This window comes from Phaeobacter sp. CC-HEC084 (genome assembly GCF_059429255.1).
In genome coordinates this window covers 787,436-843,064 of sequence record NZ_JCAIJQ010000009.1, presented here as the reverse complement: position 1 = coordinate 843,064, position 55,629 = coordinate 787,436, and the positions used below count along the sequence as shown (strand labels likewise).

General features: G+C 58.9%; 55 protein-coding genes and 1 pseudogene (2 of these 56 only partly in view). 26 read left to right on the top strand and 30 right to left on the bottom strand.

Annotated features, from left to right (window positions below; all coding sequences use genetic code 11):
- The 6 genes from lptC to AC5SSZ_RS21190 all read right to left on the bottom strand — a co-directional run.
- Positions 1 to 448, bottom strand: partial view of an LPS export ABC transporter periplasmic protein LptC gene (gene lptC, locus AC5SSZ_RS21215; RefSeq protein WP_065272105.1) — the 5' portion only. Its footprint begins 152 nt before the window's first position; the window shows 448 of its 600 coding nt (coding positions 1–448); its start codon is at positions 446 to 448; its stop codon lies beyond the left edge, outside the window.
- 33 nt (positions 449 to 481) lie between these two features.
- Positions 482 to 1,450, bottom strand: coding sequence for a KpsF/GutQ family sugar-phosphate isomerase (locus AC5SSZ_RS21210; protein WP_274829361.1), 969 nt, complete (start codon positions 1,448 to 1,450; stop codon positions 482 to 484).
- Entirely contained in the window at positions 1,447 to 2,061 is a 615-nt protein-coding gene (locus AC5SSZ_RS21205) for a ribonuclease D (protein ID WP_495439918.1), read from the bottom strand. Before AC5SSZ_RS21205 ends, AC5SSZ_RS21210 begins: the two co-directional genes overlap by 4 nt.
- 193 nt (positions 2,062 to 2,254) lie before the next feature.
- Positions 2,255 to 2,950: a GntR family transcriptional regulator gene (locus AC5SSZ_RS21200; protein ID WP_274829363.1), complete on the bottom strand. Its 696-nt coding sequence runs from the start codon at positions 2,948 to 2,950 to the stop codon at positions 2,255 to 2,257.
- Positions 2,951 to 3,012: 62 nt separating this feature from the next.
- Positions 3,013 to 4,170 carry an acetylornithine deacetylase gene (argE, locus tag AC5SSZ_RS21195; RefSeq protein WP_065272109.1) on the bottom strand — a complete coding sequence of 386 codons (1,158 nt, stop codon included), beginning with the start codon at positions 4,168 to 4,170 and terminating at the stop codon, positions 3,013 to 3,015.
- Positions 4,058 to 5,362, bottom strand: a complete 1,305-nt coding sequence (locus tag AC5SSZ_RS21190; protein ID WP_347509898.1) for a M24 family metallopeptidase — start codon at positions 5,360 to 5,362, stop codon at positions 4,058 to 4,060. Before AC5SSZ_RS21190 ends, argE begins: the two co-directional genes overlap by 113 nt.
- Positions 5,363 to 5,683: 321 nt before the next feature.
- On the opposite strand from AC5SSZ_RS21190, the gene AC5SSZ_RS21185 reads away from it, so the two are divergent.
- The 15 genes from AC5SSZ_RS21185 to AC5SSZ_RS21115 all read left to right on the top strand — a co-directional run bounded on the left by AC5SSZ_RS21185 (position 5,684) and on the right by AC5SSZ_RS21115 (position 23,796).
- Positions 5,684 to 6,172, top strand: a complete 489-nt coding sequence (locus tag AC5SSZ_RS21185; RefSeq protein ID WP_347509902.1) for an Lrp/AsnC family transcriptional regulator — start codon at positions 5,684 to 5,686, stop codon at positions 6,170 to 6,172.
- An 83-nt stretch (positions 6,173 to 6,255) separates the two neighbouring features.
- Positions 6,256 to 7,731, top strand: coding sequence for an NAD-dependent succinate-semialdehyde dehydrogenase (locus tag AC5SSZ_RS21180; protein WP_274829366.1), 1,476 nt, complete (start codon positions 6,256 to 6,258; stop codon positions 7,729 to 7,731).
- Positions 7,732 to 7,811: 80 nt separating this feature from the next.
- Positions 7,812 to 9,185: an aspartate aminotransferase family protein gene (locus tag AC5SSZ_RS21175; protein ID WP_495439915.1), complete on the top strand. Its 1,374-nt coding sequence runs from the start codon at positions 7,812 to 7,814 to the stop codon at positions 9,183 to 9,185.
- 340 nt (positions 9,186 to 9,525) lie between these two features.
- On the top strand, positions 9,526 to 10,515 hold the full coding sequence (locus AC5SSZ_RS21170) for a TRAP transporter substrate-binding protein (RefSeq protein WP_274836083.1): 990 nt from the start codon (positions 9,526 to 9,528) through the stop codon (positions 10,513 to 10,515).
- A gap of 63 nt (positions 10,516 to 10,578) precedes the next feature.
- Positions 10,579 to 11,073, top strand: a complete 495-nt coding sequence (locus AC5SSZ_RS21165; protein ID WP_274831695.1) for a TRAP transporter small permease — start codon at positions 10,579 to 10,581, stop codon at positions 11,071 to 11,073.
- Positions 11,073 to 12,344, top strand: coding sequence for a TRAP transporter large permease (locus tag AC5SSZ_RS21160; RefSeq protein WP_274829370.1), 1,272 nt, complete (start codon positions 11,073 to 11,075; stop codon positions 12,342 to 12,344). Before AC5SSZ_RS21165 ends, AC5SSZ_RS21160 begins: the two co-directional genes overlap by 1 nt.
- Before the next feature lie 5 nt (positions 12,345 to 12,349).
- Positions 12,350 to 13,243, top strand: a complete 894-nt coding sequence (locus tag AC5SSZ_RS21155) for an isocitrate lyase/PEP mutase family protein (RefSeq protein WP_274831693.1) — start codon at positions 12,350 to 12,352, stop codon at positions 13,241 to 13,243.
- 100 nt (positions 13,244 to 13,343) lie between these two features.
- Positions 13,344 to 14,966 (top strand): GMC family oxidoreductase, encoded by a 1,623-nt coding sequence (locus tag AC5SSZ_RS21150; RefSeq protein ID WP_495439912.1) that lies wholly within the window; start codon positions 13,344 to 13,346, stop codon positions 14,964 to 14,966.
- A gap of 21 nt (positions 14,967 to 14,987) precedes the next feature.
- Positions 14,988 to 16,607: a long-chain-fatty-acid--CoA ligase gene (locus tag AC5SSZ_RS21145; RefSeq protein WP_274831691.1), complete on the top strand. Its 1,620-nt coding sequence runs from the start codon at positions 14,988 to 14,990 to the stop codon at positions 16,605 to 16,607.
- A gap of 232 nt (positions 16,608 to 16,839) precedes the next feature.
- On the top strand, positions 16,840 to 17,676 hold the full coding sequence (locus AC5SSZ_RS21140) for an OmpA/MotB family protein (protein ID WP_065272117.1): 837 nt from the start codon (positions 16,840 to 16,842) through the stop codon (positions 17,674 to 17,676).
- Positions 17,677 to 17,798: 122 nt separating this feature from the next.
- Positions 17,799 to 19,103 (top strand): flagellar hook protein FlgE, encoded by a 1,305-nt coding sequence (locus AC5SSZ_RS21135; RefSeq protein WP_065272118.1) that lies wholly within the window; start codon positions 17,799 to 17,801, stop codon positions 19,101 to 19,103.
- A gap of 45 nt (positions 19,104 to 19,148) precedes the next feature.
- On the top strand, positions 19,149 to 20,594 hold the full coding sequence (flgK, locus tag AC5SSZ_RS21130; RefSeq protein WP_495439910.1) for a flagellar hook-associated protein FlgK: 1,446 nt from the start codon (positions 19,149 to 19,151) through the stop codon (positions 20,592 to 20,594).
- Between the two features lie 27 nt (positions 20,595 to 20,621).
- Entirely contained in the window at positions 20,622 to 21,602 is a 981-nt protein-coding gene (locus tag AC5SSZ_RS21125) for a flagellin (protein WP_237028361.1), read from the top strand.
- Positions 21,602 to 22,705, top strand: coding sequence for a flagellar basal body P-ring protein FlgI (locus AC5SSZ_RS21120; protein WP_065272121.1), 1,104 nt, complete (start codon positions 21,602 to 21,604; stop codon positions 22,703 to 22,705). Before AC5SSZ_RS21125 ends, AC5SSZ_RS21120 begins: the two co-directional genes overlap by 1 nt.
- Before the next feature lie 107 nt (positions 22,706 to 22,812).
- Positions 22,813 to 23,796, top strand: coding sequence for a hypothetical protein (locus tag AC5SSZ_RS21115; protein ID WP_495439907.1), 984 nt, complete (start codon positions 22,813 to 22,815; stop codon positions 23,794 to 23,796).
- 442 nt (positions 23,797 to 24,238) lie between these two features.
- Here the strand turns inward: AC5SSZ_RS21115 and fliP are convergent, their stop codons facing one another.
- Genes fliP through fliF form a run of 4 tightly spaced genes read right to left on the bottom strand, consistent with a single transcriptional unit; the run spans position 24,239 to position 27,540 of the window.
- Positions 24,239 to 24,985, bottom strand: a complete 747-nt coding sequence (gene fliP, locus AC5SSZ_RS21110) for a flagellar type III secretion system pore protein FliP (RefSeq protein ID WP_065272122.1) — start codon at positions 24,983 to 24,985, stop codon at positions 24,239 to 24,241.
- Complete coding sequence (locus AC5SSZ_RS21105) at positions 24,982 to 25,278, bottom strand: FliM/FliN family flagellar motor switch protein (RefSeq protein WP_065272123.1); 297 nt, start codon at positions 25,276 to 25,278, stop codon at positions 24,982 to 24,984. The genes fliP and AC5SSZ_RS21105 overlap by 4 nt, the downstream gene beginning before the upstream one ends.
- Positions 25,271 to 25,870: an ABC transporter ATP-binding protein gene (locus AC5SSZ_RS21100; RefSeq protein ID WP_495439905.1), complete on the bottom strand. Its 600-nt coding sequence runs from the start codon at positions 25,868 to 25,870 to the stop codon at positions 25,271 to 25,273. Before AC5SSZ_RS21100 ends, AC5SSZ_RS21105 begins: the two co-directional genes overlap by 8 nt.
- A complete protein-coding gene (gene fliF / locus AC5SSZ_RS21095) occupies positions 25,870 to 27,540 on the bottom strand; it encodes a flagellar basal-body MS-ring/collar protein FliF (RefSeq protein ID WP_347509206.1) in 1,671 nt (556 codons plus the stop codon). Before fliF ends, AC5SSZ_RS21100 begins: the two co-directional genes overlap by 1 nt.
- Positions 27,541 to 27,658: 118 nt before the next feature.
- Between fliF and AC5SSZ_RS21090 the strand changes: the two genes are divergently transcribed.
- The 9 genes from AC5SSZ_RS21090 (at position 27,659) to AC5SSZ_RS21050 (ending at position 37,569) form a co-directional block, all read left to right on the top strand.
- The gene (locus AC5SSZ_RS21090) at positions 27,659 to 28,177 is read left to right on the top strand and encodes a flagellar basal body-associated FliL family protein (RefSeq protein ID WP_065272125.1); all 519 of its coding nucleotides are present in this window, start codon (positions 27,659 to 27,661) and stop codon (positions 28,175 to 28,177) included.
- Between the two features lie 9 nt (positions 28,178 to 28,186).
- On the top strand, positions 28,187 to 28,642 hold the full coding sequence (locus tag AC5SSZ_RS21085; protein ID WP_274829376.1) for a hypothetical protein: 456 nt from the start codon (positions 28,187 to 28,189) through the stop codon (positions 28,640 to 28,642).
- Positions 28,642 to 29,262 carry a MotE family protein gene (locus AC5SSZ_RS21080; protein ID WP_065272127.1) on the top strand — a complete coding sequence of 207 codons (621 nt, stop codon included), beginning with the start codon at positions 28,642 to 28,644 and terminating at the stop codon, positions 29,260 to 29,262. Before AC5SSZ_RS21085 ends, AC5SSZ_RS21080 begins: the two co-directional genes overlap by 1 nt.
- Positions 29,263 to 29,353: 91 nt before the next feature.
- Complete coding sequence (motA, locus tag AC5SSZ_RS21075) at positions 29,354 to 30,223, top strand: flagellar motor stator protein MotA (RefSeq protein WP_065272128.1); 870 nt, start codon at positions 29,354 to 29,356, stop codon at positions 30,221 to 30,223.
- Complete coding sequence (locus tag AC5SSZ_RS21070; RefSeq protein ID WP_495439902.1) at positions 30,220 to 32,751, top strand: tetratricopeptide repeat protein; 2,532 nt, start codon at positions 30,220 to 30,222, stop codon at positions 32,749 to 32,751. Before motA ends, AC5SSZ_RS21070 begins: the two co-directional genes overlap by 4 nt.
- 531 nt (positions 32,752 to 33,282) lie before the next feature.
- Positions 33,283 to 35,316, top strand: a complete 2,034-nt coding sequence (gene flhA, locus AC5SSZ_RS21065) for a flagellar biosynthesis protein FlhA (RefSeq protein ID WP_495440350.1) — start codon at positions 33,283 to 33,285, stop codon at positions 35,314 to 35,316.
- A complete protein-coding gene (locus tag AC5SSZ_RS21060) occupies positions 35,313 to 36,092 on the top strand; it encodes a flagellar biosynthetic protein FliR (protein ID WP_065272130.1) in 780 nt (259 codons plus the stop codon). The genes flhA and AC5SSZ_RS21060 overlap by 4 nt, the downstream gene beginning before the upstream one ends.
- Positions 36,089 to 37,174 carry a flagellar type III secretion system protein FlhB gene (gene flhB, locus AC5SSZ_RS21055; protein ID WP_065272131.1) on the top strand — a complete coding sequence of 362 codons (1,086 nt, stop codon included), beginning with the start codon at positions 36,089 to 36,091 and terminating at the stop codon, positions 37,172 to 37,174. The genes AC5SSZ_RS21060 and flhB overlap by 4 nt, the downstream gene beginning before the upstream one ends.
- On the top strand, positions 37,174 to 37,569 hold the full coding sequence (locus AC5SSZ_RS21050) for a hypothetical protein (RefSeq protein ID WP_495439899.1): 396 nt from the start codon (positions 37,174 to 37,176) through the stop codon (positions 37,567 to 37,569). The genes flhB and AC5SSZ_RS21050 overlap by 1 nt, the downstream gene beginning before the upstream one ends.
- Positions 37,570 to 37,751: 182 nt before the next feature.
- On the opposite strand, the gene AC5SSZ_RS21045 is transcribed toward AC5SSZ_RS21050, so the two are convergent.
- From AC5SSZ_RS21045 to AC5SSZ_RS21005, 9 genes are read right to left on the bottom strand one after another with little or no spacing between them, the layout of a single operon-like run.
- Entirely contained in the window at positions 37,752 to 38,264 is a 513-nt protein-coding gene (locus tag AC5SSZ_RS21045; RefSeq protein WP_368948541.1) for a flagellar basal body-associated protein FliL, read from the bottom strand.
- Positions 38,265 to 38,272: 8 nt separating this feature from the next.
- Complete coding sequence (flgH, locus tag AC5SSZ_RS21040; protein ID WP_065272134.1) at positions 38,273 to 39,013, bottom strand: flagellar basal body L-ring protein FlgH; 741 nt, start codon at positions 39,011 to 39,013, stop codon at positions 38,273 to 38,275.
- The gene (flgA, locus tag AC5SSZ_RS21035; protein ID WP_065272135.1) at positions 39,010 to 39,429 is read right to left on the bottom strand and encodes a flagellar basal body P-ring formation chaperone FlgA; all 420 of its coding nucleotides are present in this window, start codon (positions 39,427 to 39,429) and stop codon (positions 39,010 to 39,012) included. Before flgA ends, flgH begins: the two co-directional genes overlap by 4 nt.
- Positions 39,429 to 40,214: a flagellar basal-body rod protein FlgG gene (gene flgG, locus AC5SSZ_RS21030; RefSeq protein WP_065272136.1), complete on the bottom strand. Its 786-nt coding sequence runs from the start codon at positions 40,212 to 40,214 to the stop codon at positions 39,429 to 39,431. Before flgG ends, flgA begins: the two co-directional genes overlap by 1 nt.
- 10 nt (positions 40,215 to 40,224) lie before the next feature.
- The gene (locus AC5SSZ_RS21025; protein WP_065272137.1) at positions 40,225 to 40,938 is read right to left on the bottom strand and encodes a flagellar hook-basal body complex protein; all 714 of its coding nucleotides are present in this window, start codon (positions 40,936 to 40,938) and stop codon (positions 40,225 to 40,227) included.
- The gene (gene fliQ / locus AC5SSZ_RS21020) at positions 40,938 to 41,210 is read right to left on the bottom strand and encodes a flagellar biosynthesis protein FliQ (protein WP_065272138.1); all 273 of its coding nucleotides are present in this window, start codon (positions 41,208 to 41,210) and stop codon (positions 40,938 to 40,940) included. The genes AC5SSZ_RS21025 and fliQ overlap by 1 nt, the downstream gene beginning before the upstream one ends.
- A 3-nt stretch (positions 41,211 to 41,213) precedes the next feature.
- On the bottom strand, positions 41,214 to 41,510 hold the full coding sequence (gene fliE, locus AC5SSZ_RS21015; protein ID WP_065272139.1) for a flagellar hook-basal body complex protein FliE: 297 nt from the start codon (positions 41,508 to 41,510) through the stop codon (positions 41,214 to 41,216).
- A 26-nt stretch (positions 41,511 to 41,536) separates the two neighbouring features.
- Positions 41,537 to 41,929: a flagellar basal body rod protein FlgC gene (gene flgC / locus AC5SSZ_RS21010; protein ID WP_065272140.1), complete on the bottom strand. Its 393-nt coding sequence runs from the start codon at positions 41,927 to 41,929 to the stop codon at positions 41,537 to 41,539.
- A 15-nt stretch (positions 41,930 to 41,944) separates the two neighbouring features.
- Positions 41,945 to 42,334 (bottom strand): FlgB family protein, encoded by a 390-nt coding sequence (locus AC5SSZ_RS21005; RefSeq protein WP_274831686.1) that lies wholly within the window; start codon positions 42,332 to 42,334, stop codon positions 41,945 to 41,947.
- Between the two features lie 87 nt (positions 42,335 to 42,421).
- Here AC5SSZ_RS21005 and AC5SSZ_RS21000 point away from each other — a divergent pair, with 87 nt between their 5' ends.
- A complete protein-coding gene (locus AC5SSZ_RS21000) occupies positions 42,422 to 43,753 on the top strand; it encodes a FliI/YscN family ATPase (protein WP_274829379.1) in 1,332 nt (443 codons plus the stop codon).
- 123 nt (positions 43,754 to 43,876) lie between these two features.
- Here the strand turns inward: AC5SSZ_RS21000 and AC5SSZ_RS20995 are convergent, their stop codons facing one another.
- The 6 genes from AC5SSZ_RS20995 to AC5SSZ_RS20970 all read right to left on the bottom strand — a co-directional run bounded on the left by AC5SSZ_RS20995 (position 43,877) and on the right by AC5SSZ_RS20970 (position 49,117).
- Entirely contained in the window at positions 43,877 to 44,692 is an 816-nt protein-coding gene (locus AC5SSZ_RS20995; RefSeq protein WP_237028363.1) for a DUF1217 domain-containing protein, read from the bottom strand.
- The gene (gene flbT, locus AC5SSZ_RS20990) at positions 44,689 to 45,093 is read right to left on the bottom strand and encodes a flagellar biosynthesis repressor FlbT (RefSeq protein WP_065272142.1); all 405 of its coding nucleotides are present in this window, start codon (positions 45,091 to 45,093) and stop codon (positions 44,689 to 44,691) included. The genes AC5SSZ_RS20995 and flbT overlap by 4 nt, the downstream gene beginning before the upstream one ends.
- 3 nt (positions 45,094 to 45,096) lie before the next feature.
- Positions 45,097 to 45,468, bottom strand: coding sequence for a flagellar biosynthesis regulator FlaF (gene flaF / locus AC5SSZ_RS20985; RefSeq protein WP_274829380.1), 372 nt, complete (start codon positions 45,466 to 45,468; stop codon positions 45,097 to 45,099).
- Positions 45,469 to 45,550: 82 nt separating this feature from the next.
- The gene (locus AC5SSZ_RS20980; protein ID WP_065272143.1) at positions 45,551 to 46,375 is read right to left on the bottom strand and encodes a flagellin N-terminal helical domain-containing protein; all 825 of its coding nucleotides are present in this window, start codon (positions 46,373 to 46,375) and stop codon (positions 45,551 to 45,553) included.
- 352 nt (positions 46,376 to 46,727) lie between these two features.
- Positions 46,728 to 47,552: a flagellin N-terminal helical domain-containing protein gene (locus tag AC5SSZ_RS20975; protein ID WP_065272144.1), complete on the bottom strand. Its 825-nt coding sequence runs from the start codon at positions 47,550 to 47,552 to the stop codon at positions 46,728 to 46,730.
- Between the two features lie 740 nt (positions 47,553 to 48,292).
- A complete protein-coding gene (locus tag AC5SSZ_RS20970; RefSeq protein WP_274829382.1) occupies positions 48,293 to 49,117 on the bottom strand; it encodes a flagellin N-terminal helical domain-containing protein in 825 nt (274 codons plus the stop codon).
- A gap of 506 nt (positions 49,118 to 49,623) precedes the next feature.
- Between AC5SSZ_RS20970 and AC5SSZ_RS20965 the strand changes: the two are divergent.
- Positions 49,624 to 49,789 (top strand): annotated as a pseudogene (locus tag AC5SSZ_RS20965) (integrase core domain-containing protein); the annotation flags it as partial.
- Positions 49,790 to 50,082: 293 nt separating this feature from the next.
- On the opposite strand, the gene AC5SSZ_RS20960 reads toward AC5SSZ_RS20965, so the two are convergent.
- From AC5SSZ_RS20960 to AC5SSZ_RS20940, 5 genes are all read right to left on the bottom strand, one after another.
- Complete coding sequence (locus tag AC5SSZ_RS20960) at positions 50,083 to 50,907, bottom strand: flagellin N-terminal helical domain-containing protein (protein WP_065272147.1); 825 nt, start codon at positions 50,905 to 50,907, stop codon at positions 50,083 to 50,085.
- A gap of 442 nt (positions 50,908 to 51,349) precedes the next feature.
- Entirely contained in the window at positions 51,350 to 52,174 is an 825-nt protein-coding gene (locus AC5SSZ_RS20955; RefSeq protein WP_274831684.1) for a flagellin N-terminal helical domain-containing protein, read from the bottom strand.
- A gap of 497 nt (positions 52,175 to 52,671) precedes the next feature.
- Positions 52,672 to 53,496, bottom strand: coding sequence for a flagellin N-terminal helical domain-containing protein (locus AC5SSZ_RS20950; protein ID WP_274831683.1), 825 nt, complete (start codon positions 53,494 to 53,496; stop codon positions 52,672 to 52,674).
- A gap of 741 nt (positions 53,497 to 54,237) precedes the next feature.
- Positions 54,238 to 55,071: a flagellin N-terminal helical domain-containing protein gene (locus AC5SSZ_RS20945; protein ID WP_495439892.1), complete on the bottom strand. Its 834-nt coding sequence runs from the start codon at positions 55,069 to 55,071 to the stop codon at positions 54,238 to 54,240.
- Between the two features lie 214 nt (positions 55,072 to 55,285).
- A protein-coding gene (locus tag AC5SSZ_RS20940) for a flagellar export chaperone FlgN (RefSeq protein ID WP_065272151.1) crosses the window boundary here: on the bottom strand, positions 55,286 to 55,629 show its 3' portion. 16 nt of this gene lie beyond the right edge of the window; only the last 344 of its 360 coding nucleotides appear in the window; its start codon lies off the right edge, out of view; its stop codon occupies positions 55,286 to 55,288.

The following is a 55,629-nucleotide window of genomic DNA, read 5'->3' as shown; positions in this document are numbered from 1 at the left end:
CTGCGCGCACCCCGTCCAGCGCGGTTTCCAGTAATTCGGTCTCAACCGTCATACCATCCGCAGATGTCAGTTTGACGTTGCCGCTGAACCGCGCGAGACCTTGATCGGGATGCACCGCGCCGCTGTCAGAGACCAACGTCATCCGGCCGCCCTCGGCCATGCGGATTTCGGCCTGCAGATTGGTGGCCGTGGCGCCGCCGCTGTCACTGTTGGGTTGAGCAACCGAGGCCATCACCATGATCTCATCGCCCTGCGCGGTGGTGCCGGAAAAGAAGGGGCGGGTAACTTGCTGCCCGCGCATGCGTTCCTCGATCTCCTTTTGCGCAAAGGGGATGACCGCCTCGGTGTCGACACCGCGTGAAATCAGGAACAGCGTCGACAGCAGCGCCAGCGCTGCCAGCGGCAGCAGCACCTTGAGATAGGCGACTGTGCGCGAATAGCGGTCCATCCGGTGTCCCCTTTCTCTTTTTGGCGTTGCGGTTCAGCCGAGGCCCGCGCGCAGGCAATCGTGGATGTGGATCAGGCCCAGTGCCTGCGGGCCCTGGGTAGCATCAACCACAAACAGGCAGGTGATCTTGCGGGCATTCATCACCGCAAGCGCCTCTTCGGCGAGGGCGTCGGGGCCGATGGTCGTCGGCGAGGAGGTCATGACATCGGCAGCGGTCTGGCTCAGCAGCCCGTCCATGTGGCGGCGCAGGTCGCCGTCGGTGATGATGCCGGTCAGGGCGTTCTCAGCACCGGTGACACCGGCCACGCCAAATCCCTTCTGGCTGATTTCCAGCAGCGCCTCGGACATCGGGCTGGTTTCAGCGACCAGTGGCAGGGCGTCTCCGCCGTGCATCAGGTCGCGGACCTTGGACAGGCGCGCACCGAGTTTGCCGCCGGGGTGGAAATCGCGGAAGTTCTCGGGGCGGAAATCGCGGTGCTTCATAATGGCAATGGCGAGCGCATCGCCCATGGCCAGCGTCAGCGTGGTCGAAATCGACGGCACGATCCCGTATCCGCAGGCCTCGCCCAGGGCCGGGATTTCCAGCTGCACGTCGGCTTGGGTCATCAGGGTGCTTTCCGGCCTGCTGGAGAGGCCGATCAGCGGAATGTCAAAGCGGCGGGTAAAGACCAGAAGATTGGCCAGCTCCGGCGCTTCGCCCGAGTTGGAGATGGCCAGAACCACATCGCCCTTGGACAGCATGCCAAGGTCGCCGTGGCTGGCCTCGGCCGGATGCACAAAATGGGCAGGTGTGCCGGTGCTGGCCAATGTGGCTGCGATCTTGCGACCGATATGGCCGGATTTGCCGATACCGCTGACGATCACACGCCCTTCGGCCTTCAGGATCAGGCGCACCGCATCGGCGAACCGCTCGTCAAAACCGGCAGCCAGCGCATCCAGTGCGCGGGCTTCGTCGGTCACGACCTGACGCGCCGTGGCGAGGAAGTGCTCCGACCCGCTCATGAGTGCGCAAAGATATCGGTTTCGGGCCAGCCCGCCAGATCAAGGCGCGCGCGCATCGGCAGGAAGTCGAAACAGGCCTGCGCCATGTCGGTGCGGCCTTCACGGGCAAGACGTTTGTCCAGCTCTTCACGCAGGCGGTGCAGGTACAAAACGTCCGAAGCGGCATAGTCCAGCTGCGCTTCGGTCAGGGTTTCGGCACCCCAGTCACTCATCTGCTGCTGTTTCGAAATATCGACACCGATCAGCTCCTGACACAGGTTCCGCAGCCCATGGCGGTCGGTATAGGTGCGGATCAGGCGGCTTGCGATCTTGGTGCAGTAAACCGGTGCTGCCAGCGCGCCGAATGCGTGGTACATGGCGGCGATGTCAAAACGCCCGAAGTGGAACAGCTTCAGCACATTGGGATCTTCCAGCATACGGCACAGGTTCGGTGCTTCGCTCTGGTCCTTCTCAATCTGAACGATATGAGAGTTGCCGTCACCGCCGGACATCTGGATCACGCACAGCCGGTCGCGGTGGGGGTTGAGCCCCATGGTTTCACAATCGATTGCAACAACCGGGCCAAGGTCAAGCCCGTCCGGCAGGTCGTTTTTGTAAAGATGATTGGCCAATGGAGCGGTCCTTTGTCTGGGCAGGGCGCGCGGCCCGCCTTTCTGCCGAAATAGGGGCTAAAGCCTCTGAACTCAACTGTAGCCCAGCCCCGCCCTTGGTGTCGGGCAGCACTGGACGATATTTCTGCTAACATGGGGTTTAAGGCAGGTCAGCCAAATAGGAAACCTGCCAAAGCATTCGGTCCGGCAGTCTTTATCCGGCTCTCATGCGGCTGAAACTCATCGAGATATGAGCCTGTTGCAGCATCGCGGCAGCCTGAAGGTCGCCAGCCTCCAGCGCCGCGGTGACGGTGCTGATCTCGCCATCGAAGATGCGCATTTCATCGCATAGGTCGATGACGGAATCGATCACCGAGGTCAGCCAGATCCGCGAGGTCTGGTAATACAGCCGTTCGGCTGTGGTGCGCAGCGGCATATTGCCGGTCAGTTTCAGCGTGGCGAGGAAGAAATCGGTGATCAGCCGGGCAAATTCGCGCGGGGCCGGGTCCTGCAGCAGCGATTGTGAGCGATCCGACAGGGCGCGGAACTCGGCCATCAGCGCGTCGCTGGGCGGCAGGGGCATGATGTGGCCCATCATGCCGGCCAGTTCCATCCTGAGCTGGTAGGTTTGCGCCAGTTCCTCAAGGTTTACATCGGTGACGAAGGTGCCTACGCCGTGTACCGATTGCACCAGCCCTTCGTCTTCGAGCCGGGCAAGAACCCGGCGCAGCGGGGTGCGGCTGACGCCGAATTCCTCGGCCAGTTCGGTTTCCGACAGGCGGGTTCCGGGCGCATAGTCCAGCAGACAGATACGATCCCGGATTTCCCGGTGCATCAGTTCGAACCGGTCACGGGCGCTATAGTCGGCATTGTCGAGATCCAGCGCCGTGTTGGGCGAGGATGAGGTCATTGGAGGCCTCCCTTGGTTGGGTGCCTGTGTACCTGTCCCCGCCCGTCGGCGCAAATATCTGTTCAGACCAGTTTGGCAGAGAGCCCTTCGAGCAGCCCGAGGCATTGCGACAGCTGGTCGAGCGAGACGTATTCGTCGGGTTTATGCGCCTGTTCGATCGATCCCGGTCCGCAGACGGCGACATTCATGCCAAGCCCTTGAAAGATTCCGGCCTCGGTGCCGAATGCCACCAGATCGGCGCCATTTGCCCCGGTCAGCTCCTGCAGGATCTCGCGGGCCTCGTTGTCGGTCACTGGCTCCAAACCGTCGACCTCTCCGATCACTTCGGTGACGATACCAGCCTCGGGGAACACCGCCTGCATCTGCGGGATCAGGGAGTGAGTACATAGCCGGTGCAGGTCTTCTTTGACGAAGTCGGCATCGGATTTCTGCACCGGGCGCATTTCCCAGTCGACCCGCGCTTTGCCGGGGATCACGTTATGGGCGTGGCCGCTGACCAGCGCGCCGGTGTTGATGGTGGTCCAGGGCGGTTCGAACCGGCTGCCTTCGGGGGCGCGGGCACGCAGGGCGTCCTTCAGCTCCAGCAGGCGGGCGACGTAGCGCGCCGCGTATTCCGCAGCATTGACCCCCAGATCCGGCCCGGATCCGTGCCCTTCGAGCCCGGTGAAATGGGTCGAATATTCATAGCAGCCTTTGTGGCCTTCGATGATGCGCATCATCGTAGGCTCTCCGACGATGCAGACCGAGGGGCGTATCTCCCGTTCTTTCAGCGACTTGGCCAGAGCCTGCGCGCCAAAGCAGCCGACCTCTTCGTCATAGGTGAAGGCGAAGTGGATCGGTCGGGTCGGGTTCAGCGCCGCGTAATGCGGCGCCATCGCTGTTGCCGCGGCGATGAATCCCTTCATGTCGCAGGTGCCACGCCCGAACAGCTTGCCGTCGCGCTCCACCATCTGGAAGGGGTCGCTGGACCAGTCCTGATCGGTCACCGGCACCACGTCCGAATGGCCCGAGAGAACGATGCCACCATCGGTATCAGGACCGATGGTGGCGAAAAGATTGGCCTTGCTGCCGGTGTCGTCGGTCCACAGATGAACCTGTGCGCCTGCGCTATCCAGCCGGTCCGCCAATAGCGACATCAATGTCAGGTTGCTGCTCGCGGACACGGTCGGTTGCGCGATGAGTTCTCCCAACAAATCCGTCGTTCGGGGCAGGAAGGTCATTCAGAACCTCGTCTTTCACAAAGATTTTGCGCTCCACATCGCAGAGAGCTTCGGCAGGTCCGTTCTCGCGTATCAGGATCGTCTCGGTGGTCTCAAGCCCCCAGCTGTCCATCCAGAGTGCAGGCATGAAGTGGAAGGTCATCCCCGGCATCAGCACGGTTTCGTCGGTGTCCCGCAGCGAAATGGTCCGCTCACCCCAGTCCGGCGGGTAGCTGAGGCCGATCGGGTAGCCGCAGCGTCCGTTGCGGTCGATTCCGGCCTTTTTCAGGGCGCCATTCAGGGCATTGGCAATGTCGCAGGCGCGGTTGCCGGCCTTTGCAGCCTCGATCCCGGCCTCGATCCCTTCGTTCAGCGCGGAAGAAGCGTCCAGCATCTCCTGCGGCGGTTGGCCCAGGTGCACGGTACGGCACAGCGGCGCGTGGTAACGGCGGTAGCAGCCAGAGAGTTCAAAGAAAGTTGCCTCGCCGGTCTGCATCTCGCGCCCGTCCCAGGTCATATGCGCGGCGGTGGCATCCAGGCCCGAGGGCGTCAGCGGCACGATGGCCGGGTAATCACCCCAGTCTTCGCCAACCCCGTAGGTGCCGGCTTGCAGCAGGTCGCCGACCAGCTCGTTCTTGCGCAGACCGGGGCGCGCGCGTTCGATGGCCAGATTGACGATGTTTTCGGTGATGCGGGCGGCCCGGCGAATGAACATCAGCTCTTCGTCGGATTTCACGGCACGCTGCCAGTTCACCAGCGCGGTGGCGTCATGCAGGCTGGCGTTGGGCAGGTTCTTTTGCAGGACAGCGTGGGCCTTGGCGGAGTAATAGTAGTTTTCCATTTCCACGCCGACGCGGGCCTTGCCATATCCGAGCCGGGTCAGATGCGCGGCCAGATCTTCCATGGGGTGGCAGGTGGTCGACTGGATATAGCGGTCGTCGTAGCCGATGACGCTGCGCTCTTCCATCCAGACGGTGCGCAGGGCGCCAAAGGCATCCATCGTGCGGCCCCACCAGATCGGATCACCGTTCAGCCCCAGGATGACACCCTGGTGGACATAGAAGGACCAGCCGTCATAGCCGGTCAGCCAGGCCTGATTGGACGGGTCCGTGACGAAGAGAACGTCGATCCCGGCGGCCTCCATGGCTTTACGGGTCTTGGCGATGCGGCGGGCGTATTCGCCCTCAGTAAACGGAGCAAGTTCCAGTGGCATGGGGACCTCTGTTCAAAGGAGGGGTGTCGGAAATAGGGACTGTAATCTTTGTAGATGAGTACATCCTCCGATTCCGATCTATTCGCGGCAAAGGATTTGCTCAAAACGACACGCATAATCGGCATTTACGACGTCGTGAGCGGCAGGTTGCGTGATTGTTGTGCACAACCGGCGAATCTTTGGACAATTTTGGTCCAGAGTAGAACCTACGCCGGTATCGCGGTCACCTGTGTTCTCTCCGGCACGGCAGGTGGCGCAGTGTTCACAGATTCGCGGGGCGCTTTTCCAGTGATCACACCCGTGATACAGCCCTGACGCATGATACGTCTTGATGACCGGGATATCGCCATTCTCCGCGTGCTGACGCAGGAGGGGCGCATTACCAAAGCGGCCCTGGCCGAACGCATCGGCCTGTCTCCGACGCCGTGCTGGGATCGGCTGCGCAAGCTGGAAAAGGCCGGGCTGATCGAAGGCTATGGCGCCCGCATCAACCTGCGCAAACTGGCACCGCATATAACGGTGTTTGTGGCGGTGGAAATTGCCGATCACACGGCAGCCCGGTTTCAGGCGTTTGAGCTGGCGATCCAGCGCTATGACGAGGTCACCGCCTGCTGGGCGCTGGGCGGCGGCTTCGATTACCTGATGCAGATCGTCACCCATGACATCGATGCTTATCAGCGGCTGATCGATTCGATGCTGGATGCCCGCATCGGCCTGTCGCGCTATTTCACCTATATCGTGACCAAACCGGTCAAAGGTCCGGGCGGTCCGCCGCTGGATATTTTGCTGGGAGGGGGGCGCAGCAGCTGAATCTTCTCCGTCATGGGGGAACTTTGGCTACTGTTTCTGGATCGGGCAGAGGAATGTCCTCCTGAACTTCAGGAGGATTTGCCATGGCCGACACCGCCCTTTCTGCCCGCAGCGATATCGCGGACAAAACGCTAGTCCGTTCATTTTCTTATGTGAATGGCCGGTGGCAGACGGCTGAAGACGGCAATACCTTTGCCGTGAAGGACCCCGGAACCGGAAATGTGGTTGGCCATGTCGCGAGCCTTTCGGCAGAAGAATCCTCTGCTGCGGTCGATGCCGCGCAGAATGCTTTCGCCGCTTGGGCGGGGCTTTTGCCGCAGGAACGTTCGGCCATCCTGCGCCGGTGGTATCAGCTGCAGCTGGATCATAAGGAGGATCTGGCCCGGATCATGGTGCTGGAACAGGGTAAACCCCTGTCCGAGGCGATGGGCGAAATCGACTACGGCGCGGGTTTTGTGGAGTTCTACGCCGAAGAGGCCAAGCGTCCGAACATCGAAGGCGTTACCAGCCACCTGCCCGATGCCGAGGTCGAGCTGTGGCGCGAGCCGGTTGGCGTGGTGGCGCTGATCACGCCGTGGAACTTCCCATCCGCGATGCTGACCCGCAAGGCAGCAGCGGCGCTGGCGGCGGGCTGCACCGTCGTGGCGCACCCTTCGGCGGAAACCCCGTTCAGCGCCCTGGCGCTGGCCGAATTGGCCGAACGCGCGGGCGTGCCTGCCGGGGTGTTCAACGTCGTCACCGGCGATGCGCCCACCGTGGTCAAACCCTGGACCGAAGATACCCGCGTGCGGGCGCTGTCCTTCACCGGCTCTACCGAAGTGGGCAAGCTGTTGTACCGGCAAAGCGCCGATACGGTAAAGCGGCTGGTGATGGAGCTGGGCGGCCACGCACCGGTGATCGTCTTCGAGGATGCCGATCTTGATCAGGCGGTCGAAGAGACCATGAAGGCGAAGTTCGCGACCTCGGGTCAGGATTGCCTCGGCGCCAACCGGATCTTCGTGCAGCGCAGCGTCTACCCGGAGTTTTGCAAACGGCTGACGGCGGCGACCAAGAAACTGACCGTTGGTCTAGGCATGGACGACCCGGACATCGGGCCGCTGATGCACGACCGAGTCGTGGCCAAGCAGGAAGAACATGTGCGCGACGCGATTGAGAAGGGCGCCAAACTGGCCTGCGGCGGCGAACGCCACGCCATGGGACCGCTGTTCTATCAGCCGACCGTGCTGACCAACGTGCCGCAGGATGCCAAGATCATGCACGAGGAAACCTTTGGTCCGGTGGCGCCGGTGGCCCCCTTTGACAGCGAAGAGGAAATCACCCAGCGTGCCAATGACACCGAATACGGGCTGGTGGCCTATGTGCATACGCAGGATCCGCGCCGTATCTACCGGCTGTCGCGGGCGCTGCAATTTGGCATGGTGGCCGTGAACCGGACCAAGGTGACCGGTGCGCCGATCCCCTTTGGCGGCGCCAAGCAATCCGGTCTGGGTCGCGAAGGTGCGCGTCTGGGCATGGAAGAATTCACCGAGGTCAAATACGTCTGCCGCGACTGGGCGTGACGGGCTCCTTGCCGGGCAATTGAATATCAAACGATCACACCCGGGCCGTGCGGGCACCGGGAAACGCAGAAGGACTAGATATGCTGAAAAACGATCAACTGGACCAATGGGACCGCGACAACTTCTTTCACCCCTCGACCCATCTGGCGCAGCACGCACGCGGCGAAAGCCCGAACCGGGTGATCAAGACCGCCAGCGGCGTGCATATCGAAGACCGCGACGGCACCAAGCTGCTGGACGCCTTTGCAGGCCTTTACTGCGTGAACGTGGGCTATGGCCGTCAGGAAATCGCCGAAGCCATCGCAGATCAGGCCCGCGAACTGGCCTATTACCACTCTTATGTCGGGCATGGCACCGAGGCGTCGATCACCCTGTCCAAGATGATCCTGGACCGGGCGCCTTCGAATATGTCCAAGGTCTATTTCGGCCTCGGCGGCTCGGACGCCAATGAAACCAACGTCAAGCTGATCTGGTATTACAACAACATTCTGGGCCGGCCCGAGAAGAAGAAGATCATCTCGCGCTGGCGGGGGTATCATGGTTCGGGGCTGGTCACCGGTTCGTTGACGGGTCTTGAGCTGTTCCACAAGAAATTCGACCTGCCGTTGGCACAGGTGGTTCACACCGATGCGCCCTATTATTTCCGCCGCGAGGATCAGAACCAGACCGAGGAGCAGTTCGTCGCCCATTGCGTCGCCGAGCTTGAGGCGCTGATCGCGCGCGAAGGCGCAGACACCATCGCCGCCTTCATCGGGGAGCCGGTTCTGGGCACCGGTGGCATCGTGCCGCCCCCGGCCGGATACTGGGAAGCGATCCAAGGAGTGCTGAAAAAGCACGACATCCTGCTGGTCGTGGATGAGGTCGTCACCGGGTTTGGCCGTCTCGGCACCATGTTCGGCAGCGATCACTACGGGCTGGAAGCGGATATCATCACCATCGCCAAGGGCCTGACCTCGGCCTATGCGCCGCTGTCCGGTTCGATCGTATCCGACAAGGTCTGGAAGGTGCTGGAGCAGGGTACCGATGAGAACGGCCCCATCGGCCACGGCTGGACCTATTCGGCGCACCCCATCGGTGCTGCGGCGGGCGTTGCCAACCTCAAGCTGATCGATGACCTGAATCTGGTTGAAAACGCAGGCAGCGTTGGCGCCTACCTGAACCAGTCGATGAAGGACGCGCTGGGCGATCATGCCCATGTCGGCGACATCCGCGGCGAAGGCATGCTCTGTGCGGTGGAATTCGTGAAGGATCGGGATAGCCGCACCTTCTTTGACGCGGCTGACAAGATCGGTCCGCAGATCTCGGCCAAGCTGCTGGAGCAGGACCGGGTGATTGCCCGCGCCATGCCGCAGGGTGATATCCTGGGCTTTGCGCCGCCCTTCTGCCTGACACGTGAAGAGGCCGACACCGTGGTTGCGGCAACCGCGCGGGCCGTGAAAGCGGTTCTGGGCTAATACCTTGGGCTGAGGTCCGGATACGCCTCGGGCGGGGCGCTCCCGCCCGGATCGGATCCCCTGCGGGAGGATCCTCTCCCGTTGGGCCCGGCAAAAAGAAAGGCGTCGCGCAATTTGCGCGGCGCCTTTCTTTTTGTTGCAGCCGCTGCGCGTTATCGCCCGGCTGAGGGCGCTTTGGATGCGGCCTTTCCAAAAAAAATTGAGCTGCAGAACCAGTCAAATAATTGAATTGTATTAATATTTTAAAGTGCGGCTATCGCACCCGGCAGGCCCCCGGCATTTTCCTTGACCAAAGGTAAGTCCTTGATGGAACATTCTTTTATTAACGGGAGGAAAATTCATGAAACTGACTTCGACGCTGACCGGCGCCGCGCTGGCGCTGTGCACTGCACTGCCCGCATTTGCTGCGGATGTGACTGCACGTATCTCTTTGCAGCTGCCGCTCAAAAGCCACCTTGGCCAGAACCTCTTGATGTTCAAGGAAGAGGTCGAAAAGACCTCGAACGGTGACATCGCGGTGGAGATTTACGACTCCGCGCAGCTTTACAAGGACAAGGAAGTGCCTGCCGCTGTCGGCTCTGGCGCCATCGAGATGGGCGTGGCCTCCTTGACGCGCTATGTCGGGGATATTCCGGCGGTGGATGTCTTCTATATGCCGTTCCTGTTCAACTCAGAGGAAAAGGTGCGCAAGGCCGTTGCGCCGGACAGCCCGGTGCGCGGACCCATCGATGCGGCCATCGCCGATACCGGGGCCACGGTTCTGTGGTGGCAGGCCTATGGCGGCGCCATCATGCTGTCCCAGGACGGTCCGGTGAAAACGCCTGCTGATATGGAAGGCAAGAAGGCCCGCGTCTTTGGCAAGACGCTGGGTGATTTCGTCACTGCGACCGGCGGTGCACCGACGCTGATTTCCGGCTCCGAGCAGTATCTGGCCTATCAGCGCGGCACCGTTGATATCGGAATGACGGGTGTTTCGGGCGTGAAATCCCGCAAACTTTGGGAGGTCATGGACACTATCACCGTCACCAACCACGCCGATATCGAATTCATCGTCGTGGCCAACACCGACTGGTGGAATGGTCTGTCGGCTGAGCATCAGAAAATCATGGCCGATGCCGCCCGCAAGGCTGAAATCGCGGTACGGGACGAGATGTCCGCGATCGAGGCTGCCGCCTATGCCGAGGCAGAAAAGGCTGGGATGACGGTGTACCAGCCGACCGACGCAGAGATCGCCGCCTGGAAAGAGGCTGCCGCGCCCGTCTATGACGGCTTCCGTGCCAAGGCCGGTGATCTGGGCGCAGAAATCCTGTCTGCTGCCGAGAAGTTCTGAGCCTGACAGTCACGGACCGGCGCCGCATCCGGGGCCGGTCCATCTTATTCTTCGGGAAATTCCATGCACGTTTTTGCCAGGTTCGTGACCGCGCTGGCCCTTGTGGCGGCGGTCCTCTTTGTTCTTGCGGGGGTCATGCTGACCTATGAGGTTATGGCCCGCTATTTCTTTGTCCGCCCCACCATCTGGGCGGCGGAGCTGAGCCAGTTCTGCCTGATCTGGGGATCGCTGATCGCGGCGCCCTGGTGCCTGCGCGAACGGCGCCATATCCGCATCACGGCGGTGATCTCCGGATTGCCACGTGGTCCCCGGATCGGCGCGGATGTTTTTGCCATGGCGGTGGTGGCGGTGTTCTCCGCTGTCGTGCTGGTCTACGGATATGAGATTTTCCACGACAGTTTCATGCGCGGGCGCACCACCGGCACCATGCTGGATATGCCCATGTGGTACGTCGAACTGTCGCTGCCCTTCGGCTTTGCGGTGCTGCTGCTGCAATCCGTGATCGAGGTCTGGCGCGCGGCGCAGGGGCATATCGCGGCTGAAGGAGAGCATGAATAATGACGGTTTTCCTGATCCTTTTCGCCCTGTTCGCGCTGCTGCTTGTTGGCGTGCCGGTTGCCTTTGCCCTTGGTGGGCTCGGGCTGTCGATGCTGATCCTTGGCGGGTTTTCTCCGCTGATGGCGCCGCAGGCGATCCTCTCCACTCTGGATGGCTTCATTCTGCTGGCGGTGCCGCTGTTCCTGTTGATGTCCAATGTGCTGCTGAAAGGTGGCGTTGGGCGTGATCTATATGCCGCCGTACAGGCCTGGGTCGGCCACTGGCCTGGTGGGCTTGCCGTGGCGACGGTGATTTCCTGCGGGTTGTTCGCCGCGATCTCCGGCTCTTCGGTGGCGACGGCCGCTACCATTGGCACCGTTGCCATCCCGGAAATGATCAACCGCGGCTACGAGCGGCGCTTTGTCTACGGGTTGTTGGCCGCTGGCGGCACACTGGGAATCCTGATCCCGCCGTCGATCCCGATGATCATCTACGGTTTCGTCACCGAGGAATCGGTGATTGCCCTGTTCCTGGCCGGTGTCGGCCCCGGTCTGGCGCTGCTGGTGCTGTTTGCGGGCTATTCGATGATCTATGCCTCGATGAAGGGCATGGGCCGCAGTGAAAAGGCGACCGGCGCCGAACGCCGCCGCGCCACCCTGCGGGCGCTGCCGTCGATTGCGCTGGCCACCGTGGTTGTGGCGGGCATCTATTCCGGCGCCTTTACTCCGACCGAGGCCGCGGCCATCGGATTTGCCTTTGCCGTGGTCATCACCGCGCTGGTCCTGCGTACGCTGACCTGGAAAGCCTTCTGGGAGGCGGCGGTGGACAGCATGGCGACCACGGTCGCGATCCTGCTGATCATCGCGGGTGCCAAGGTGTTCGGAAAGGCGATCACCCTGTATCGCATCCCGCAGGAAATCAGCGCCTTCATCTCGGACGCGGTGTCCAGCCCGGTGATGTTCGTGCTGCTGGTGGCCGGTATCCTCGTGGTGATGGGGCTGGTACTGGAGGCGCTGTCGATGGTGCTGATCATGACCCCGGTGCTGCTGCCTGCTGCCATGGGGCTGGGCTTTGATCCGATCTGGTTCGGCGTCTTCATGGTGGTGATGGTCGAGGCCGCCCTGATCACGCCGCCGGTGGGGCTGAACCTTTACGTGATCCAGGCCGTGGCACGCGCCACACTTGGCGATGTGGCGCGTGGGGCGATCCCCTTCCTGCTTCTGATGTTCTTCTGTGTGGTGCTGCTCTATCTGGTGCCCGACCTTGCCCTTTATATTCCCTTCAAATTGTGAGTGACATGACGACACCTGCTGACCGCCTGCGCGCCCTTCTTGCGCAGCCCCGCCTTCACACCATGCCCTGCGCCTATGACGCGCTGTCGGCCAAGCTGATCGAACAGGCCGGGTTCGACCTGACCTTCATGACCGGGTTTGGCGCCTCGGCCTCGCGGATCGGGGCGCCGGATCTGGGCCTGATGAGCTATGGCGAAGTGCTGGATCAGGCCCGCAATATCGCCGGGGCGATCTCTGTGCCGCTGATTGCCGACGGGGACACCGGCTATGGTAATGCGATGAACGTGCGCCGCACGGTGCAGGGGATGGCCAATGCGGGTTGCGCTGCGGTGATGATCGAGGATCAACTGGCGCCGAAACGCTGCGGCCATACGCCGGGCAAGGCGGTGGTGGGCCGCGAGGAAGCCTTTGACCGCATCCGCGCCGCCGTGGATGCACGTGAGGAAGGTCAGGATATCCTGATCCTTGCGCGCACCGATGCCCGTCATGATCACGGGCTGAATGAGGCGCTGACCCGCGCGCAGAAGTTCCGTGAGCTGGGCGCCGATATCATCTTTGTCGAGGCGCCCCGGTCCGAGGCGGAGATGCGCGAGGTCTGCGCGGCAACGGACGCACCCAATATGGCCAATATCGTCGAAGGCGGTGAAACCCCCGACCTGCCGCCCGAGGCGCTGGAGGAGATCGGGTATCGTATCGCAGCCTATCCGTTGTCGCTGATGGCCTCGGCGATGCAGGCAATGATGCAGACGCTGGCCGAGATGAAAGAGGGTCAGCCACGTAGCAACCTGATGGATTTCATGGAGCTGCGTCGCCGGATCGGATTTGACGACTACTACGAAGCCTCCGAGCGCTATGCGACATCGGCCCGCCCGGTGATCGGCGCGCGCGAAGGTAGTTAAGCCAGGATCCGCGCAATCATGGTTTACGCACAGTAAACGTGGACAGGATGCCCCTTCCTGCGCTCACCTTGGAACAGGATGCAGCCTTGGGAGGGGAGCGATGCAGTTCGACTATGTGATTGTGGGGGGCGGTTCAGCAGGGTCAACTCTGGCCTCGAGGCTCAGCGAGGATCCGAACACCAGCGTCTGCCTGCTGGAGGCAGGCGGGCGCGGTGACAGCATTCTGGTACGCGCACCGGCGGCGGTGGTTGCCATGCTGCCGGGTCGTCCCAAGATCAACAACTGGGCGTTTGAGACCGTGCCGCAGCCGGGCCTGAACGGGCGCAAGGGATACCAGCCGCGCGGCAAGGCGCTGGGCGGCTCCAGTGCGATCAACGCCATGCTATATGTGCGCGGTCATGCGGGTGACTATGATGAATGGGCAGGGCTGGGCTGTGATGGCTGGGGCTGGAGTGACGTGCTGCCCTATTTCCAGCGCGCCGAAAACAACGAAGCTGGCAGCGATGCGGTGCATGGCGGTGACGGCCCCCTGCAGGTCAGTCACCAGAAATCCCCGCGCCCCATCACTCGCGCCTTTGTCGAGGCGGGCAAGGCGCTGCAGATCCGCGAGACGGCGGATTTCAATACTGGAGATAATGAAGGCATCGGCCTTTATCAGGTGACGCAGTTCCACGCGGCGGAGAAGAATGGCGAGCGTTGCTCGGCCGCGGCAGCCTATCTGCACCCGGTGATGGATCGCGCGAACCTGACGGTGATCACCGGCGCCCACGCCACCAAGGTGCTGTTTCAGGGTAAGCGCGCCACCGGCGTTGCGTACCGGAAGGGCGGGCAGGATCTGACGGTCAACGCCGGGCGCGAGGTGATCCTATGTGGCGGAGCATTCAATTCACCGCAACTGCTGCAGCTGTCGGGGGTGGGGCGCGCTGAGGATATCACGCCGCATGGGATTGGTATGGTGCACGAGTTGCCCGGCGTCGGGCAGAACCTGCAGGATCATCTCGATTTCACCCTCGCCTACAAAAGCAAGGACCGGGACAATTTCGGGATCTCTTTGCCGGGCAGTGTCAACTTGCTGAAACACATCAACGACTGGCGCAAGACGGGCAAGGGGATGCTGGCGACTCCCTTTGCCGAAGGGGCGGCGTTCCTGAAGACCGATCCGACGCTGGAGCGCGCCGATGTGCAGCTGCATTTCGTCATTTCCATCGTCGATGACCACGCCCGCAAGCTGCATCTGGGGCATGGCTTCAGCTGCCATATCTGCGTGCTGCGGCCCAAATCGCGTGGCTCGGTCGGGCTGACCTCGGGCGATCCGATGGCGCCGCCGCGGATCGATCCGCAGTTCCTGTCCGATCCCGAGGATCTGACCACCCTGATCAGGGGCGTGCGCAAGACCCGGCAGATCATGCAGACGCCGCCCTTGCAGGGCTACATCCATAAGGAGCTGTTCATCGAAGGTGAGCCGGATGACGCAGCGTTGGAGCAGCACATCCGGGCGCGGTCGGATACGATCTATCATCCGGTGGGTACCTGCAGGATGGGGCAGGACGAAATGGCGGTCGTCGATCCGGAATTGAAAGTGCGCGGCATGGAGGGCCTGCGCGTTGTGGATGCATCGGTCATGCCGCGGCTGATCGGGGGCAACACCAACGCACCGACCATCATGATCGCAGAAAAAGCCGCGGATCTGATCCGCAACCGGGCGGCTCTGGCCGCCGAGTGAATTTTGGAGGAGCAAGGCAAAATGCTTGGCAAGATGATGCACAAACCGCTGACGATCAGCTCGTTGATCGAACACGCGGGCCGGTACCACGGCAACACCACCGTGACTTCGGTCGAAACCTCGGGCGAGGTCGTGCATTCCAACTGGGGTGAGATCGAGGCGAATGCCCGCAAACTGTCCGCCGCGCTGAAGCGTCTTGGCATCAAGGCAGGAGAGCGCTGCGGCACCATCGCCTGGAACAACCGCCGCCATCTGGAAATCTATTTCGGTGTCTCCGGTGGCGGGATGATCTGCCACACGATCAACCCGCGCCTGAAGCCGGAACAGCTGATTTACATTATCAACCACGCAGAGGATCAGGTGCTGTTCATTGACGCCACCTTTGTGCCTGCGGTGGGCAAGCTGAAAGAGCACCTGAAAACGCTGAAACACATCGTGCTGATGGGTCCGCGGGATGAGGCGGCCGCCGAGGCCGTGCCAGGCATCCTGTTCTACGACGAACTGCTGGCCGCCGAAGGCGATGACAACAGTTGGCCCGACCTTGATGAAAACACGCCGTCGAGCCTGTGCTATACCTCTGGCACCACCGGCAACCCCAAGGGGGTGCAATATACCCATCGCACCACAGTGCTGCACTCCATGGGCGGCAACCAGCCGGACGGGCTGGCGATCTCGGCGCGCGATACGGTGATGGCAGTGGTGCCGATGTTCCACGTCAACGCCTGGGGTGTTCCCTATATTGCGGCGGCTGTCGGCGCCAAACTGGTTCTGCCGGGGCCGCATCTTGATGGAGAAAGCCTGGTCAAGTTGATCGATGGCGAGCGGGTCACCCTTGCGCTGGGCGTGCCGACCATCTGGATGGGGCTGTTGCAGGCGCTGGAGAAGACCGGCAGCAAGGCCGAAAGCCTGAAGCGTACCGTTGTGGGCGGCTCGGCCCTGCCGACGGTCATGATCCCGACCTTCCGCGACAAATACGGAGTGGAGTTGATCCATGCCTGGGGCATGACCGAAACCAGCCCGCTGGGTACGCTCAACAACCTTCTGCAGAAACACGACGACCTGAGCGTCGAGGAAAAGGGCAAGATCCGCGAAGGGCAGGGGCGTCCGCCCTATGGTGTCGAACTGCGCATCGTGGACGAGGCGGGCAAACGCCTGCCCGAGGATGGCGAGACCCAGGGCGAGTTGCAGATCCGTGGTCACTGGATCATCGATACCTACTTTGGCCATGACACCAGCGCGCTGACCATGGATGGCTGGTTCGATACCGGCGATGTCGCCACCATCGATGCCGATGGCTATATGATCATCCGCGACCGGTCCAAGGACATCATCAAGTCGGGCGGTGAGTGGATTTCGACGGTGGAGCTGGAAGACATCGCCATGTCCCACCCCAAGATCGCTCAGGCGGCTGCCATCGCGGCTCGGCACCCCAAGTGGGATGAACGTCCGGTGGTGATTGCGGTGCGTTCCGACGAAAGTCTGACCGAAGAAGAGCTGTTGGCGCATTACGAAGGCAAGGTTGCAAGCTGGCAGATTCCGGACCGCGTGGTCTTTACCGATGATCTGCCGCTGGGCGGCACCGGCAAAGTGCTCAAGAACAAGCTGCGCGAATCATTCGGCGACATCCTTTTGGACGCTTGAAACGCCCTTCTGATCCCGCCCTTTTTGTGGCGGGGTCAGACCTCCGCCACACCTTCGCCACAAAGCTGCCACATCGTTGACTTGAGGTTGTCTCGGTTCACCCCTGAAAACCACATTTATGCCCTTAAATCATTTGTTTGGATGTCTTAATAGCAGCCAATTTTAGCTGTTAAGATCTGATTAACACACTGCCTGATACCCCGATTGTGGGTGAAAAAAAGTGGTGGTTGAAATGAGCGCTCAAAGCAATGTAGCTCCGATAATTATCAAGAAGAAAAAATCAGGTGGTGGCGATGGTCATCACGGCGGTGCATGGAAGGTGGCCTACGCCGACTTCGTGACCGCGATGATGGCATTCTTCCTTCTGATGTGGCTCCTGAATGCGACCACTGAAAAGCAGCGCAAAGGTCTGGCTGACTATTTCTCGCCGTCCATTCCGCTCAGCCGGGTCTCCGGTGGCGGCAACGGCGCGTTCAGCGGGGACAGCATGTTCACCGAGGACGTCAAACCGCAAAGCGGCATTGGCGCGACGGACGAACACCCGACAAATGCGCGGCAGGCTCAAGGCGCGACCGGGTTGATGGATGCAAGCGAGCAGTCCGCCCAAGAGGAGGTTTTCCGGGTCGTCGAAGAGGAACTGAAAGGGCTTGGCGGTGAAAGCATGGTCTCGACCGACCTGGCGCGCCATATCGTGACACGGGTCACCGACGAAGGTCTGATCATCGAATTGTTCGAAACCGAAGATGCAGCGCTGTTTGAAGATGGTACAGCAGAACCGACGCCCTTGTTCCGTGATCTGGTGCGCATGGTGGCCCGGGTCAGCGGTACGGTGGCCAACGGTATCGCCATTGGCGGGCACATCCGGTCCCAGCCTGTGGTCCTTGCCAAGAACCCGGTGTGGGAGTTGTCGCACGCCCGCGCTGATGCGGCCCGCCAGCTACTCGAATCGGGTGGTCTGAAATCTAGCCGAATCCATCGGATCACGGGATATGCCGACCGTACTCTGGCCGTTGAAAACCCCATGCGGGTTCGCAACAACCGCGTCGAAATCACCCTTTTGCGCAAGTAAAACATGACAATTAACCACCACCGGGCGGCGACAGATAGATTGGATTTTATCTGTTAGCCGCCCGTTAAGTGCTCGTGCGCTAGCTATTGCATCAAGAATTTGAAGCAGCAGAAAGGCGTGCTATGACCATTTCTTCGTCGCTATATGCGGGTGTATCCGGGCTCGGCGCGAATGCCAGCCGACTGGCCTCCATCTCCGATAACATCGCGAACTCCTCTACCGCTGGCTACAAGCGCGTCCAGACGGATTTCCATTCGATCGTGGCGGGGTCCTCTGGCGGTGCCTATAGTGCGGGCGGTGTGCGGACCACCAATGTGCGTCTGATTGATCAACGCGGTCCCCTGGTGACGACAGATAATCCGACAGACCTGGCAGTGCGCGACGGCGGTGGCTTCCTGCCTGTGACGACCCTTTCGGAAATTGCAGCAGGTAATGGCGCGCCGTCGATGCGGCTGACCACTGCGGGATCCTTCAGCATGAATTCCGATGGCTATCTCGCAACGGAATCGGGGCTGGCACTGCTTGGATGGCCGACAGATGCTGCCGGGAACACCTTGGCCGGCGCTGTGGACTCGAGCGATGGTCTGGAGCCGATATATCTGAATAAGAACCAGCTGGTCGGCGAGCCGACAACCAAAATGCAGATTGGTGCCAACCTGCCTGCGACAGCGACGGAGGCTGGCGCAACCTCAGGGGTTGAATCCCTGTCGATCGAGTATTTCGACAACCTTGGATCCTCGGAAAATCTGGATATCGAGTTCACTCCGACGGTGCCCGCGACCGGTAAATCCAACCAATGGACGATGACCATCAAAGATACCGCCAGCGGCGGCGCGGTTGTGGGTGAATATACTCTGGAATTTGACGACAGTCGCACCGATGGCGGCAATCTGGCTTCGGTAACTGATGTGAGCGGTGGTGCGTATGATGCTGCGACCGGTAGTGTTATCGTTACTGTCGATGGCGGCCCGATCGAAATCAATATCGGCCTGATCGGTGAAAATGATGGTTTCACCCAGGTTTCCGATACCTTTGCACCCGCGACCATCACCAAGGATGGTGCGACTGCGGGCAACCTGCTTGGGGTTGATGTAGACACGTCGGGCTTTGTGCGGGCCAATTATAGCACTGGCGCAAGCCGCATCCTCTACAAGATCCCGCTGGTCGATATGCCTAACCCCAATGGGATGGTGTCGCTGGACTATCAGACCTTCCTCCCGTCAGCAGATAGCGGTGCGTTCTTCCTGTGGAATGCGGGCGATGGACCCACCGGTGAAATTGCTGGCTTCACGCGTGAGGAATCTTCGACCGATGTGGCGGGTGAGCTGACCAACATGATCCAGACGCAGCGGGCCTATTCCTCGAACGCGAAGGTTATCCAGACCGTCGACGAGATGCTTCAGGAAACCACCAACATCAAGCGTTAACGCGCTGATGCGCAATGACCCCGGCTTAGAAAGAGCAGGCTGATCATGTCTATCACAAGTGCAATTAACTCCGCGATGAGCGGATTGAATGCTGCGTCACGATCTTCACAGATCGTGTCCGAGAACCTCGCCAACGCGCTGACCCCGGGTTACACGCGGCGGACACTGGATCTGAATGCGAATGCCTACTCTCCGGGGGTGAGAATCGGTGCGGTCCAGCGCATGGTCGATCCGGGGGTGGTCTCTGCGCGCCGCGATTCTGAGGCTGAATATGCCGTGGCTGAGGTCAACGCGACTTTTTACGCGCGGATGAGCAGCCTTGTCGGCAGCGTTGACGATGAATCTTCGATCGCATCGCAGATGGCCAACTTCGACGGCAGTCTGGTCGAGACGTTGTCTCGGCCCGACTCCACGCCGCGTTTGAACGATCTGGCGGTGAAGGCGGACCTTCTGGTCCGCTCGATCACCGACGCGGCTGACGGGCTCCGCGATATGCGGGTTCAGGCCGATACCTCGATCGGTATTCAGGTCGACAAGGTGAATTCCACCCTGAAGGAGCTTGAAAAGCTGAATGCCCGCGTTGTCGTGGCCAAAGCTGCGGGGGCCGACACCACGACATTGCTTGACCAACGCAGCATGCTGGTTGATGAAATCAACGCGATCATCCCGGTCAATGTTATCAACCGGGATGGTGGCAGGATCGCGCTCTATTCCTCCGGTGGCACTGCGCTCTTGGAGGGTAAAGCTTCTGAGCTCAGCTTCTCTCCCAAAAGTGACATGCTGCCTCATATGACCCAGGACAACGGGCTGTTGTCAGGGCTTGAGGTGAATGGCAAACCGATCAGCACAAGCGCAAACGGCCCCATCCGAGGCGGCACACTGGTTGCTCAGTTCCAGGTCCGTGACGTGCTGGCCGTGAAGGCGCAGGACGATCTTGATGCCTATGCCCGCGATCTGATCGAACGGTTCCAGGACCCGGCACTCGATTCCACGATCGGTGCCACGGATGCAGGTATCTTCACTGATGGTGGCAACTTCTTCGATAGCGCCGACACGGTTGGGGTTTCCGGCCGACTGGAGCTGAATGATCTGGTTGCCATGGATGGTCAGGCGGAAACCTGGCGTTTCCGGGACGGGCTTTACGCAGCCACGCAGGGTGATCCCGGTGACGGTAGTCTGATCAATGGCTACGCAGAGGCCCTGAAGGAAAACCGTTCTCTGAGTTCGACAGGTCTTGGCAGTGTCAGTGGCGATGCCTCGACGCTGAGTTCCGTCTTGCTGTCCCGGTTTGCCCGCGACGACAACAGCGCGTCGAACACGCTGACCTTTGCGGCAGCCAGCTATACCGAAATGGCCCAGACCGAGGCGAGCTTTGGTGTCGATACCGATGCCGAGCTGCAGAACCTGATGCTGTATGAAAAAGCCTATGGTGCAAATGCCAAGGTGTTGTCCGTCGTGGATGGCCTGCTGGAAACTATTCTGGGGATCTGATCAATGATTATTAAGTCCTATGGCGACATGGCGCAGCATATGTTCTTGCGTAACCGCAACGCCGAGCTGAAGCAGGATATCGAAAGGCTGGGGCAAGAGCTTGCCAGCGGGAAACTCTCCGATATTACCGCCAGACTGGGTGGTGATTTCACGTATCTTTCCGATATCGAAACCAACCTGACCCGCCTGGAAAGCCATGTGATTGCCACCAACGAGGCAAAGCTTTTTGCAACGGGCATGCAGGGCAGCCTGGAACTCATTCAATCTTCGGCTCAGACCATGCGTGACAATTTGCTGGGCCTGACGCCAACGCTTAAGCCTGACGATGCAGAGCGTTTCGGTGCGGAAGGACGGATCCAGCTAGATAATGCCATCAGCAAGCTGAATTCCTGGGCTGGTGGCCGCAGCCTGTTTGCCGGCACCGCCACCTCTACCTCGCCGCTGAATGATGCAGGTACGCTGATGACCGAACTGGTGTCCGAGGTTTCGGGGCTGACAAGCGCAACGGACATCGTGCAGGCGGTAAAGGATTGGTTCGCCGATCCGATGGGGTTTGACGATGCCATGTATGTGGGCTCCACCAAGGATCTGTCACCGGTCGAGGTCGCCGATGGGGAAACCGTATCGCTTGCGCTGCGCGCCGATGATCCTGCTTTGAAGCACCCGCTGCAAAGCTTTGCCATCGCGGCTCTGGTCAACGAAAGCGCGCTGGGTTTGAGCGACACCACCAAGGTTGAGCTTGCCAAGATGACTGGGACAGAACTGCTCAACAGCACCGAACAGCTCATCGATAAACAGGCTAGCATCGGCTTTATTGAAGGGCAGTTGGAGCGCGTGAGTACACGCAACACCGCGACCGAAACCAGTCTGAGCATCGCCAAAAACAACCTGATCAACGCGGACCCCTATGAAACGCATACACGCCTAGAAGAAGCTCAGCTGCAGCTGGAAAGCCTCTACTCGGTGACCTCGCGTAGTTCCCAACTGTCGCTGCTGAGGTACATGTAATGTTGAAATTTCTACGTCTCCTCATCGCCTGTCTGCTTCTGCCTGCGATGGCTCAGGCCAGCGCGATCCGGCTGAAGGATCTGGTGGAATTTGATGGGGTGCGCGGCAATGATCTGGTTGGTTACGGCCTGGTTGTGGGGCTGGATGGCACCGGTGATGGTCTGCGCAATTCGCCTTTCACCGAAGAAATCATGTCGAACATTCTGGAGCGCCTCGGCGTCAACGTGACGGGCGAACAATTCCGTCCGAAGAACGTGGCTGCGGTGTTTGTGACGGCAACTCTGCCACCGTTTGCGCGGGTTGGCGGCAACGTCGATGTGACGGTTTCGGCCATTGGCGACTCCAAAAGCCTGATGGGCGGCACCCTGATCATGACGCCGCTAAACGCGGCCGACGGTCAGATCTATGCCGTGGCCCAGGGGACCATCCTGGCCGGTGGCACCGTCGCCGAGGGGGAGGCCGCCAGTGTGACGCAGGGCGTGCCGACCGCTGGTGTGATCCCGGCAGGTGGCCGGGTTGAGCGGGAGATCGACTTCGATCTGTCCTCTCTTTCGTCGATGCGCCTGGCGCTGCGTGAACCGGATTTCACCACCGCAGGCCGGATCGAACGGGCCATTAACGCTGAATTCGGCCGCAGCGTGGCCCTGATGCGGGACTCTGGCACGGTTGAGGTGGATATCCAGCGTACCCGTGCGCGATCCACGGCCCATGCGGTCGGTCGGATCGAAAACATCCTTGTCGAGCCGCAGCGCAAGGCGCGTGTTGTCATTGATCAGGCTTCCGGCACCATTGTAATGGGCAGCGACGTGCGGATTTCGCGGGTGGCCGTGGCCCAGGGTAACCTGACCCTCCGGATAGAAGAAGCACCGCTTGTGGTACAGCCCAACCCGTTCGGAAATGGCGAATCGGTTGTCGTACCGCGCACCGGTGCCGCCATCGAAGAGGAAGAGGGCATCCAACTGGCCGAAGTTCCGGAGAGCACGTCTCTGTCCGAGGTCGTTGCCGGGCTCAATGCGCTGGGTGTCTCTCCACGGGACATGATCGATATCCTGAAAAGCCTGAAAGCGGCGGGAGCTTTGCACGCGGAATTCGTTGTGCGCTGAAGCCAGCCAAAGCACATTACAAAAGCCCGGATCGCTTGCGCGGTCCGGGCTTTTCTTTGGCCATGTCTGCAAAGCGCGTTTTTCGGCTTTGAGCCCTTATTCGACCGATGCTGCATGACGTTCGAAGGTCGGGTATTTATCAAGAGGTGCGTTTCAGCGCTGCACGTTGTCTGCAAAACTTCTCCAAAAATAAATTGAAACAGTTGACTAAGAATTCGCCCAGTTACCATGTTGGCAACCTGAGTGGGCAGGAGTTTGATTTGGGAGTTGTTCGCATATTTTTCTTGCTCGCTATAGCCGCAGCGGCCTGGACGATCAGTAATCGCGTCAATGATGAACGGAAACAAACGGAGTATATTGCGTTCTTGGCTTCGGACGCCCACGTAATAGTTGGCAAGCGTACTATACGAATTCCATATATAGCGCTCCCTGGTTATACAGCATCGAAGCAAAGTTTTAGCTTGGACCGCTCTGGGGACCGCGAGCGGTCCAAAGCTCGCCTGGAAGCCTTTCGAGAGGCAGCAGATCGTCGCGAAACCGCCCCGGAACTCGACAAGCTGGAAATCCGTGTGCGAGCTTTTGGGTGGAATGATTTTAATCCATCATTTAGTAATATTTGTAGTCAACTGACGACGCACTGGGCAAAGTCAGTTTGCGACGATCCCTGGGCCCCTCTCACTCAAGCCCTGCCGCGCAACCGGTTTTATCTCAGTGACGCTGAGGTGCTGGCGGCATTTGACAATCACTGGACCGTCGGAAAAGAGCACGTCGGCGACCAACTTCGGGCGATGGAGATTCATCGAAAAACCGCTTCGATTGAATGCGATGGCACCGCCACTAATTCAGGAACAAGATTCTGCACGGCTGCGATGCGCATAGACAGCCGTCTAATCGCTGTCTGGACGGTCTGGAGCAGTCTCGAAGAAACGCCCTTACAAATGGCAGAAAGAGAAAGCCTGGCTATCCAAGCGTTCATCGAATACGCAATCTCTCCCAATGAAAACTTCAAAGCTTTATTATCGCGGGTCTGCGAACTCAGAGCTCCCGGAAGCGTTGATCATCCCAATCGCCCGAAGTCAGGTTGCAACTGAATAAAGAAAATCTCGATGCTCAATCAATATTCTGAGTGTCAGACCTGAACGGGACATTCCAAATCTAGGGAGCACGGCAGTTTCTCTAATCGGACGTCTTGGCCAAGGTCAATGTGGCGTGCCCAAGCAGCGTGCATCTACTGCTTCAGGACCAGTAGCCAAGTCGCAGCAAAAGCTGCCATCCGCCCGCGTCACTTCAACGGCAGCAACGTCCGCACAATAGACCTACATGTTTTGTAGACCCTGCTTCGTTGCTTGTGGCTGATGCACGTGGTGAGGAATGCACATCGTTTCGCAAGCAGATACGGAGCAGTTTCAAGGGAATTGAGAATTCGAGGATCTTTTCCAGAAACAAACTGAGCGCGTCACGGAACATAACATAAAAGCCCCCCGAACTGCTGTTCGGAGGGCTGAGATCTGTCTTGAATGTCTGCCGGTCCGGCTAGGATGGATAGTAACTGCGTACCAGGGCGGTTGCGATCAGGCTCCAGCCATCGGCGACCACGAAGAACGCCAGTTTGAACGGCAGGGAGACCACTGCGGGTGGCACCATCATCATACCCATAGACATCAGGATAGCGGCGACCACCAGGTCGATGACCAGGAAGGGGAGAAAGACCAGAAAGCCAATCTGAAATGCCCGCGCGATTTCCGACAGAAGAAAGCTGGAGACCAGAACAGACAGCGGCGCATCGGCTGTTGGATCGATCCCTTGGGTGGCTGGGCGCAGATCTGCGATGGCATAAAAGGTGTCCGGATCCAGCCGGTTTGCCATGAAGGCTCTGAAGGGTTCCAGCCCCCGGGTAATGCCGGTTTCGACGTCCACCTGTTCTTCGATCAACGGGCTGATCCCGTTCACCCAGGCTTCGTTGAATACAGGCTCCATCACGAAATAGGTCAGGAACAACGCCAGGCTGATCATCAGCATGTTTGGCGGCGCCTGCTGCAGGCCCATGCCCTGGCGCAGGATCGACAGCACCGTTACGAGGAACGGAAAGCAGGTAACCATGATCAAAAGGCCGGGCGCGAGGCTCAGCACGGTGATCAGCAGAATCAGCTGGATGGACCGCGCCGAAATCGACTGTCCATCCGCCAATGACAGGCTCAATTCTTGAGCAACGGCGGCCTGCGGCAGGGCCAGCGCCAGAAAAAGCGCCAGCGCCGCATAGGCGATAGGTTTGTGTGTCATCCCAGCCCGTTTTGCAGATCGGCAATTTCGGTCAGGCGCACAGCCAGCTGGCCAGCCTGATCGCCTTCCATTTCTTCCAGCTGACCGCGGGCGACCAGACGGTCCCCGACATAAAGGTCGACCGGATCCTCGACCCGTTTGTCCAGAGTCAGGATCGCGTTTTCGCCAAGGTTGACCAGATCGCGGATCAGTGGCCGGGCCTTGCCGACCGAAACAACCACTTCCACTGGAACCGATACGAAGGGGTTGCTTGCATCGGTGGCTTTCATATTGAGTTCGGCTGCATTATCCATACTGGCTGTCCTCTCTGACATGATAGGTAAAGGCGTCGATCGAACCATGAATAGATTCGAGCAGCGCGGAGCTGTTTAGTTCGCGTTCGGAGGCGCCGACACGCAGATAAGCCTGACCTTCGGCCAGGGTATCGTCTTCCTGAACTTTCACCGGAACCGAGATGTTTTCCGCAACAAGGGCACGAACCGCGTGGCTTTCGCTCGGCGACACCACGATCTGCATCGCCTGATCGGTCTGGAACCGGGCCATATCGGTCAGCTGATCTACGATGTGGTGACCAAAGGTGGCTGACATTGCGTCCGGCAGGACCGAACTGGTGAGTACCTTGAACATCGGGTCCAGCGATTCGATGAGCTGTGTCTGCGCCTCGTGGTAGGTAAAATTCAGGTCTTCAAGCGAACTGGCCAGCGTGGCCGAAATCCGTGTTGATTCCTGATCCTTTGCGCTGACGGCGTCTTCCCAACCGGCGCTGTATCCCTTTTCAAAGGACACAAGCCTTTGTTCTTCGACGACCTCCTCGGAAAGGCCGGGGTCGGGGACTTCGACGGCTGAACCGCCGCCGAAGTCTTCCAGAAGATGCGTGATACTCATCAAACTCGCTCCTCGTTCTCTTCCAGCCAGCCGCGCAGAATCTGGACGGTTTCTTCCTGACGTTCACCGATCATGGAGCGCAGCCTGTCGACGGGGTTTTCGCCACCACCACCCAGTGCGGGCAGTCCGCCCAGGTCGTCCAGGCCGCTACCCATGCCGGGCATATCGCCAAGTGGAGCGAAATCGCCGCCCATGTTGTCCTGGATTTCTCCGTCCAGGGCGAGATTCGCACCCATGTCCGGGTTCGACATGAAGTCGCCACCTCCGCCCAAGGCGGGCAGATCAGGCAATGCACCGCCGTCAGGTGCGCTCAGCGCGGCGACAGAGGATCCTTTGTTGGACAGAATCGGGCGGACAACGAACAGGCCAAGGATCAGGGTAACCAGTGCCAGGGCCCCCATCTGGATCAGCGACATGGCGTCGAAATACAGATTGTCCATGAAGGAGCTGGTGGCCACCGTGCCCTGCGGCTCGACAGAGGGAAGATCCATCGACTTCAGGGTAATCACATCACCGCGGTCCGCGTTAAATCCGACAGCGGCCGAAATCAGCTCGCGCAGGGCTTGCAGTTCTTCTTCGGGGCGCGGTTCGAAGACGGTTTCCCCGGCTTCGTTGGTCGCCATGCCACCGTTGACCAGCACCGCGACGGTGAGACGCTTGATGGCACCGGGGCCGCGCACGATCTCTTTTTCGGTTTCGGAGATTTCGTAGTTTACCCGTTCCCGCGTTGCGCTGGTGTTCGCCTTGGAACCCTGGCCCGATGCAGCATCCCCATCGGGAATATTCGAGGCGACGGTCACCTCTCCGGCCTGGTTCTGAGACGAATCGGCGCGTTCTTCCACATCGGTGCTGATCGCAACACGGCTTTCCGGGTCGACGCGCTTTTCGCGGATGGATTCGGTGTCGGTTACGGTCTCGACACTGACTTCAACCACTGCGTTGCCATGGCCGACTCGGGCCTCAACAAGGCGCATGACCCGATCGCGGATGGATTGCGACCTGTCATCGGAGCCTGCACCCGCTGCTGCTGCAGCCTCGGTGGATCCGATCAGGGCACCATTGGCATCGATGACGGCGACGTTTTCCACCGCAAGGCCGGTGACGGCCGAGGCAACCAGAAAGCGAATCGCGTTGGCCTGCGCCGGTGTAATGGGCGACCCCATCGGCACCACGGATACCGATGCGGTGGCATCTGCGGTCCGCTGGAAAGGATTCGTCCCAGTATTGGCAATATGGACTCGCGCTTGGGTGATATGCGGGCTGCCGACGATGGTCCGGGCCAACTCGCCTTCTTTTGCACGCCAGTAGGCGGCGTCGAACATCTGCGAAGTCGTTCCGAACCCGCTGAGCGAATCGAGCAGTTCGTAACCGCGCCCGCCATTTGCCGGAAGGCCCTCGCTTGCCAGGGTCATCCGAAGCTCGTCGCGTTTGTCCGAGGGCACATAAATAGAGCCGCCGCGGACTTCATATTGGATGTTGCGCTGCTCAAGCGAGCTCACCACATCTCCGGCCGTGCCGCTTTCCAGCCCGGCGTATAACAATTGCATTGTTGGCTTGGTTGCCAAATTGGACATCGCCAGGATGCTGAGAATCACGGCCAAAGTCGCGCCAATTGCGATCAGGCGCTTCCGCGTATCCAAACCTGCCCAGACATTCTTGATCTGCTGCACATTAACCTCCGTCGCACCGGCGTTCTGTCCGGCGTGCAACCTTTTTGAACGAACGGCCTTAACATTCGGTTAGTTCCTCACGGGTTATGAAGAGGAGCACGACGTTTTAGGGATAGCCATGACAGACGCTGTAGTAGATACAGAAGAACCAGCCAAAAAAAGCAAAATGCCCCTGATTATTGGGGTTGTGCTTGCGGTAGCTGGTGCGGGCGGCGGATTCTTCGCCGTTCAGTCAGGCCTTCTTCCTTTTGGTCACAAAGCAGCGCCCGAATCGGCGCATATGACCGAAGAGGCGCCAGAAGGCGTGGATAGTGGTGAGACGGCAGAGGATATTGCCAATCTCGCCTTCATCGAAATGGAACCGATTGTAATATCGCTGCAAAGTCCCAGCGGCATTCGGCATTTGCGGTTCCGTGCACAACTAGAGGTCGATCTGGCCCATCAGGCCGAGGTCGAAAAAGTCCTCCCACGAGTTGTCGATGTTCTGAACAGCTATCTACGCGCTTTGGAGGTTAAGGATCTTTCCGATCCGATGGCCCTGCCAAAACTGCGCGCACAGATGCTGCGGCGGATCAATATCGCGACCGGACAGGGTCGCGTGAGGGATCTGCTGATCATGGATTTCGTACTAAACTAGGAGGACAGGATGGACCTTATTGCTGATATCCTGCTTGCAGCCGGAGCTCTTGGAGCTGGTTTCTATTGTCTGGTGCTGTCGCGCCGGTTGAAACGGTTCAACGATCTAGAAAAAGGCGTCGGCGGTGCCGTCGCGGTTCTTTCGGCGCAGGTGGATGACCTGAACAAATCTCTCGTATCGGCCCAGAAGGTGTCGGATGGCTCCAGCAAGGCGTTGGAACAGCTCACCGGACGCGCAGAGACGGTTGCCCAGCGGCTGGAGCTGATGATGGCCTCAATGCATGACATGCCCGAAGCCGCAGTGCCCGAAGCGCCGCAGCCCACAGCCCAGGGTACCGAAGAGCACGATGCTCTGGCGGAAGCCTACGGATCGCAGGGTGAGCCGGAAAAACCGGCCGAGGATACGTCCAGCTCCTCCGGCCTGATGTTTGTCCGTCACGCTCGTGGTCAGAATCGGGTGGCGTGATGAGCGAGAAGAAAAAGAAATCAAAGAAGGGCGCTCGCGCAAAAAGCGGCACCCTGATGATGATTGCATTGCTGCTGATGGGATCAGCGATTCTTCGCCTCGGTCTCGACGCAGGTCCGGCGATTGCTCGTGAAGTTGCCAGCCTTCAAAAGGAAGGCAACGAAGATCACGCGGATAAGGGCGAGATGCGCAGCGAATCGATGCCGTCTTCGGCAGAGCTGCAGGCGATGCTGGCTGCGTTCAAGGAGCGCGAAGCGGCTCTTGCAGCCCGCGAGGCTGAAATCGAGGACCGTATGAAGGCGCTGGAGATCGCGGACCAGGCGATCGACACCAAACTGGCAGCGCTTCAGGATGCCGAGGAGAAGCTGAAATCCACTCTGGCCCTGGCCGATGGTGCGACCGAGGCGGATGTGGCCCGGCTGACCACCGTCTACGAACAGATGAAGCCGAAAGAATCTGCGGCACTGTTTGAAGAGATGGATCCGACTTTTGCGGCCGGATTTCTGGCGCGCATGCGTCCCGAGGCAGCAGCTGGCATCATGGCCGGTCTGAGCCCCGAAGCGGCCTATACGATCAGCGTTGTGCTGGCCGGAAGAAATGGCGCCGTACCGACGGAATAACTTGGCCCGGTCGAACTTGGCCCAGTTGATTAGTCTTTTTTAATCAGACTCACCTAAGCTTCTATAAAGCAACACAATTCGGAGTGAACCTGTGATCGGGATTATAGGTATTGTCGTCATCTTTGCCATGGTTTTTGGCGGGTATCTGATGGCTGGCGGCAAGATGGGAATCATCCTGAAGTCGCTTCCTTTTGAGCTGATGATGATTGGCGGGGCAGCGGTCGGCGCCTTTCTTATCAGCAATGACATGAGCGGTATCAAACACACGCTCAAAGACGTTGGAAAAGTCTTCAAGGGCCCCAAGTGGAAGCCGGATGATTACCGGGATCTGCTGTGCCTGCTCTTTTCCCTGATCCGGATCGCCCGTGCGAACCCGGTCGAGGTGGAGCAGCATATCGAAGACCCGGAAAATTCGTCGGTGTTTAACAAATACCCTAAAATCGTGGCCGACAAGGAGGTGGTGAACCTGATTTGCGACACCATGCGCTCGGCCTCGATGAACTACGACGACCCGCATCAGGTCGAGGAAGTTCTGGAAAAGCGGATGGAAGCCAACCTGCATCACGCCATGCACGGCAGCCACGCGCTTCAGACCATGGCAGATGGCCTGCCGGCCCTGGGGATTGTTGCGGCGGTTCTGGGTGTGATTAAGACCATGGCCTCGATCGACCAGCCGCCAGAGGTTCTGGGCAAGATGATCGGCGGCGCCCTGGTCGGTACCTTCCTTGGCGTGTTCCTAGCCTATGGCCTGGTTGGCCCCTTCGCCAGCAAGGTCAAATCGGTGACCGAGGAAGACGCGCATTTCTATCAGCTGATCCGCGAAGTACTTGTGGCCAACCTGCATAACCACGCGGCAGCAATTTGCATCGAGGTCGGGCGTCAGAATACCCCGTCTCACATCCGCCCCGGTTTTTCGGAACTGGAAGAAGCTCTCAGATCGGTGAAACAGGACGCAGCATGATTTGGCGCGCACTCGCGATAACTGCCACAGTTTTGGCCAGTCTTCTGGTCTCGGGCGAAGCCCGGGCCCAGACGATCGTGGCCCGCTCAGGTGAACACGACGGATTTTCCCGGCTGGTTATGCGTCTGCCCAATGGGGCGGACTGGTCGCTGACACAAAGTGGCCGGAGTGCGACATTGAACATCGGCGCCCGGGACATCGTTTATGACACGTCCCGCGTTTTCAACCTGATCCCGAGGGACCGGTTGCGGGCCATCGGGCAGGCCGCGCCCGGGCAGCCGTTGCGGATGGATCTGGGCTGCAACTGCGAAATCCGGTCTTACGTGCAACGCGATGGCTATCTCGTGATCGATATCCGTGATGGTAACGATGAACCAGTCTATTCCACGGCAGGCAGTGGTGCCGCCGTAGGCAGTGGTCGGCCCTTCGTGCCCTCCCTTCCTTTGCAAACCGCCGAGGAGCCGAAAACCGAGCAACCGACATCCGGTTACCGGTTCAATCTGGGACAAAGCGCCATCGCGGATGCCCGCCTGGCGCTGGACCTCGCTGCTGCAGTGGAACGCAGCGCACCACCCGCGCCAGCAACCAGTACAACTCGTGTAGAGGCGCCCGTTGCCCAGTCCGAAATGCACGCCGCAACGAGCGCCGAACAGTTACGTCTGCCGACGCTATTGCCGTTGGAGCCGCGTGCCGAAGCAAGCAATGTGCCGACGCCGGATCCCGTCAAGGCCAATATGGGCGAGCCGCAGGAGCCGATGACGTTGCCGGAAGTGAATCTGCTTCTCGATATGGAAGAATCGGCCCGCGCTGCGACCGTGAACGCCTCTGAACAGCGCCTGCTGCGTCAGATTGGCCGGGCCGCGAACCAGGGTCTTTTGGACATCGCCATCGCAGGTGGGCAGATCGATACCGGACAGCGGCAGATCAATCCGCTGGACCGGGATGGGCGCCCACTGGATCCACTGGATAATATCTCCATTACATCCGCAGTCGATCGGGAGGCGGGGCTTCTTGCCCGCGCCCGTGACGAAGAGGATGAATCCGAATTGTGCCTGCCTGATCATGGTATCGCCGTATACAACTGGGGCAATGACAGCTCCTTTGCCGATCAGGTGGGACCGCTGCGCAGTGCGTTAGTTCGCGAGTTTGACGACGTTAATCCGGCAGGTGTGCTGGCCTTGGCGAAACTCTACATTTTTTTCGGCTTTGGCGCCGAAGCCAAGGCGATGCTCCAAGCCATGCCCGAGGACCGGCTGACACCGGAAAACAAAAATATCCTGAATGCTTTGGCGGATCTCGTTGAAGGCGAGACATTGCCGATAAACCATCCGTTTTCCGGACAGCAAATCTGTGACGGCGACACTACCCTGTGGTCGGTATTGGCGGATGGTGAAATCAAGAAAGGTGCCAATACCGATGCCATTCAGCAGGCGTTTGGGCGCTTGCCTGTACATCTGCGGGTGCACCTTGGCCCCAAGGTTAGTTCTCTCTTTTCCGAGGCAGAGCAATATCATGTAGCCGGGGCGATCCTGAGGTCGGTGAACCGGACCGGTGTTGATCACGTGCCGGAATTGAATATGGCCGAGGCCGCGATTGCGGATCTGGAAGGGGACACGGAAAAGGCTGCGGAAAAACTGACCGAAGCTGTTGCGGAACGCACAGAGAATACTCCGGTTGCCCTGATTGAGCTGATTGCGCTCAGCTATAAGGAAGGCAAGGCTCTGTCGCCGGACGTGCCGGATGTTGTCGGCTCTTATGAGCACGAGAATCGCGACGGCGAACTGGGGGCGGATCTGCGCAAGGCAGAGATCACAGCCCTGGCGCTCACCGGACGTTTCCACGATGCATTCCAAGAGCTGAAGGAACTCAGCAACCGCGATGGTCCGGCCGCCCGCACGGCCGCTCTGGAACCTTTGATGACTCTTCTGACTGAGCGCGCGGACGACGTAACCTTCCTTCAGTATGCGCTCGTCTTTGCGATGCAATCCACCGCCAGAGAAGCGGCGCCGGTCGCAGATATCATCGCGCGCCGGTTGCTGGATCTCGGATTTGCAGAGCAGGCCATGTCCCTGCTGAAGAAACTGGCGCTGGAGCCCGAAAACGAGAAACGCCGCGAGATGCTGGCCGAAGCAGCTCTGGCGTTGAATAAGCCGCAGCGGGCTCTGGTTGAACTGATGGGGCTGGAGAGCACCGAGGCCAACCGTCTGCGCGCCGAGGCGCTGTGGCGCAATGGTGAATACGGCCGCTCGGGTGAATACATGCAGGTCGCAGAGGACAAGAACGCGGCGGCCCGCGGCTTCTGGCACTCCGAAAACCTGGAAGCGATCCAGTCGTTGGAAGCGGATGAGGGGACTCCGTTCCGGCAAGTTGCCGACATGACCACAGAAATCGGCGAGACAGCGAAGGATCCCGAAGGTCTGACACCGCTGGCCCATGCCCGTGCACTTGTCGAAAGCAGCCAGGGCACCCGCGGCGGGATCGAAGATCTGCTGAAACAGCTGAAAGCCGCACGCGCTGAAACAGAGTAATCGAAGGCTCCTTTAGATCATGGACCGCTCTCTTTTGAGGGCGGTCTTTGCGTTGGGTGATAACGGTTTGTAAACCGTCTTTGCCTAGCTTGAACCGCGGATGAATCCGCAATTGGAACGGGCAGAATGCCGGAAAAACAACATAGAATACGCCTGATTGGGCGGCGGCGCTTTGGGCAGCCGTTGCACCTTGAGCAGGTCCCGCCGTCTTTGGGTGATTCTGCTTCACTCGACAGGCTGCGCCCCGGCGACACGGCTGTCGCTTTCTCCGCTTTCTCAACGCTTGAACAGGCCGGGGGTGGTCTCCCCCGCGCGAACAGCTGCGCGCTGCGTCCTTCCCGTTCGCTACGCTCTCGGCGCTGGTCCAGGACCGGGCAGCTGCCCTCTGCCGTGCGGTCTTCAACATATTCCCAGCATGCCGTGGCACCTGCCCGGCCTGCACTGACATCTTTGAAATAGGGGACATTACAGGTGCCCAAAATCACACCTCAACAGCTGTTTAGCCCCACCGTGCTGCTGGCGCTGGCATTGATGGCGATCATCGTGATGATGATTCTGCCGATGCCGTCCTGGGTGCTGGACGTTGGTCTTGCTGCCTCCTTTGGTCTGGCGATTCTGATCTTCACCATCACGCTGTTCATTGAAAGGCCACTGGATTTCTCGTCCTTCCCGACGATCCTACTGGCCTCTCTGATGTTGCGGCTGTCACTGAACGTCTCCTCCACGAAACTCATCATTGGTCAGGGTCACACCGGGACCGATGCGGCTGGTGATGTTATCCAGGGCTTTGCCCAGTTCGTGATGGGCGGCAGTGTTTTCCTGGGCCTCGTGGTCTTTGGGGTGCTGCTGATCGTGAACTTCATGGTCATCACGAAGGGCGCGGCCCGGATGGCCGAGGTGGGCGCCCGTTTCGCACTGGACGGTATGCCGGGTAAGCAGCTGGCCATCGACAGCGATATGTCCGCTGGTGCCATTGACCATGCCACCGCCCGGGCTCGCCGTGAAAATGACCAGCGCGAAACCACATTCTTTGGCTCGCTTGATGGTGCATCGAAGTTCGTCAAAGGCGATGCAGTTGCCGGTCTGCTGATCACCCTGCTGAACCTGGTGATGGGTCTGGTGATGGGTGTTCTGGTGCATGGCATGCCGGTGGGCAACGCCTTTGAAACCTACGCCATCCTGACCGTCGGCGACGGTCTGGTTTCGCAGATCCCGTCGGTAATCATTTCCATTGCCGCGGCCCTGCTGCTGGCGCGCGGCGGTGCTACCGGCGCCACCGATATCGCCCTGTTCGAACAGTTCGGCAAACACCCGGCCGCTTTGACCACCGTTGCGGTTCTGATGGTTCTCTTCGCGCTGGTGCCCGGTTTGCCGTTCCTGCCCTTCATCGTTGGCGGCGCGGCTCTGGGCTTTGCGGCGTATCGCATTCAGATGAAAAAACAGAGCGCCGAAGAGGCCGAGGTTGAAGAACAGCTTGAAGAGGCGGCCAATCCGGCGCCGTCCAAGGCGCTTGGTGATATTCTTGACCTTGACGATCTGCATCTGGAGTTCGCACCGGATCTGGTGAGTATGGTTCTGGATGAGGGCACCGGGCTGGATGCGCGGATTGCCAATATGCGAACCCATATCGCCACCAGTTTCGGTCTGATCCTGCCGGAAATCCGGCTGACGGATCAGGCGGATCTTGAGATGGGAACCTATGTGGTGAAGGTTCAGGGTGTGGAACAGGCCCGTGGCACGCTGCACCCGGATATGGTGCTGGCGTTGATGCCGGACAACCATTCGGCACTGCCGCCCGGTACCGATGTGACAGAACCTGTCTACGGCGCTCCCGCCCGGTGGATTGGAGCCCAGAATCAGGATGCGGCTGCCGTTGCGGGCGCGACCGTGGTAACGCCGCCCGAAATCCTGGCCACCCACCTGCTTGAGGTGATCAAACAGAACTTCTCGCGGCTGTTGACCCTGAAATCGCTGCGCCGTCTGCTGAACGAAATGACCGAGCTGTCGGATGCTTTCCGGGCCGAGGCAAACCGCAAGCTCCTGGATGATCTGGTGCCGGACAAGGTGCCAATGGACACGCTACATTCGGTGTTGCGCCTGCTGCTGGATGAACGCGTGTCGATCCGGAATCTGCCGCTGATCCTTGAAGCCATTGCAGAGGCACGGGTGCATACCACTCAGCCCGAACTGATATGCGAGCACGTGCGTCAGCGCATGGGGTTCCAACTGGTGGCAGAGATGAAGCGCGAAGATGGTACCATTCCGCTGATCCAACTGGCGCCGGAATGGGAAGACACCTTCTCGACCTATCAGGTGGACATCCAGGGCGGGGGGATGGATATCGCGCTGCCGCCCGACATGTTCAACCGCTTGGCCGAAGGGTTGAGCGAGCGGCTCAACACGATTACCGAGCAGGGGATTTTTGCTGCGGTTGTCACATCGACCCGCCGCCGCCGTTATCTGCGCACGATCCTGAAGTCGCGCGGCATTACCAACCCGGTGCTGTCCTTCGAGGAAATCGGGCTGGAGGCCCGCCCGGCGCTCGTGGGGATGGTGCAAGCATGAACCTGCTGGACCTTCCCCCAGGGCTGGTTGCGCTTCTGGGGGCGGGCTTCTGGCACGCGGCCATCGTGTTTTTACGGATCTCGGCGATCGTGTCCGTGCTGCCCGCCTTTGGTGAGCAATATGTGTCGATGCGGGTTAAATTGGCGCTATCCATTGCCTTTACCGCGATTGTGGCCCCTGCGCTGCCCGCAATCCCCGAGCCCACAAGCGCCTTGCAGTTTGCAGGGTATGCCGCCAGCGAGGCTGTTGTCGGGCTGGCGCTTGGCGTCGGGATCCGTTTCTTTGTTCACGGTCTCCAGACTGCGGGCACCATCGCCGCGCAAAGTACCTCGCTGTCGCAGGTGTTGGGCGGTATCGGCGCAGAACCGATGCCGGCCCTTGGCGCTGTTCTTTTGATCTCTGGCCTGGCGCTAGCAGTTATGATGGGCCTGCACGTGCGGGTGGCAGAGTTCATGATCTACTCTTACGACGCCTTTCCGGCCGGGGTCTTCCCGGCGGCGGGCGGTCTTTCCGAATGGGGCGTCCACCGGGTTGCCAAAAGCTATTACATGGCATTTACCCTTGCGGCACCTTTCCTGATTACGGCGGTGATCTACAATCTGGCACTTGGCGTCATTAACCGTGCGATGCCACAGCTGATGGTGGCCTTTGTCGGGGCGCCGGTGATCACCTTTGGCGGCTTGTTTATTTTGATGGTCGGCAGCCCGGTGATCTTGGATGTCTGGGTTCGGGCGTTGATGACGTTCCTTGCGAATCCGGGAGGCAACATACCATGAGCGGTGGTGACGACGACTCAGATAAGTCATTCGAGCCGACGGCGCAGAAGCTTCAGAAGGCACGGGAAAAAGGCGAGGTTGCCAAATCCACCGATCTGTCGGTTGCGGCTGCCTATCTGGGGCTAGTCGTGGCTTTGTATGTTTCTGGCAGTGGCATGGTCGAGGGCTTCGGAACGGTGCTGATATCCCTGTTGGATCAGCCCGACCGGCTGGCCCAGCAAATGTTCACCGGCGCCGCAAGCGCCCCCGTCGGCGGGATCCTGATGGCTTTGGTGATACCTATCTTGCCGATCTTCATTCTGCCCTTTGGTGCGGTGCTGTTGTCGATCCTGGCACAGCGCGCGCTGGTCTTTGCGCCCAGCAAGCTGGAGCCGAAGATGTCAAAGATCTCTATCATCTCGAACGCGAAGAACAAATTCGGCCGTGCTGGATTGTTTGAGTTCCTCAAGAGCTTCGTAAAGCTAGTTCTCTATTCGATTTGTCTTGGTGTCTATCTTAGTTACCGGTTGCCAGAGATGATTGCCTCCTCCGGAACGGGTGCCTTTTCCGTCGTGGCGATGTTGGCGCAGCTGGGAATGGAATTTCTTATTATCGCCCTGTTGCTCGCATTGCCTGTCGGTGTCGTGGATGCGGTGTTTCAGCACGCCGAGCACATACGTAAGAACATGATGTCGCGCCAGGAAATCCAGGATGAGGTGAAGGATTCCGAAGGCGATCCACATGTGAAGGGGCAACGCCGTCAGAAGGGCCAGCAAATCGCCATGGGTCAGATGATGGCTGATGTTCCCAAGGCCGATGTGGTGATCGTCAACCCGACCCACTATGCGGTTGCGCTGCAGTGGAGCCGGGAAAAAGGCTCTGCGCCGAAATGCGTTGCCAAAGGGGTGGATGAGGTTGCCGCCGCAATCCGCCGGGTTGCCAACGAACATGCGGTACCGATCCACAGTGATCCGCCCACTGCCCGGGCGTTGCACGCCACCATCGAAATCGGTGAGGAAATCATGGAAGAGCACTATGCTCCTGTTGCGGCGGCCATCCGGTTTGCCGAGGCCATGCGCCAGCGGGCGAAAGGAGGGGTCTGATGAAACAGAAGATGCTGGATCAAATGGCAGCGGTGACTGCGGCGCAATATCTGCGAGAACATGCGCGGGTGAAGCCGATTCTGGATGAGGAAGCCCGTTTGCGTGGGCAGCTTACCAAGCTGAACGCCCATGTGCAGGCCACACGCAGTGAAGCAGATGAAAACCACATGATGAAAGCGTTGGGCGCTGATCTGCTGTGGGAAGGCTGGCACACCCGGGCAAAGCGGGAACTGAACACCGAACTGGCCCAGGTCACGGCAAAGAAGCTGATGGCGATGGACAAGCTGCGCAAATCCTTTGGCCGCAAGACCGCCATTGCGGACATGGCCAAGGCCGAACGCGATCTGCAAAAGGCCGCGCGTATTAAGGCGCTGCAGGAAAAGTTGTTGAATTAAGTCCGGGTGCTGGGAGCGCCCGACCAGCTCTGAAACAAGAGCGGCGCGGAGAGGTCTCAGGCAAGGTCACACAGCTTTGGTGGCAGGCGAAACGTATTGGCGAAACGCAACAGTGACAGGCGAAACGCAAAAGGCCGGACCAATCAAGGTCCGGCCTTTTTGTTGGATATAGGTAAGTTGTATCAGACGTCTTGGCGGGTCATATCCATGATCAGGACGTCATAGACGTCACGTCCAAGCTGCCGCTGTGCGGCTTCACGCAGCGCCGTGCGTAGGGGGTGCATCACGTCAGAGCGAGTGAACGCGCCTTTGAAGCCGCCCATGTTTGCATGGTCAAACAGTACCTGCAGGAATACATCGCGTAGTTTGGGTTCAAAGGTGCGAATTTTATCCGCCATACCGGGTTTTGTTTCCAGGCTGAGAGTGATCACAACCAAAGAGGTCAGTTCGTCGTGTTCAACAACGGGAACGATGAACTGGTTCGGGATCTTGACGTAATCATGCTCTCCACCCTCCATGGACTCGGCGGCGCCATGCCCGTCGTCCATAGTTTCCGTCGGCGGGGCCATGTGTTCTTCCCCGGTTGAGGCCATTTCATGCTCGGGGGCCGGTTCGGGCGCCATCATGATCCCGGCGCCAATTCCAGCGCCGGTGCCCACAATCAGCAGGATGAGAGGCAGTATCTTTGCAAGCATGGTTTACCTCAGAATGGCAGGATGGCGTCCAGGACCTGTTGGCCGTAACGCGGTTGCTGCATGTCGGTGATCTGGCCGCGACCGCCGTAGGACACGCGGGCCGACGCGATCTTGTCGTAGGTGATCTCGTTCTGGCGGCTGATATCCTGCGGCCGTACATAGCCGGACACTAGGAGTTCGCGCATTTCGAAGTTCACTCGCAACTCCTGCGAGCCGCTGATCGCCAAAACTCCGTTTGGCAGTACGTCAACCACGGTGGCTGCCACCCGCAGTTCCAGTTTTTCGCTGCGTTTCACCGATCCCTTGCCCGCAGCCGAGCTGGAGCTGCCAAGTTCCACCGCGTTCGAGGCGCTGGCTCCATCCGGAAGGTGACGATCCAGGCGCTGAGGCAGCCCCAGAAGCTGCGGCAGTGCCATGCTTTCCGAGCCGGAGCGGGAGCGCGCGGTGTCGTTCTTGATCTCTGCCGTTTCATCAATCTCGATGACCACGGTCATGATGTCGCCCTTCTTGATGGCGCGGCGGTCGCCCAGCAGGGACTGTTGCGAACCGCTCCACAAAGAGGCGCTATCGACAGCGCGCCGCGGTTGGCTGTCCTGCGGCAGGCCCTGCCAGAGCATCGCGACATGTTCGGAAGATTCATTGGCCGGCGAAAACGACGGTGGCTTGCCAAGGTGATCAGCCCGCCCACAAGCGCCGAGAATGATCAGCCCTGCCAGGGCGGCTTTGGAAGTGAATGCTGTGTGTTTCATTTTCGTACCTCGACGGATCCGTCGGCTGCTATGCGTCCGGTTACAGTGGTGCGTGATGCCAGATTCATCACGCGGATCAGTTCGCCCTCGGCGCCGCGTCCAAGCGCGCGCCCTTCGGCGGAAATGGAAAGCCCACCCTGAACGAAGGTCAGAATCACCATGTCGTTGCGCTCGACGATGGCCGGGGGGCCAACATCGCCGGGCCGCAAGGGGCGCCCCGGATAAAGCGCAACGCGGGCTTCCTGACCGATCACCTCTTCGGGGTCGGACAGGGCACCCAGAACCTCGCCGGGTTTGAGCGCCAGATCCGATGCCGTCAGAATTTCCTTGGGGCGCACCGTGCGGACCGGGACCAGGATATCGGCCCAGGCGGTCTGCGCGATCAGCGTCACAAGGAGGGCGAGCTTGAGTTTCATCAGCGGACCTGTGTGGTTGCGCCCATCATCTGGTCGACTGCGGAGATGACCTTGGCGTTCATTTCATAGCCGCGCTGCGCTTCGATCAGTTCGGTGACTTCGCGCACCGCATCGACCGAACTGGCCTCCAGATAACCCTGGCGCAGGGTGCCAAGACCGTCTTCGCCTGCGGTGGCAACCAGAGGTGCCCCGGAAGCTTCGGTCTCGGTGAACAGGTTGCTGCCGATCGCCTCCAGTCCCTTGGGGTTGGAGAAACCCGCGAGGGTCAGCTGGCCCAGGATCTGACCTTCGGCGGTTTCGTCGAAATAGGCGTAAACTTCACCTTCGGCGTTGATCGAAATGCTGCGGGCATCATCGGGAATGGTGATTTCAGGAGAAACGGTATAGCCGTCAGAGGTGACGATCAGCCCTTCTCCAGATTGTTTCAAGGCACCATCGCGGGTGTATGCGGTCTGACCAGAGGGCAGGGTGACTTCCAGATAACCTTTGCCGTCGATGGCCACATCCAGGTCATTGTTGGTTTCCTGCAGCGGCCCCTGCGACAGATGAACCGAGATGGCAGCGGGACGCACACCAAGGCCAACCTGAACACCGGTGGGAAGAACGGTCCCATCCGAGGCATTCACCGTGCCCGCCCGCGACACCTGCTGATAGTGCAGGTCGGCGAACTCCGCCCGCCGTGCGTTGTAGGCGGTGGTGTTCATATTCGCGAGGTTGTTCGAAATGGTTTCGACACGCAGCTGCTGTGCGCTCATACCGGTGGCCGCGATTTTAAGGGCACGCATGGTGTTTCTCCTACTTGATCAGGTTCTTGATGGCGGCGCGGATGCGCTCGTCTTCGGTTGTCAGAAAGCTTTGGCCCATTTCGTAGGCCCGTTGTATTTCGATCATGCGCGACACCTGTTGAATGGCATTCACGTTCGATCCTTCGAGAAATCCTTGCAGGACCCGGCCTTCAAGTGCGGGTTCGATTTCGCCATCGACGCGGAACATCACCCCGTCTTCGCGGGACATGGTGTGCATCTCGACCGGCTTGAACAGACCGATCTGGCCCAGGGGCTGGCCATCGGCACTGAGCGTGCCGTCAGAGCCGACCTGGAAGGATTCGGCATCCGTCGGCACAAACAGCGGTGCGCCACCGGCATCCATCACCCGGTGGCCATCCATGGTGACCAGATCCCCCTGGGCATTGGATGAAAACGCGCCGGAGCGGGTCAGCCGCTGACCTTGCGGGGTTTCGACCATGAAGAAGGCATCGCCTTCGATCGCAAAATCGAAGGTGCCGTTGGTCTTGGTCAGCTGGCCCTGCTCCATCGAGGTGTTGTGAATATTCGCGCGTGCCATCGACATGGATTGCTGCCCTGGCGCTGATTGCACGTATTCCGAAAAAATCAGCCCTTCGGAGCGATAGCCCGTGGTTGCGGAGTTGGCGATATTGTTCGCCACCACCCGCATTTCACGCATCAGGCCGGTTTGACGGGACAGTGTTGCATACCCTGCGGTTTCCATCACGAACCTCCGGAAATCATTGGAATGACGTGGCCGTTGAAAAACGCCACGAGTGTTTGTGTCATGAAGCCCATCGACATCCAGAAGACGATGAGGATCGCGACGAGTTTGGGCACGAAGGTCAGCGTCATTTCCTGAACCGATGTCAGAGCTTGAAACAGGCCGACGGCCAGGCCGACGACCAGTGCCACGACCAGAATCGGCGTCGACATCACTACGGCTGCCCAAAGGGCCTGCCGCAACGTGTCGTAGAAAACGCCCTCACTCATCATGGCTTAGACCGGCATCCGCAGGATTTCCTGGTAGGCTTCGACCACCTTGTTGCGGACGGTCACTGCGGTTTCTACCGCCAGTTCCGTTTGTGCCAGCGCCTGCACCAGCGCGTGGGGGTCGCCGTTGCCAGTCATGGCCTGCACGGACATCTGTTCACCCTGCTGCAGCGTGTTGGTGAAGTTTTCAAAGCTCGCCTTGGCCCGTTCACCCGGCGTGGCGCCGGTGAATTCCGGATCTGCCTGCGTTGCAGGGCGGGCGGCGGCATAGCCGGTTGCGGCGGAAAGAGTGCGAATATCCATTCTGGATCTCCTGGTTCAGGGGGAGTTTATTTTCTCAACAGGTCCATCAAGGACGAGGACATCTGCCGCGTCTGGTCGAACATTTTGAGGTTAGCTTCGTAGCTGCGCTGGGCTTCACGGGCGTCTGCGATTTCGATCATCAGATCTACGTTGGAGCCCTTGTAGTGGCCGCTTTCATCGGCAAGCGGGTGCGAGGGGTCATAGACCTGTTCCAATTCGCTGCGGTCCAGCGACACGCGGCCGACCTTGACACTTTCGACATCGGTGTTGATGTCGCGCACGGCCTGGAACGGCACGGTCTTGCGGCGGTAACCGGGGGTGTCGGCGTTGGAGATGTTCTCAGATACGTGGCGCAGACGTTTGGCTTGGGCCTGAAGGCCGCTGGCGGTTACGCTCAGGGATTTGGCAAATTCGCTCATGGATCAGCCCTCGGTCTAGGTGGTGCGGATGCTGGTGCGCAGGACGTTCATCGACGACTTGTAGATCGCCAGTGCCCGATCGTGCTGGCGCTTCGTTTCGACCCCTTTCAGAATCTCTGTCTCGATCGAGACGGAGTTGTCGTTGGGGTCGCTGCCATCTACCGATTCTGTCACGGCCCAATCCATGCCGACGCCGGAGGCGCCATTCAGATGAGAGCCGCGGCTGGCGATCATGTCGCCGGGCCGTGCCTTTGCAGCGTAGACTTCCTTGAAGGGTTTGATGTCCTTGGCATGATAGCCAGGGGTGTCCGCATTCGCGACGTTCTGCGACACCAGAGCCTGGCGCTTACCAGCGTGGGTCGCCATGGCATATGCGATTTTAAAAACATTCAGTTCCGTAAACACCGGGGCTTCTCCCTCGATCAATTTCAATCAAGGCTTAACCCCGATTCCTTTAGAAATTGTTGCAGGAAACAATTGGAGGCCAGGACAATGATTGCTGAGCTGAAAGCCATGACTGAAGAAATCGCCAGCAAACGGCTGTCGACGCCGGTCGGGCGTGTGATTGGTATTGTTGGCGGTGAGATCGAGATTTCAGGCCTGCAGAATATCGCCCGCATCGGGGATCGCCTGGTGTTGCGTCGCGGTCCAAATGACGAACTTCATGGCGAGGTTCTGAAGATTGAAGCAAGCAAAATCAGTATGTTGTCAGACAAAACTCCGGATCGTGTCGCGATCGGGGATGCGGTTCTTCTCTATCCTGCGCCGCAGTTTGCACCAAGTGACAACTGGATCGGGCGCGTTATCGATCCTTTCGGAGAGCCCCTTGATGGGCGGCCATTGCTGCGCGGGTCACAAGCACGTGACCTGATGACGCCGCCGCCAAAAGCCGCCGGACGCCGCCATATGGGAGAGCGTCTGGATACGGGTTTGTCGGTGTTCAATACGATTCTCCCGATTGTGCGTGGTCAGCGGATTGGCCTTTTTGCGGGGTCTGGTGTTGGTAAATCGACGCTTTTGGCAAAATTGGCACAGCATATGGAGGCCGATGTGGTCGTCATGGCGCTGATCGGGGAGCGTGGGCGCGAAGTAAATCACTTTGTTGAGCAGGTTCTGGGGCCGGAAGGCATGCGCCGCGCGGTTGTTGTTGCCGCGACATCCGATCAATCGCCGCTGGTGCGACGGCGCTGTGCCTGGGCGGCGATGACGATTGCGGAACATTTCCGCGACCAAGGCAAGAACGTCCTGCTGCTGGCCGACTCGGTTACGCGTTTTGCCGAAGCCCACCGCGAAATCTCCGCGGCTTCGGGCGAAGCGCCGGCCCTGCGCGGCTTCCCACCCTCGGTCACTCCGCTGATCACGGGGATGTGCGAACGTGCAGGGCCGGGCACCGGGGATCAGGGTGATATTACCGCGGTCTTCAGTGTTCTGGTTGCCGGCTCCGATATGGATGAACCGATTGCCGACATCCTACGCGGGGTTCTGGACGGACATATCGTGCTCAACCGCGAAATCGCGGAACGGGGCCGGTTCCCGGCGATCGATGTGTCGCGGTCGGTGTCACGAAGCCTGCCAGCCGCGGCGACCAAGGAAGAGAACGACCTGATCCTCGACGTGCGGAAATACCTCGGCTCTTATGAACAATCCGAAGTCATGATCCGCGCTGGCCTTTATTCAGAAGGGACGGATCCGGTTCTCGATACGGCAGTGAAACTCTGGCCAGAGCTGGACGGCTTCTTTGGCCGCGACGACCCCAACGGTGTGAAGAGCAGTTTCGACCGCCTGAAACTGCTCTTGCGCCGCGCCGCAGCAGGCGCGCGCTGAAACGGAACCAGGCGCGGCCGACACGCCGTGCCTGGATGGTCTCAATAGGATGGCAAAAAACAAAGGCGCCTGTCGAACAATACCGACAGGCGCCTTTTGCATGGTTTGGACGTGTCTTGTCGCCTAGGAGCCAAGGAGCAGCCGCAACGCGGTCGAGGCACTTGATTGCGAGGATTGGTAATCGGCAAGCTGCGCCTGAGCCAGGTAGCGTGTTGTCAGTTCTTCCATCTTTTCAGGATCGGCATAGACACTCAGATCGTCGGTCCCGAGAAAGTTCTGCGCGCGATCCTTGTAGATTTCGAGCTGACGGTCCACGTCCAGCTGAATAAAGCTCGGCGGCAGGTGGAACGTTGTCTGGAACATTTTCTGAAGGGCGGGCTGACCGATGATATTGTACCATTTGGTATCAATGGAGGTTGGCTCGCCGTCCTCGTTTAGGTCGGTTGCGATATTGACCAGTTCGCGCTCGGCAAACAGCGCAATCCGCATGGATTCGTTCTGTACGCCGACCGCGGCTTCGAAAGACTGGGTCTTGTTGGAGAAGATGATGTTCTCCATGTCCTCCACGGACCCGGTTTTGACTGTGTCACCGGGACCGAACCCGAATGCTTCGGTGAAGGCAACCCAGCGGTCGTCTCCCAATCTGTTCGCCAATGCATCATCCGCCGAAGACCCCTCCTCCAGAACCTTCTGGACGAGGGCCTTCATAGGGAGCTGATCGTCAAGGCCGAAAGCCCCCAGAGCGATGCCCAGCAAGCGGGTGTCTTTCACCAAATCGCCAGCTGTTTTGATATTTCCGATATTCTCGCGGAAATAGTCGCTCTCGCGTTTGAGCAGGGTGTCGTTGGAGAACGTTTCGAACTGCTTGTCGTAGGTCGCCTGCAGAATTCTCCATCCAACAATCCCGTCGGCGGGTATGATTGGCTGGTAGAGGATCATGACGGGCGAATGGCCATCAGGCGTTCTTCGCGCGGCAGCAAGGCCCGCAGCGCTTTCAGGCAGCGATAATGGTTGTCATTCAGCAGAGATTCCGTGGCCTCGGCCAGTGCCGCACGGCTGTCGGAATCGGTGAAAACCTGGCTGAGCTCTTCGATGCGGCGCAGCATCGGCAGGCGGTCTTCTTCGGGATTGCTGTCACCTGTCAGGACCAACTGCGCTGCATAGCAGACGCGGCGGACGGGGGTATTTGCCTCTTCGGGACGGATAGCGTCCCGGAGACGCAGGATGTTTGCGTCTGGAGTTACAATCGAAAGGCGGCTACGACGATCCCCGTTTTCAATAACAGCGCCGTTAACAAGAACGCGCTCTTTCGGGGCGAGTTTCAGAACAAGTCCACTCATATTTTAGGTTGCTCCACTGCGAAGGCCACGCATGATGGCTGTGTTGATTTCTACCAAGGGGCCAATTCCCGATTTACGGGAGAGTACTTGGCTGGTGTGTTGGCTTGTGAACGCTGCGAGATATACGATTTGTTCTTTAAGTTCTTCTGGAAGCCCATTGTCCGAGTCGGCGACATCCGAGCGGAAAATCTGCCAAAGTTTTCGGTTGTCATGGAGAGCTTCGGCAAGTGAAGTGAAGCCTTTTGACCCTTGTTTGGAAGCACTGATCATACGGTGCGTGATCCGGGCGATTGCCTCGAACTCCAGGTCTTTTGGTGTGCGGGTCGGGGCTTTCGCCGCCGAATAGGCGCGCTTCGCATTCAGAAGGGCATTCACGTGTTATCCTAACGTACTATTTCTTCAGGTTCTCTGAGAATAAAGGACCGGGGCGCGTCTGGCGCGCCCCAGATCAGGCCGTTTAACGGAACAGCTGCTGCAGGGTCTGTGGTGCCGAGTTGGCAATCGACAGAGCCTGTACACCCAGCTGTTGCTGGGTTTGCAATGCTTTCAATCGGGCGGATGCTTCTTCCATATCAGCGTCCACCAGCGCACCGATGCCGCTCTTCATCGCATCAGTCACCTTTGAGACGAATTCGGATTGCTTCTCGATGCGGGCTGCCGAAGCACCTAGAGCGGCGGCGCCGTCGACCGCAGTCTGGATCAGAGCTTCAATATCGTCGATGGAAGCTTCAGCGTTTGCGGGAGTGTCGACCATTACGGTTGTCAGGTCTAGGCTGGCTTCAAAATTAACCGAGCTTACGGTGATGTTCGACGCGGTCACCGTACCGGTGGAATCGCGGTCCAGCGAGGACAGAACGGTCAGGTCGCCACCAGCAGTGTTCAGCAGGTTCGCACCGTTGAACTGCGACGATGCGATGATCGAGGTGATCTGGTTTTTCAGCTCGGTAACTTCGGCTTCGAGTTTCCCGTTTTCCACGTTCTCCCCGGTCGCATTGACCACTTTTTCCTTCATCTCTTTCAGGAGCTCGGTGATCTGTTCAGCACCGGCTGTCGCAACAGCAACAGTGGATTCCCCCAGAGCCAGGGAGTCGCCCACGGCGTTGAAACCTGCAACGTCCGATTCCATGACTTTCGAGATCGCCCAGATGGCCGAGTTGTCCTTGGCCGTTGCGACGTCCTTACCGGTGGAAATCGCGTTCTGGGTATTCTCCAGGTTCATGTTGATGGAGTTCAGGGTCTGCAGAGCGACCATTGCGCCGTTGTTCGTCAGAATGCTGGTCATAGCTTTCATTCCTTTAGCGTTTTGAGACGTTTCGTCCCGAGTTTTCCCTGCCCCGAAGGGCATCTCTGACGTCTTTCTGACTGTGCGTTCTGCCGTTCGGCTTGCGCGCCACCCCGTTTTCCAAGGTGCAAGTGGACATTGCCGCGATATTTGCTAAGGGAGTGCTAATTCGGAGAGGCCGATTCTGTAGAATTTTCTGTAATTGCCAGCGGCAACATCTCTAAGTTGTGCGCGGCTTTCCTTTGCGTCCCGAAGGAGCTGGCGGTTCTGGTCGGCAATAACTGTTTAGCTCATCCATCAGGGGGGAGCGAAAAGGACCGGGGCACGTCTGGCGCGCCCCGGATCAGGCCGTTTAACGGAACAGCTGCTGTAGGGTCTGTGGCGCCGAGTTGGCAATCGATAGCGCCTGTACGCCTAGCTGTTGCTGGGTCTGCAACGCCTTTAATCGCGCGGATGCGGCTTCCATATCAGTATCCACCAGCGCGCCGATGCCGCTCTTCATCGCATCAGTCACCTTTGAGACGAATTCGGCCTGCTTCTCGATACGGGCTGCCGAGGCACCCAGGGCGGCGGCGCCGTCAACCGCAGTCTGGATCAGATTCTCGATCACCGAGATGGAAGCGTCAGCCTCTGCCGAAGTGCCGACTTTGACGTCGGTCAGAACCAGACTGTCCGTAAAGTTGACCGATTTTACGGTGATGTTCGACGCGGTGACCGTGCCGGTGGAATCGCGGTCAAGGGAGGACAGAACGGTCAAGTCACCACCGTCCTTGTTCAGCAGGTTCGCACCGTTGAACTGCGACGATTTGATGATCGAGGTGATCTGGTTTTTCAACTCGGTGACTTCGGCATTGAGTTTCCCGTTTTCCACGTTCTCCCCGGTTGCAGTGACCACTTTTTCCTTCATCTCTTTCAGAAGCTCGGTGATCTGTTCGGCACCGGCCGTTGCAACCGCAACAGTGGATTCCCCCAGAGCCAGCGAGTCGCTTACCGCGTTGAAGCCGGCAACATCCGACTCCATGACCTTCGAGATCGCCCAGATGGCCGAGTTGTCCTTGGCCGTTGCGACGTCCTTACCGGTGGAAATCGCGTTCTGGGTATTCTCCAGGTTCATGTTGATGGAGTTCAGGGTCTGCAGAGCGACCATTGCGCCGTTGTTCGTCAGAATGCTTGTCATAGCTTTTTGTCCTTTAGCATTAGGAGACGTTTCGTCTCGCGTGTTTGATGCCCCGAAGGGCGTCTCTGACGTCGTTCTGACTATGCGTTAAGCCGTGCGGCTTCCGCGCCCCCCCGTTTCCCGAGGCGCGATTATACCTTTCTGCAATAGTTTCTAAGAGAACATTAACGGAGAGAGTTGGGAGCTCTAGAATTCCGCCTAAGTTGTATAGGCTTGCGCATGTCTCTCGAATATTTGATCCAATCTGGTGCCAAGCGGATCTTGCGGCCCGCGCCTTCGTATAGATCCGGACCTGTCCGAATGACTTGCTCGCCGCAGGACGCGCGGTTTTTCGTCGCTCTGGTCAAGGTTGGAGGCTCAACTGGCCTTTGGTGAGACCTGTACGGAGGAGCTCATCTAGGCTCGTGTGTGGGGGCCACTGATTGCAATCGCCACGCAACTGGCACAGGTTCGCCATTCGTGCTGCGACTGAGCGGATGCCCCTCCTCAATGGCACTTTTCGATGGGTTCTGAATGCGCGTGACCTTGCCTCACGCCGTCGAAAAGGGCTGGCGTTTCAGGTCGGAACACTGTTGAGGTTTTTGATCGTCTGTTCTTTTCGCGCGAGAATGGCTTTTCTCTTTTTCAGAGTGCCATCCACCATGGCATTACGTCCTTCGCCGAGGCCGACATTTCGTTCATCGATGAGGGGCTAAGGATAAGAAACCGGGGCGCGTCTGGCGCGCCCCGGATCAGGCCGTTTAACGGAACAGCTGCTGTAGGGTCTGTGGCGCCGAGTTGGCAATCGATAGCGCCTGTACGCCTAGCTGTTGCTGCGTCTGCAACGCCTTTAATCGCGCGGATGCCGCTTCCATATCAGTGTCCACGAGCGCGCCGATGCCGCTCTTCATCGCGTCAGACACCTTTGAGACGAATTCGGCCTGCTTTTCGATGCGGGCGGCCGAAGCACCCAGGGCGGCGGCGCCGTCAACCGCAGTCTGGATCAGTTTCTCAATGTCGTCGATGGAAGCGTCAGCCTCTGCAGAAGTACCGACTTTGATGGTGGTCAGGTCCAGGCTGGCTTCAAAATTGACCGAGCTTACGGTGATGTTCGACGCGGTGACTGTGCCAGTCGAATCGCGATCAAGCGAGGACAGAACGGTCAGGTTACCGCCGGCGGTGTTCAGCAGGTTTGCACCGTTGAACTGCGACCCTTTGATGATCGAGGTGATCTGGTTTTTCAGCTCGGTAACTTCGGCGTCGAGTTTGCCATTTTCCACGTTCTCCCCGGTTGCATTGATCACTTTTTCCTTCATCTCTCTCAGAAGGTCGGTGATCTGCTCGGCGCCGGCCGTTGCAACCGCAACAGTGGATTCCCCCAGGGCCAGCGAGTCGCCCACGGCGTTGAAACCTGCAACGTCCGATTCCATGACTTTCGAGATCGCCCAGATGGCCGAGTTGTCCTTGGCCGTTGCGACGTCTTTACCGGTGGAAATCGCGTTCTGGGTATTCTCCAGGTTCATGTTGATGGAGTTCAGGGTCTGCAGAGCGACCATTGCTCCGTTGTTCGTCAGAATGCTGGTCATAGCTTTTAGTCCTTTAGCAATATGAGACGTTTCGTCTCGCGTGTTTGATGCCCCGAAGGGCGTCTCTGACGTCGTTCTGACTATGCGTTAAGCCATCTGGCTTCCGCGCCCTCCCCGTTTCCCGAGGCGCGGTTGGACATTGCCGTGACGTTTGCTAAGGGAGTGCTAACCGGGAGATCACGCCTCCGTGAAATCCCTTAAGGGTTGTGTCTTCTTGGGCGCGCCTCTCCAGCTTTTGATCCAACCCGGGCGCCAAAGCGGGTCTTGCGGCCTGTGCTGTCGTATAGCACCGGACCTTTGCGTAGCCGACACCGGCCCGCTATCCGTGATCCGTCTGAGCGGATTGGAGTGGCCCCCGGAAAAGGGGGCTAAACTGATGTGGATTTTTCCTAAATTTGAGGTATCGGCGATGGCTGGAAACGAAAATACCTGAAGAGCCTGCATCGAAATTTGGACAGGTTGAAGTGCTGCAGGGACAGGGGGCAGCGAAGGTCGGGGACGAATGCTGCGAGACCTTCAATGTCCGTTGCCGCGGCGAGTTGCTAAATGGAGAAATCTTCTACAGTCTGCGGGAAGCCCAATGCGGATTGAGCAATGGCGCACTCAATACAACCTGGTCGGGGCGCAGAGCGCTATCGGCCGCCAGCGCCCGAATGTATTGTCATGGTGGATCAGATTCAGATGATACAGTGCCACGCAAATCGGAACACTCAATGCGGGCACCCTAGGATACCCTCAATGGTATTTTTCGATGGGGGTCTGAATGCGGGTGATCTTGCCCTGCACCTGTGAAAGGGACTGGCGTTCTAGATCGGAAAAACTGATGAACTCTTCGATCAGCAGTTTCATTGCGAAAATGACTTTTTCTTTTTCAGTGCGTCCTTCGCCGAGGCCGACACTTCGTTCATCGATGACGGGCTAAAGAAAAGAAACCGGGGCGCTTGGCGCGCCCCGGATCAGGCCGTTTAACGGAACAGCTGCTGCAGGGTCTGCGGTGCCGAGTTGGCAATCGACAGAGCCTGTACACCCAGCTGTTGCTGCGTCTGCAGGGCCTTCAATCGCGCGGACGCTTCTTCCATATCTGCATCCACCAGCGCACCGATGCCGCTCTTCATCGCGTCAGTCACCTTTGAGACGAATGCGGACTGCTTCTCGATGCGGGCTGCCGAAGCACCCAGGGCGGCGGCGCCGTCGACCGCAGTCTGGATCAGAGCTTCAATGTCGTCGATGGAAGCTTCAGCGGCTGTCGAAGTGCTGACGTCGACGCTGCTCAGAGTCAGGGTGGCTTCAAAATCAACCGAGGTTACGGTAATGTTCGAAGCGGTGACTGTGCCAGTCGAATCCCGGTCAAGGGAGGACAGAACGGTCAGGTCACCACCAGCGGTGTTCAGCAGGTTCGCACCGTTGAACTGCGACGATCCGATGATCGAAGTGATCTGGTTTTTCAGCTCGGTGACTTCAGCGGAGAGTTTCCCGCTGTCCACGTTCTCGCCGGTTGCATTGATCACTTTTTCCTTCATCTCTTTCAGAAGGTCGGTGATCTGTTCGGCGCCAGCAGTTGCAACCGCAACAGTGGATTCACCCAGAGCCAGGGAGTCGCCCACGGCGTTGAAACCGGCAACGTCCGATTCCATGACTTTCGAAATCGCCCAGATTGCCGAGTTGTCCTTGGCAGTTGCGACGTCTTTACCGGTGGAAATCGCGTTCTGGGTGTCCTCCAGGTTCATGTTGATGGATTTCAGGGTCTGCAGAGCGACCATGGCGCCGTTGTTCGTCAGAATGCTGGTCATAGCTTTTATTCCTTTAGCGTTTTGAGACGTTTCGTCCCGAGTTTTCCCTGCCCCGAAGGGCATCTCTGACGTCTTTCTGACTATGCGTTCAGCCGTCCGGCCTCCGCGCCCCCCCGTTTCCCGAGGCGCAGAGACACTTTGCCGTGATGATTGCTAAAGGAATCCTAATGCGTGGAGTTTGGCTTCGTAAATTTTTCCCTAAATTTCCCTGGAGTTTTTCTTAAGTTATAAAGGTGCGCAGTGTTCTCCAGCTTCTGATCCAAGGCTTTTGGTTCAGTCGGGCGGCCCCAATGGGGCTTTCCGATGGGTTTTGATTGCGCCTGACCTTCCTTAGCACTTCCCAAAGGGCCGGGTGTTTCAGACCGGAATGCGTGTTGAACTCATCAATGAGTGTTGAGAATAGGAAACCGGGGCGCGTCTGGCGCGCCCCAGATCAGGCCGTTTAACGGAACAGCTGCTGCAGGGTCTGCGGTGCCGAGTTGGCAATCGATAGCGCCTGTACGCCTAGCTGTTGCTGCGTCTGCAACGCCTTTAATCGCGCGGATGCGGCTTCCATATCAGTATCCACCAGCGCACCGATGCCGCTCTTCATCGCGTCAGATACCTTTGAGACGAATTCGGCCTGCTTTTCGATGCGGGCTGCCGAAGCACCCAGGGCGGCGGCGCCGTCAACCGCAGTCTGGATCAGAGCCTCAATCTTCGCGATGGAAAGTTCAGCCTGTGTTGAATTTGAAACATCGATGGTCCCCAGGGACAGGCTGGCTTCAAAATCAACCGAGCTTACGGTGATGTTCGACGCGGTGACTGTACCCGTGGAATCGCGGTCCAGCGAGGACAGAACGGTCAGGTCGCCACCAGCGGTGTTCAGCAGGTTCGCACCGTTAAATTGCGACCCTTTGATGATCGAGGTGATCTGGTTTTTCAGTTCGGTAACTTCAGCTTCGAGTTTGCCGCTGTCCACGTTCTCCCCGGTTGCATTGACCACTTTTTCCTTCATCTCTCTCAGAAGCTCGGTGATCTGTTCGGCGCCGGCCGTTGCAACCGCAACAGTGGATTCCCCCAGAGCCAGCGAGTCGCCCACGGCGTTGAAGCCGGCAACATCCGATTCCATAACCTTCGAGATCGCCCAGATGGCCGAGTTGTCCTTGGCCGTTGCAACGTCCTTACCGGTGGAAATCGCGTTCTGGGTGTTCTCCAGGTTCATGTTGATGGAGTTCAGGGTCTGCAGAGCGACCATTGCGCCGTTGTTCGTCAGAATGCTGGTCATAGCTTTTATTCCTTTAGCAATATGAGACGTTTCGTCTCGCGTGTTTGATGTCCCGAAGGGCATCTCTGACGTCTTTCTGACTATGCGTTAAGCCATCCGGCTCCCGCGCCACCCCGGTTCCTGGGACGCAATTAGACATTGCCACGAAAATTGCTAAGGGAGTTCTAATGGGGAGAGTGGGCGGTAGTTAAATCGTCGCAAAGTTGTGCGACCTTTCGCAGGATTTTCCAGTTTCTGATCCACCCGGTTGCTATAGCGGATCTTGCGGTCTGCGCTGACTTATACCGCCAGACCTTTGCGCAGCCGACGCAGGTTCGCCATCCGTGCTGCGGCTGAGCGAATACCCCCATGGCGTTTTCGATGGGTCCTGATCGCGCGTGACCTTGCTTAGCGCTCCCGAAAGGGGGGGGCTCCAGGTCGGAGACATTGTTGAGCGCTTCGATGAGGGGCCGGGGATAAAGACCGGGGCGCGTCTGGCGCGCCCCAGATCAGGCCGTTTAACGGAACAGCTGCTGCAGGGTCTGTGGTGCCGAGTTGGCAATCGATAGCGCCTGTACGCCTAGCTGTTGCTGTGTCTGCAACGCCTTTAATCGCGCGGATGCGGCTTCCATATCAGTATCCACCAGCGCACCGATGCCGCTCTTCATCGCGTCAGTCACCTTTGAGACGAATTCGGACTGCTTTTCGATGCGAGCTGCCGAAGCACCCAGGGCGGCGGCGCCGTCGACCGCAGTCTGGATCAAAGCCTCAATCTTCGCGATGGAACCGTCAGCGGCTGTCGAAGAACTGACATCGACGTCGCCCAGCGTCAGGCTGGCTTCAAAATTGACCGAGCTTACGGTGATGTTCGACGCGGTGACCGTGCCAGTCGAATCGCGATCAAGCGAGGACAGAACGGTCAGGTTACCGCCGGCGGTGTTCAGCAGGTTCGCACCGTTGAACTGCGACCCTTTATAGATTGCTTTGATCTGGTTTTTCAGCTCGTCGACTTCGGCTTTGAGTTTCCCGCTGTCCACGTTCTCCCCGGTTGCATTGACCACTTTTTCCTTCATCTCTTTCAGAAGGTCGGTGATCTGTTCGGCGCCAGCAAGTGCAACCGCAACAGTGGATTCCCCCAGAGCCAGCGAATCGCCCACGGCGTTGAAGCCGGCAACATCCGATTCCATGACCTTCGAGATCGCCCAGATGGCCGAGTTGTCCTTGGCCGTTGCGACGTCCTTACCGGTGGAAATCGCGTTCTGGGTATTCTCCAGGTTCATGTTGATGGAGTTCAGAGTCTGCAGAGCGACCATTGCGCCGTTGTTCGTCAGAATGCTTGTCATAGCTTTTTGTCCTTTAGCATTAGGAGACGTTTCGTCTCGCGTGTTTGATGCCCCGAAGGGCGTCTCTGACGTCGTTCTGACTATGCGTTAAGCCGTGCGGCTTCCGCGCCCCCCCCGTTTCCCGAGGCGCGATTGTACCTTTCTGCAATAGTTTCTAAGGGAACATTAACGGCGAGAGTTGGAATCTCTAGAAATCCGCCTAAGTTGTGCATGCTGGCGCATGCCTCTCGAATATTTGATCCAATCCGGTGCCAAGCGGATCTTGCGGCCCGCGTCTTCGTATAGATCCGAACCTGTCCGAATGACCTGCTCGCCGCAGGACGCGCGGTTTTTCTTCGCTCTTGTCAAGGTTAGGGGCTCAACTGGCCTTTGGTGAGACCTGTACGGAGGAGCTCATCTAGGCTCGTGTGTGGGGGCCACTGATTGCAATCGCCACGCAACTGGCACAGGTTCGCCATTCGTGCTGCGACTGAGCGGATGCCCCTCCTCAATGGCACTTTTCGATGGGTTCTGAATGCGCGTGACCTTGCCTCACGCCGTCGAAAAGGGCTGGCGTTTCAGGTCGGAACACTGTTGAGGTTTTTGATCGTCTGTTCTTTTCGCGCGAGAATGGCTTTTCTCTTTTTCAGAGTGCCATCCACCATGGCATTACGTCCTTCGCCGAGGCCGACATTTCGTTCATCGATGAGGGGCTAAGGATAAGAAACCGGGGCGCGTCTGGCGCGCCCCGGATCAGGCCGTTTAACGGAACAGCTGCTGTAGGGTCTGTGGCGCCGAGTTGGCAATCGATAGCGCCTGTACGCCTAGCTGTTGCTGCGTCTGCAACGCCTTTAATCGCGCGGATGCGGCTTCCATATCAGTATCCACCAGCGCGCCGATGCCGCTCTTCATCGCGTCAGACACCTTTGAGACGAAGTCGGCCTGCTTCTCAATGCGGGCTGCCGAAGCACCCAGGGCGGCGGCGCCGTTGATTGCAAGCTGGATCAGAGACTCAATCTTTGAGATGGAAAGTTCAGCCTGCGTTGAATTTGAAACATCGATGGTCCCCAGGGACAGGTTATCCTCAAAGTTGACCGAGGCTACGGTGATGTTCGAAGCGGATACTGTAGAGGATGTGCCAGTCCCATTGCGGTCAAGCGAGGACAGAACAGTCAGGTTGCCACCATTTTTGTTCAGCAAGTTTGCACCGTTGAACTGCGACCCTTTGATGATCGAGGTGATCTGGTTTTTCAGCTCGGTAACTTCGGCGGCAAGTTTGCCATTTTCCACGTTCTCCCCGGTCGCATTGACCACTTTTTCCTTCATCTCTTTCAGGAGCTCGGTGATCTGTTCGGCGCCGGCCGTTGCAACCGCAACAGTGGATTCCCCCAGAGCCAGCGAGTCGCTTACCGCGTTGAAGCCGGCAACATCCGATTCCATGACTTTCGAGATCGCCCAGATGGCCGAGTTGTCCTTGGCCGTTGCGACGTCTTTACCGGTGGAAATCGCGTTCTGGGTATTCTCCAGGTTCATGTTGATGGAGTTTAGGGTTTGCAGGGCGACCATTGCGCCGTTGTTCGTCAGAATGCTGGTCATAGCTTTTAGTCCTTTAGCAATATGAGACGTTTCGTCCCCGAGTATTTCCTGTCCCGAAGGACATCTCTGACGTCTTTCTGACTATGCGTTAAGCCATCTGGCTTCCGCGCCACCTCGTTTCCCGAAGCGCAAGCGGACTTTGCTGTGGAGTTTGCTAAAGGAACCCTAATTGCGAGATCAAGCTTCCGTGATGTCAACCTTTGGTTGTATTTCCCTACGCGCGCCTCTCGAGTTTTTGGTCCAAACGGGTGCCATAGCGGGTCTTGCGGCCCGCGCTGTCATATACGTCCAGACCTTTGCGAACCCGGCGCAATTCGGCCATACGTGTTGCGACCGAGCGGATGCCTTCCATGGCGCTTTCCAGAAGATCCTGATTACGCGTGACCTTGCTTTGCACCTTCGAAAGGGTTTGGCGTTCCAGATCGGAAAAACTGTTGAGCGCTTCGATCGCCTGTTCTTTTCGCGCAAGGATGGCTTCCATCTTTTTCAGATCGCCGTCCATAAGGGCAGCGCGCTCTTCGTCGAGGATGGTATCCAGTTCATCGATGAGGGTCTGGG

Excerpts from the sequence above, each read along its gene's own strand:
- AC5SSZ_RS21135 (WP_065272118.1), top strand. The coding sequence starts at position 17,799 with ATGACCATTTCTTCGTCGCTATATGCGGGTGTATCCGGGCTCGGCGCG.
- fliE (WP_065272139.1), bottom strand. The coding sequence starts at position 41,510 with ATGGATATTCGCACTCTTTCCGCCGCAACCGGCTATGCCGCCGCCCGC.
- AC5SSZ_RS21105 (WP_065272123.1), bottom strand. The coding sequence starts at position 25,278 with ATGGATAATGCAGCCGAACTCAATATGAAAGCCACCGATGCAAGCAAC.
- AC5SSZ_RS21115 (WP_495439907.1), top strand. The coding sequence starts at position 22,813 with ATGCTGCATGACGTTCGAAGGTCGGGTATTTATCAAGAGGTGCGTTTC.
- flbT (WP_065272142.1), bottom strand. The coding sequence starts at position 45,093 with ATGAGTGGACTTGTTCTGAAACTCGCCCCGAAAGAGCGCGTTCTTGTT.
- AC5SSZ_RS20955 (WP_274831684.1), bottom strand. The coding sequence starts at position 52,174 with ATGACCAGCATTCTGACGAACAACGGCGCAATGGTCGCTCTGCAGACC.
- AC5SSZ_RS21050 (WP_495439899.1), top strand. The coding sequence starts at position 37,174 with ATGAAACAGAAGATGCTGGATCAAATGGCAGCGGTGACTGCGGCGCAA.
- AC5SSZ_RS21180 (WP_274829366.1), top strand. The coding sequence starts at position 6,256 with ATGGCCGACACCGCCCTTTCTGCCCGCAGCGATATCGCGGACAAAACG.
- flhB (WP_065272131.1), top strand. The coding sequence starts at position 36,089 with ATGAGCGGTGGTGACGACGACTCAGATAAGTCATTCGAGCCGACGGCG.
- AC5SSZ_RS20950 (WP_274831683.1), bottom strand. The coding sequence starts at position 53,496 with ATGACAAGCATTCTGACGAACAACGGCGCAATGGTCGCTCTGCAGACT.
- AC5SSZ_RS21070 (WP_495439902.1), top strand. The coding sequence starts at position 30,220 with ATGATTTGGCGCGCACTCGCGATAACTGCCACAGTTTTGGCCAGTCTT.
- flgA (WP_065272135.1), bottom strand. The coding sequence starts at position 39,429 with ATGAAACTCAAGCTCGCCCTCCTTGTGACGCTGATCGCGCAGACCGCC.
- AC5SSZ_RS21085 (WP_274829376.1), top strand. The coding sequence starts at position 28,187 with ATGGACCTTATTGCTGATATCCTGCTTGCAGCCGGAGCTCTTGGAGCT.
- flgH (WP_065272134.1), bottom strand. The coding sequence starts at position 39,013 with ATGAAACACACAGCATTCACTTCCAAAGCCGCCCTGGCAGGGCTGATC.
- AC5SSZ_RS21025 (WP_065272137.1), bottom strand. The coding sequence starts at position 40,938 with ATGGAAACCGCAGGGTATGCAACACTGTCCCGTCAAACCGGCCTGATG.
- flgK (WP_495439910.1), top strand. The coding sequence starts at position 19,149 with ATGTCTATCACAAGTGCAATTAACTCCGCGATGAGCGGATTGAATGCT.
- AC5SSZ_RS21150 (WP_495439912.1), top strand. The coding sequence starts at position 13,344 with ATGCAGTTCGACTATGTGATTGTGGGGGGCGGTTCAGCAGGGTCAACT.
- AC5SSZ_RS21170 (WP_274836083.1), top strand. The coding sequence starts at position 9,526 with ATGAAACTGACTTCGACGCTGACCGGCGCCGCGCTGGCGCTGTGCACT.
- AC5SSZ_RS21000 (WP_274829379.1), top strand. The coding sequence starts at position 42,422 with ATGATTGCTGAGCTGAAAGCCATGACTGAAGAAATCGCCAGCAAACGG.
- AC5SSZ_RS21125 (WP_237028361.1), top strand. The coding sequence starts at position 20,622 with ATGGCGCAGCATATGTTCTTGCGTAACCGCAACGCCGAGCTGAAGCAG.
- AC5SSZ_RS21190 (WP_347509898.1), bottom strand. The coding sequence starts at position 5,362 with ATGCCACTGGAACTTGCTCCGTTTACTGAGGGCGAATACGCCCGCCGC.
- AC5SSZ_RS21175 (WP_495439915.1), top strand. The coding sequence starts at position 7,812 with ATGCTGAAAAACGATCAACTGGACCAATGGGACCGCGACAACTTCTTT.
- AC5SSZ_RS21165 (WP_274831695.1), top strand. The coding sequence starts at position 10,579 with ATGCACGTTTTTGCCAGGTTCGTGACCGCGCTGGCCCTTGTGGCGGCG.
- AC5SSZ_RS21210 (WP_274829361.1), bottom strand. The coding sequence starts at position 1,450 with ATGAGCGGGTCGGAGCACTTCCTCGCCACGGCGCGTCAGGTCGTGACC.
- AC5SSZ_RS21160 (WP_274829370.1), top strand. The coding sequence starts at position 11,073 with ATGACGGTTTTCCTGATCCTTTTCGCCCTGTTCGCGCTGCTGCTTGTT.
- AC5SSZ_RS21145 (WP_274831691.1), top strand. The coding sequence starts at position 14,988 with ATGCTTGGCAAGATGATGCACAAACCGCTGACGATCAGCTCGTTGATC.
- AC5SSZ_RS21080 (WP_065272127.1), top strand. The coding sequence starts at position 28,642 with ATGAGCGAGAAGAAAAAGAAATCAAAGAAGGGCGCTCGCGCAAAAAGC.
- fliP (WP_065272122.1), bottom strand. The coding sequence starts at position 24,985 with ATGACACACAAACCTATCGCCTATGCGGCGCTGGCGCTTTTTCTGGCG.
- AC5SSZ_RS21140 (WP_065272117.1), top strand. The coding sequence starts at position 16,840 with ATGAGCGCTCAAAGCAATGTAGCTCCGATAATTATCAAGAAGAAAAAA.
- AC5SSZ_RS20945 (WP_495439892.1), bottom strand. The coding sequence starts at position 55,071 with ATGACCAGCATTCTGACGAACAACGGCGCAATGGTCGCCCTGCAAACC.
- AC5SSZ_RS21045 (WP_368948541.1), bottom strand. The coding sequence starts at position 38,264 with ATGCTTGCAAAGATACTGCCTCTCATCCTGCTGATTGTGGGCACCGGC.
- AC5SSZ_RS21090 (WP_065272125.1), top strand. The coding sequence starts at position 27,659 with ATGACAGACGCTGTAGTAGATACAGAAGAACCAGCCAAAAAAAGCAAA.
- AC5SSZ_RS21100 (WP_495439905.1), bottom strand. The coding sequence starts at position 25,870 with ATGAGTATCACGCATCTTCTGGAAGACTTCGGCGGCGGTTCAGCCGTC.
- flgC (WP_065272140.1), bottom strand. The coding sequence starts at position 41,929 with ATGAGCGAATTTGCCAAATCCCTGAGCGTAACCGCCAGCGGCCTTCAG.
- AC5SSZ_RS20960 (WP_065272147.1), bottom strand. The coding sequence starts at position 50,907 with ATGACCAGCATTCTGACGAACAACGGCGCCATGGTCGCTCTGCAGACC.
- AC5SSZ_RS21155 (WP_274831693.1), top strand. The coding sequence starts at position 12,350 with ATGACGACACCTGCTGACCGCCTGCGCGCCCTTCTTGCGCAGCCCCGC.
- AC5SSZ_RS20970 (WP_274829382.1), bottom strand. The coding sequence starts at position 49,117 with ATGACCAGCATTCTGACGAACAACGGAGCAATGGTCGCTCTGCAGACC.
- flhA (WP_495440350.1), top strand. The coding sequence starts at position 33,283 with ATGGCGATCATCGTGATGATGATTCTGCCGATGCCGTCCTGGGTGCTG.
- fliQ (WP_065272138.1), bottom strand. The coding sequence starts at position 41,210 with ATGATGAGTGAGGGCGTTTTCTACGACACGTTGCGGCAGGCCCTTTGG.
- flgG (WP_065272136.1), bottom strand. The coding sequence starts at position 40,214 with ATGCGTGCCCTTAAAATCGCGGCCACCGGTATGAGCGCACAGCAGCTG.
- AC5SSZ_RS20975 (WP_065272144.1), bottom strand. The coding sequence starts at position 47,552 with ATGACAAGCATTCTGACGAACAACGGCGCAATGGTCGCTCTGCAGACC.
- AC5SSZ_RS21060 (WP_065272130.1), top strand. The coding sequence starts at position 35,313 with ATGAACCTGCTGGACCTTCCCCCAGGGCTGGTTGCGCTTCTGGGGGCG.
- AC5SSZ_RS21200 (WP_274829363.1), bottom strand. The coding sequence starts at position 2,950 with ATGACCTCATCCTCGCCCAACACGGCGCTGGATCTCGACAATGCCGAC.
- AC5SSZ_RS21120 (WP_065272121.1), top strand. The coding sequence starts at position 21,602 with ATGTTGAAATTTCTACGTCTCCTCATCGCCTGTCTGCTTCTGCCTGCG.
- AC5SSZ_RS20995 (WP_237028363.1), bottom strand. The coding sequence starts at position 44,692 with ATGATCCTCTACCAGCCAATCATACCCGCCGACGGGATTGTTGGATGG.
- argE (WP_065272109.1), bottom strand. The coding sequence starts at position 4,170 with ATGACCTTCCTGCCCCGAACGACGGATTTGTTGGGAGAACTCATCGCG.
- AC5SSZ_RS20980 (WP_065272143.1), bottom strand. The coding sequence starts at position 46,375 with ATGACCAGCATTCTGACGAACAACGGCGCAATGGTCGCTCTGCAGACC.